At 65.8% G+C, this 57671-nt stretch carries 48 protein-coding genes and 1 pseudogene (2 of these 49 running past the window's edge); 30 read left to right on the top strand and 19 right to left on the bottom strand.

Annotation, left to right across the window (positions count from 1 at the left end; translation table 11 throughout):
• Positions 1-282, top strand: partial view of a hypothetical protein gene (locus LXM88_RS27220; protein WP_262545846.1) — the 3' portion only. Its footprint begins 216 nt before the window's first position; 282 of the gene's 498 nt are visible here — the last part of the coding sequence; the start codon falls outside the window, past its left edge; its stop codon occupies positions 280-282.
• Between the two features lie 13 nt (positions 283-295).
• Positions 296-880: a dual specificity protein phosphatase family protein gene (locus tag LXM88_RS27215; RefSeq protein ID WP_262545844.1), complete on the top strand. Its 585-nt coding sequence runs from the start codon at positions 296-298 to the stop codon at positions 878-880.
• An 83-nt stretch (positions 881-963) separates the two neighbouring features.
• On the opposite strand, the gene betA is transcribed toward LXM88_RS27215, so the two are convergent.
• From betA to betI, 3 genes are read right to left on the bottom strand one after another with little or no spacing between them, the layout of a single operon-like run.
• The gene (gene betA / locus LXM88_RS27210; protein ID WP_262545842.1) at positions 964-2664 is read right to left on the bottom strand and encodes a choline dehydrogenase; all 1701 of its coding nucleotides are present in this window, start codon (positions 2662-2664) and stop codon (positions 964-966) included.
• A gap of 23 nt (positions 2665-2687) precedes the next feature.
• Entirely contained in the window at positions 2688-4157 is a 1470-nt protein-coding gene (betB, locus tag LXM88_RS27205; protein ID WP_262545840.1) for a betaine-aldehyde dehydrogenase, read from the bottom strand.
• Between the two features lie 30 nt (positions 4158-4187).
• Positions 4188-4772: a transcriptional regulator BetI gene (gene betI, locus LXM88_RS27200; RefSeq protein WP_166965287.1), complete on the bottom strand. Its 585-nt coding sequence runs from the start codon at positions 4770-4772 to the stop codon at positions 4188-4190.
• A gap of 722 nt (positions 4773-5494) precedes the next feature.
• On the opposite strand from betI, the gene LXM88_RS27195 reads away from it, so the two are divergent.
• The 7 genes from LXM88_RS27195 to LXM88_RS27165 all read left to right on the top strand — a co-directional run bounded on the left by LXM88_RS27195 (position 5495) and on the right by LXM88_RS27165 (position 13945).
• Positions 5495-6397: an alpha/beta fold hydrolase gene (locus LXM88_RS27195; RefSeq protein WP_262545838.1), complete on the top strand. Its 903-nt coding sequence runs from the start codon at positions 5495-5497 to the stop codon at positions 6395-6397.
• Positions 6398-6464: 67 nt separating this feature from the next.
• Complete coding sequence (locus LXM88_RS27190; protein ID WP_262545836.1) at positions 6465-7034, top strand: methyltransferase family protein; 570 nt, start codon at positions 6465-6467, stop codon at positions 7032-7034.
• Between the two features lie 17 nt (positions 7035-7051).
• A complete protein-coding gene (locus LXM88_RS27185; protein WP_262545834.1) occupies positions 7052-8335 on the top strand; it encodes a glycosyltransferase in 1284 nt (427 codons plus the stop codon).
• Positions 8332-9933: a DHA2 family efflux MFS transporter permease subunit gene (locus tag LXM88_RS27180; protein WP_262545832.1), complete on the top strand. Its 1602-nt coding sequence runs from the start codon at positions 8332-8334 to the stop codon at positions 9931-9933. The genes LXM88_RS27185 and LXM88_RS27180 overlap by 4 nt, the downstream gene beginning before the upstream one ends.
• A 10-nt stretch (positions 9934-9943) precedes the next feature.
• Complete coding sequence (locus LXM88_RS27175) at positions 9944-10882, top strand: glycosyltransferase family 2 protein (RefSeq protein WP_262545830.1); 939 nt, start codon at positions 9944-9946, stop codon at positions 10880-10882.
• A 7-nt stretch (positions 10883-10889) separates the two neighbouring features.
• Positions 10890-12755, top strand: a complete 1866-nt coding sequence (locus tag LXM88_RS27170; RefSeq protein ID WP_262545828.1) for an efflux transporter outer membrane subunit — start codon at positions 10890-10892, stop codon at positions 12753-12755.
• Entirely contained in the window at positions 12755-13945 is a 1191-nt protein-coding gene (locus tag LXM88_RS27165; protein WP_262545826.1) for an HlyD family secretion protein, read from the top strand. The genes LXM88_RS27170 and LXM88_RS27165 overlap by 1 nt, the downstream gene beginning before the upstream one ends.
• A 770-nt stretch (positions 13946-14715) precedes the next feature.
• On the opposite strand, the gene LXM88_RS27160 is transcribed toward LXM88_RS27165, so the two are convergent.
• The gene (locus LXM88_RS27160) at positions 14716-15348 is read right to left on the bottom strand and encodes a type VI secretion system amidase effector protein Tae4 (RefSeq protein ID WP_262545824.1); all 633 of its coding nucleotides are present in this window, start codon (positions 15346-15348) and stop codon (positions 14716-14718) included.
• Positions 15349-15350: 2 nt separating this feature from the next.
• On the bottom strand, positions 15351-15908 hold the full coding sequence (locus tag LXM88_RS27155) for a PAAR domain-containing protein (protein ID WP_262545822.1): 558 nt from the start codon (positions 15906-15908) through the stop codon (positions 15351-15353).
• 85 nt (positions 15909-15993) lie between these two features.
• Between LXM88_RS27155 and LXM88_RS27150 the strand changes: the two are divergent.
• A pseudogene (locus LXM88_RS27150) lies at positions 15994-16185 on the top strand (hemolysin secretion protein D); the annotation flags it as partial.
• A 256-nt stretch (positions 16186-16441) separates the two neighbouring features.
• On the top strand, positions 16442-17638 hold the full coding sequence (gene fdhA, locus LXM88_RS27145; RefSeq protein WP_262545820.1) for a formaldehyde dehydrogenase, glutathione-independent: 1197 nt from the start codon (positions 16442-16444) through the stop codon (positions 17636-17638).
• A gap of 218 nt (positions 17639-17856) precedes the next feature.
• On the opposite strand, the gene LXM88_RS27140 is transcribed toward fdhA, so the two are convergent.
• Entirely contained in the window at positions 17857-18606 is a 750-nt protein-coding gene (locus LXM88_RS27140; RefSeq protein ID WP_262545818.1) for a hypothetical protein, read from the bottom strand.
• A 262-nt stretch (positions 18607-18868) separates the two neighbouring features.
• Complete coding sequence (locus LXM88_RS27135; protein WP_262545817.1) at positions 18869-20290, bottom strand: aminotransferase-like domain-containing protein; 1422 nt, start codon at positions 20288-20290, stop codon at positions 18869-18871.
• 267 nt (positions 20291-20557) lie between these two features.
• Between LXM88_RS27135 and LXM88_RS27130 the strand changes: the two genes are divergently transcribed.
• Positions 20558-21970 carry a discoidin domain-containing protein gene (locus LXM88_RS27130; RefSeq protein WP_262545815.1) on the top strand — a complete coding sequence of 471 codons (1413 nt, stop codon included), beginning with the start codon at positions 20558-20560 and terminating at the stop codon, positions 21968-21970.
• Between the two features lie 237 nt (positions 21971-22207).
• On the opposite strand, the gene LXM88_RS27125 is transcribed toward LXM88_RS27130, so the two are convergent.
• Both LXM88_RS27125 and LXM88_RS27120 read right to left on the bottom strand, forming a co-directional pair.
• On the bottom strand, positions 22208-22657 hold the full coding sequence (locus tag LXM88_RS27125; RefSeq protein WP_262545813.1) for a hypothetical protein: 450 nt from the start codon (positions 22655-22657) through the stop codon (positions 22208-22210).
• Positions 22647-23084 carry a M35 family metallo-endopeptidase gene (locus LXM88_RS27120; RefSeq protein WP_262545812.1) on the bottom strand — a complete coding sequence of 146 codons (438 nt, stop codon included), beginning with the start codon at positions 23082-23084 and terminating at the stop codon, positions 22647-22649. Before LXM88_RS27120 ends, LXM88_RS27125 begins: the two co-directional genes overlap by 11 nt.
• Positions 23085-23209: 125 nt before the next feature.
• Here LXM88_RS27120 and LXM88_RS27115 point away from each other — a divergent pair, with 125 nt between their 5' ends.
• Positions 23210-24301, top strand: a complete 1092-nt coding sequence (locus LXM88_RS27115) for an IS630 family transposase (protein ID WP_262530515.1) — start codon at positions 23210-23212, stop codon at positions 24299-24301.
• 160 nt (positions 24302-24461) lie between these two features.
• Here the strand turns inward: LXM88_RS27115 and LXM88_RS27110 are convergent, their stop codons facing one another.
• The 3 genes from LXM88_RS27110 to LXM88_RS27100 form a co-directional block, all read right to left on the bottom strand.
• The gene (locus tag LXM88_RS27110) at positions 24462-24998 is read right to left on the bottom strand and encodes a PAAR domain-containing protein (RefSeq protein ID WP_262545811.1); all 537 of its coding nucleotides are present in this window, start codon (positions 24996-24998) and stop codon (positions 24462-24464) included.
• Between the two features lie 10 nt (positions 24999-25008).
• Positions 25009-25692, bottom strand: a complete 684-nt coding sequence (locus LXM88_RS27105) for a hypothetical protein (RefSeq protein WP_262545810.1) — start codon at positions 25690-25692, stop codon at positions 25009-25011.
• Positions 25693-26379: 687 nt separating this feature from the next.
• Entirely contained in the window at positions 26380-27405 is a 1026-nt protein-coding gene (locus LXM88_RS27100) for a GlxA family transcriptional regulator (protein WP_262545809.1), read from the bottom strand.
• 443 nt (positions 27406-27848) lie between these two features.
• Between LXM88_RS27100 and LXM88_RS27095 the strand changes: the two genes are divergently transcribed.
• From LXM88_RS27095 to LXM88_RS27045, 11 genes are all read left to right on the top strand, one after another.
• On the top strand, positions 27849-29123 hold the full coding sequence (locus LXM88_RS27095) for a serine hydroxymethyltransferase (RefSeq protein WP_262545807.1): 1275 nt from the start codon (positions 27849-27851) through the stop codon (positions 29121-29123).
• 42 nt (positions 29124-29165) lie between these two features.
• Positions 29166-30137 carry a dipeptidase gene (locus LXM88_RS27090; RefSeq protein WP_262545805.1) on the top strand — a complete coding sequence of 324 codons (972 nt, stop codon included), beginning with the start codon at positions 29166-29168 and terminating at the stop codon, positions 30135-30137.
• A gap of 140 nt (positions 30138-30277) precedes the next feature.
• Positions 30278-30811, top strand: a complete 534-nt coding sequence (locus LXM88_RS27085) for a DUF5943 domain-containing protein (RefSeq protein WP_006488993.1) — start codon at positions 30278-30280, stop codon at positions 30809-30811.
• 68 nt (positions 30812-30879) lie between these two features.
• Positions 30880-32943: an NADH:flavin oxidoreductase gene (locus LXM88_RS27080; RefSeq protein WP_262545788.1), complete on the top strand. Its 2064-nt coding sequence runs from the start codon at positions 30880-30882 to the stop codon at positions 32941-32943.
• A 2-nt stretch (positions 32944-32945) separates the two neighbouring features.
• Positions 32946-34871 carry a (Fe-S)-binding protein gene (locus LXM88_RS27075; RefSeq protein ID WP_262545787.1) on the top strand — a complete coding sequence of 642 codons (1926 nt, stop codon included), beginning with the start codon at positions 32946-32948 and terminating at the stop codon, positions 34869-34871.
• Positions 34872-34879: 8 nt separating this feature from the next.
• The gene (locus LXM88_RS27070; protein ID WP_262545785.1) at positions 34880-36046 is read left to right on the top strand and encodes an electron transfer flavoprotein subunit alpha/FixB family protein; all 1167 of its coding nucleotides are present in this window, start codon (positions 34880-34882) and stop codon (positions 36044-36046) included.
• On the top strand, positions 36043-36828 hold the full coding sequence (locus LXM88_RS27065) for an electron transfer flavoprotein subunit beta/FixA family protein (RefSeq protein WP_262545783.1): 786 nt from the start codon (positions 36043-36045) through the stop codon (positions 36826-36828). The genes LXM88_RS27070 and LXM88_RS27065 overlap by 4 nt, the downstream gene beginning before the upstream one ends.
• 52 nt (positions 36829-36880) lie before the next feature.
• Positions 36881-38122, top strand: coding sequence for an aromatic ring-hydroxylating oxygenase subunit alpha (locus LXM88_RS27060; protein WP_262545782.1), 1242 nt, complete (start codon positions 36881-36883; stop codon positions 38120-38122).
• A gap of 29 nt (positions 38123-38151) precedes the next feature.
• The gene (locus LXM88_RS27055; protein ID WP_262545781.1) at positions 38152-39300 is read left to right on the top strand and encodes a hybrid-cluster NAD(P)-dependent oxidoreductase; all 1149 of its coding nucleotides are present in this window, start codon (positions 38152-38154) and stop codon (positions 39298-39300) included.
• A 134-nt stretch (positions 39301-39434) separates the two neighbouring features.
• Positions 39435-40298, top strand: coding sequence for a glycine betaine ABC transporter substrate-binding protein (locus LXM88_RS27050; protein ID WP_262545780.1), 864 nt, complete (start codon positions 39435-39437; stop codon positions 40296-40298).
• A gap of 178 nt (positions 40299-40476) precedes the next feature.
• Positions 40477-42132: an APC family permease gene (locus LXM88_RS27045; protein WP_262545779.1), complete on the top strand. Its 1656-nt coding sequence runs from the start codon at positions 40477-40479 to the stop codon at positions 42130-42132.
• Positions 42133-42291: 159 nt separating this feature from the next.
• Here LXM88_RS27045 and purU read toward each other — a convergent pair whose 3' ends face one another.
• Together purU and LXM88_RS27035 are read right to left on the bottom strand one after the other, a co-directional pair.
• Positions 42292-43167: a formyltetrahydrofolate deformylase gene (gene purU, locus LXM88_RS27040; RefSeq protein ID WP_047902542.1), complete on the bottom strand. Its 876-nt coding sequence runs from the start codon at positions 43165-43167 to the stop codon at positions 42292-42294.
• 170 nt (positions 43168-43337) lie between these two features.
• Positions 43338-44243, bottom strand: a complete 906-nt coding sequence (locus LXM88_RS27035) for a choline sulfate utilization transcriptional regulator (protein ID WP_262545778.1) — start codon at positions 44241-44243, stop codon at positions 43338-43340.
• A gap of 241 nt (positions 44244-44484) precedes the next feature.
• On the opposite strand from LXM88_RS27035, the gene betC reads away from it, so the two are divergent.
• The 3 genes from betC (at position 44485) to LXM88_RS27020 (ending at position 48427) form a co-directional block, all read left to right on the top strand.
• The gene (gene betC / locus LXM88_RS27030) at positions 44485-46020 is read left to right on the top strand and encodes a choline-sulfatase (RefSeq protein WP_262545777.1); all 1536 of its coding nucleotides are present in this window, start codon (positions 44485-44487) and stop codon (positions 46018-46020) included.
• A 45-nt stretch (positions 46021-46065) separates the two neighbouring features.
• Entirely contained in the window at positions 46066-47031 is a 966-nt protein-coding gene (gene choX / locus LXM88_RS27025; RefSeq protein ID WP_262545776.1) for a choline ABC transporter substrate-binding protein, read from the top strand.
• 256 nt (positions 47032-47287) lie between these two features.
• Entirely contained in the window at positions 47288-48427 is a 1140-nt protein-coding gene (locus LXM88_RS27020; protein ID WP_262545775.1) for a porin, read from the top strand.
• Positions 48428-48512: 85 nt separating this feature from the next.
• Here LXM88_RS27020 and LXM88_RS27015 read toward each other — a convergent pair whose 3' ends face one another.
• The gene (locus tag LXM88_RS27015; RefSeq protein WP_262545774.1) at positions 48513-49520 is read right to left on the bottom strand and encodes a helix-turn-helix transcriptional regulator; all 1008 of its coding nucleotides are present in this window, start codon (positions 49518-49520) and stop codon (positions 48513-48515) included.
• Between the two features lie 153 nt (positions 49521-49673).
• Here LXM88_RS27015 and LXM88_RS27010 point away from each other — a divergent pair, with 153 nt between their 5' ends.
• The 3 genes from LXM88_RS27010 (at position 49674) to LXM88_RS27000 (ending at position 53212) form a co-directional block, all read left to right on the top strand.
• Positions 49674-51134, top strand: coding sequence for an aldehyde dehydrogenase family protein (locus tag LXM88_RS27010; protein ID WP_262545773.1), 1461 nt, complete (start codon positions 49674-49676; stop codon positions 51132-51134).
• 61 nt (positions 51135-51195) lie between these two features.
• Positions 51196-52326: an NAD(P)-dependent alcohol dehydrogenase gene (locus LXM88_RS27005; RefSeq protein ID WP_262545772.1), complete on the top strand. Its 1131-nt coding sequence runs from the start codon at positions 51196-51198 to the stop codon at positions 52324-52326.
• A 58-nt stretch (positions 52327-52384) separates the two neighbouring features.
• Entirely contained in the window at positions 52385-53212 is an 828-nt protein-coding gene (locus tag LXM88_RS27000) for an alpha/beta hydrolase (RefSeq protein WP_262545770.1), read from the top strand.
• A 26-nt stretch (positions 53213-53238) separates the two neighbouring features.
• Here LXM88_RS27000 and LXM88_RS26995 read toward each other — a convergent pair whose 3' ends face one another.
• The 4 genes from LXM88_RS26995 to LXM88_RS26980 all read right to left on the bottom strand — a co-directional run.
• A complete protein-coding gene (locus LXM88_RS26995; RefSeq protein ID WP_047902547.1) occupies positions 53239-53601 on the bottom strand; it encodes a YbjQ family protein in 363 nt (120 codons plus the stop codon).
• A 261-nt stretch (positions 53602-53862) separates the two neighbouring features.
• On the bottom strand, positions 53863-55116 hold the full coding sequence (locus tag LXM88_RS26990; protein ID WP_262545769.1) for a M20/M25/M40 family metallo-hydrolase: 1254 nt from the start codon (positions 55114-55116) through the stop codon (positions 53863-53865).
• 79 nt (positions 55117-55195) lie between these two features.
• Positions 55196-56908, bottom strand: coding sequence for a M36 family metallopeptidase (locus LXM88_RS26985; protein ID WP_262545768.1), 1713 nt, complete (start codon positions 56906-56908; stop codon positions 55196-55198).
• 477 nt (positions 56909-57385) lie between these two features.
• Positions 57386-57671 carry the final stretch of a GlxA family transcriptional regulator gene (locus LXM88_RS26980; protein WP_111018779.1) on the bottom strand. The gene runs 659 nt beyond the window's last position, so 286 of the gene's 945 nt are visible here — the last part of the coding sequence; its start codon lies off the right edge, out of view; it ends in the stop codon at positions 57386-57388.

Raw genomic sequence — 57671 nt, 5'->3', positions numbered from 1 at the left:
TTCGTCGCGCTGTTCTTCCATCTGCCGCCCGTGTTCAACGGGCGCTGGTCGTGGCGCATCGAAGCACGGATCATCGCGTGCATCATGGTGTTCTGGCTGACCGAGGATTTTCTGTGGTTCGTGCTGAATCCGGCCTACGGTCTTGCCCGCTTCAACCCGGCGAACGTGCCGTGGCATATCCACTGGCTCGGCGTGGCACCGACCGACTACTGGACCATGAGCGCCGCCGCGATTGTCCTGTTCATCCTGTCGCGCGAACGCAGCAAGCGCGCTTTTTACTGAACGCTGAACCGACATGAAAACCGCTTTCCTCGCCATGCTCGCCGTCACGCTCACTGGGCTCGTTCAGCCGGCCTGCGCGGATCCGGCCTCCGGCGTTGCGGCCCGACCGATCGAGTGGGCGCAAAGCATTGCCGATGCGCGCGTGAACAACCTGCATCGCATCACGCCGAAGCTGTACCGCAGCGCGCAGCTCTCGCGCGAAGACGTGCCGGAATTGCAGAAGCTCGGCATCCGCAAGGTCATCAGCTTCCGCGCGTTTCACGCGGATGACAGCATCCTGGCCGGCACGCAGATCAAGATGCAGCGCATCCGCATCAACACGTGGTACATCCGCGACGAAGACATGGTCACCGCGCTGAAGGCGCTGCGGACCGCCGACCAGGATGGTCCGGTGCTGATCCATTGCCAGCACGGCGCCGATCGCACGGGCCTCGTGTCGGCGCTGTACCGGATGGTGTACCAGGGCTGGACGCGCGAGCAGGCGCTCGACGAACTGCAGCACGGCGGCTACGGGTTCCATCCGATCTGGCAGAACATCACGAACTACCTGAAGCACGTCGACGTCGAGCGTTTGCGGCAACAGGTCAACAACGACTGACGCGGAAAGGAAAAACGCCGCCGACGGTAATCGTCGGCGGCGTTTCGTACATCAGTCGAAGGCGGGCAGCGCACCCGCCGTCGTCAGACCGTCTCCGGCTGCCGCACGGCCTTCGCGACATTCCGCGCCAGCGCACCGTTCGCGACGAAGTACGGCACATCGACACGCGCGAGCGGCTTCCTGCCGCGAATCTTGTCGGCGATCTTCTCCGCGATCATGATCGTCGGCGCGTTCAGGTTGCCGGTCGTGATGATCGGCATGATCGACGCATCGACGACGCGCAGCCCTTCTAGCCCGTGCACGCGGCCCTCTTCGTCGACCACCGCCATGTCGTCGTAACCCATCTTGCACGAACACGACGGATGGAACGCGGTCTCCGCACGGGCGCGCACGAATGCGTCGAGCTCGTTGTCGGTCTTGCAGTCGGCGCCCGGGTTCAGCTCGCGGCCGCGATAGCGGTCGAGCGCGGGCTGCCGCATGATCTCGCGCGTCGCGCGGATCGCATCGCGGAACTCGCGCCAGTCGAGCGCTTCGGCCATGTAGTTGAACAGGATGCTCGGATGCTGGTTCGGATCGCGCGAGCGCAGCTTCACGCGGCCGCGGCTCGGCGAGCGCATCGAGCCGACGTGCGCCTGGAAGCCGTGCATCTCGATCGCGTTCGAGCCGTTGTAGTTGATCGCAACCGGCAGGAAGTGATACTGGATGTTCGGCCAGGGATCGTCGTCGCGCGTGCGGATGAAGCCGCCCGCCTCGAAGTGGTTGCTCGCGCCGAGGCCGGTGCCGTTCAGCATCCATTCGAGGCCGATCTTCGGCTGGTTCCACCACTTGAGCGCCGGATACAGCGACACGGGTTCCTTGCACTCGTACTGGATGTACATCTCCAGGTGATCCTGCAGGTTCTGGCCGACACCGGGCAGGTCGAGCACGACCGGAATGTCGAGCTCCTTCAGCCAAGCGCCGGGGCCGACGCCCGAGCGCTGCAGCAGTTGCGGCGACGCGATCGCGCCGCTGCACACGAGCACTTCGCGGCGCGCATGCGCGGTCGCGCGCTCGCTGCCGCGCAGGTACGTGACGCCCGATGCGCGCTTGCCGTCGAACAGGATGCGGTCGGCGAGCGCGTGCGTGACGATCTCGAGGTTCGGCCGCGCGCGCGCCTGGTCGAGGTAGCCGCGCGCGGTGCTTGCGCGGCGGCCGCGCGGCGTGACGGTGCGGTCCATCGGGCCGAAGCCTTCCTGCTGATAACCGTTCAGGTCGTCGGTGCGCGGATAGCCGGCCTGCACGCCCGCGTCGACCATTGCCTCGAACAGCGGGTTCACGCCCGGCTTGCTGGTCGTGACCGACACGGGGCCGTTGCCGCCGTGGTAGTCGTTCGGGCCGACGTCGCGCGTCTCGGCCTTCTTGAAGTACGGCAGGCAGTCGAGATACGTCCAGTTCTCGAGGCCCTTGTGCGTCGACCAGTTGTCGTAGTCAAGCGCGTTGCCGCGGATGTAGCACATCCCGTTGATCAGCGACGAGCCGCCGAGCCCCTTGCCGCGGCCGCATTCCATCCGGCGGTTGTCCATGTGCGGCTCGGGGTCGGTTTCGTACGCCCAGTTGTAGCGGCGGCCCTGCAGCGGATAGGCGAGGGCGGCCGGCATCTGCGTGCGGAAGTCGAAGCGGTAGTCGGGGCCGCCCGCTTCGAGCAGCAGCACCGTGACGTCCGGATCTTCCGTCAGGCGCGTTGCGAGCACGTTGCCCGCGGAACCTGCGCCGCAGATGATGTAGTCGTATTCGCGTGTCGTCATGACGGGTTCTCCTCCTTCAAGAATCAAAACACCGGGTTGTAGCGGCCGAGCTCGACCTGCACCGACTTGATCCGAGTGTAGTGTTCGAGCGTCGTGATGCCGTTCTCGCGTCCGACACCGGATTGCTTGTATCCGCCAACCGGCATCTCGGCCGGCGATTCGCCCCACGTGTTGATCCAGCAGATGCCGGCTTCGAGGCGATGGATCGTGCGGTGCGCGCGCGACAGGTTCTCGGTCACGACGCCGGCCGCGAGCCCGTAGTGCGTGTCGTTCGCGCGGGCGATCACTTCGTCCTCCGATTCGAAATCGAGGATGCTCATCACCGGCCCGAAGATTTCCTCGCGGACGATCTTCATGTCGTCGCGGCAGTCGCCGAACACGGTCGGCGCGACGTACTGGCCGCTGCCGAAGTGGCCGTCGGTCAGCCGCGTGCCGCCGGCGAGCAGCTTCGCGCCTTCGGCCTTGCCGCTTTCGATGAAGCCGAGCACCTTGTCGAGCTGCGCGGCCGACACGAGCGGGCCGAAGTTGGTATCGGCATCGGTCGGCTTGCCGACGCGGATGCGCTTCACGCGTTCGAGCACGCGCTGCGTGAACGCGTCCTTGATCGAGCGGTGCACGAACACGCGCGTGCCGTTCGTGCAGACCTGGCCCGAGCTGAAGAAGTTGGCGGTCACCGCGATGTCGGCCGCGCGGTCGAGGTCCGCATCGTCGAACACGATCAGCGGCGACTTGCCGCCGAGTTCCATCGTCACTTCCTTCAGCGACGATGCGCCCGCGAGCGACATCACCTTCTTGCCCGTCTCGACGCCGCCGGTGAACGACACCTTCGCGATGTCCGGGTGGCCGGTGAGCAGCGCGCCGACGGAACCGTCGCCCTGCACGACGTTGAACACGCCGGCCGGCACGCCGGCTTCCGTATAGATTTCCGCGAGCTTCAGCGCCGTCAGCGGCGTGACTTCGCTCGGCTTGAACACCATCGCGTTGCCGGCCGCGAGTGCGGGCGCCGTCTTCCAGCACGCGATCTGGATCGGGTAGTTCCATGCGCCGATGCCCGCGCACACGCCGAGCGGTTCGCGGCGCGTGTAGACGAACGAATCGGCGCGCAGCGGCACCTGCAGCCCTTCGATCGCGGTCGCGAGGCCCGCGTAGTACTCGATCACGTCCGCGCCGGTGACGATGTCGACCGCGAGCGTCTCGCCGATCGGCTTGCCGGTGTCGCGCGTTTCGAGCGCCGCGAGCTCGTCGTTGCGCTCGCGCAGCAGGTCGACCGCGCGGCGCAGGATCCGCGAGCGCTGCATCGCGGTCAGCGCGGCCCATTCGCGCTGGCCTTCCTGCGCGGACGCGACCGCGCGGTCGACGTCGGCCGCGCTCGCCTGCTGCACCTGCGCGAGCAGTTCGCCGGTGGCGGGGTCGAAGGTGTCGAAAGTCTTGCCGCTCGTGGCGTCGACGTAACCGCCGCCGATGTAGAGGCGCTGCAAACCGAATACGGACATGAGGATCTCCTTGAGGGCGACTGCGTAGCGTCAGTCGGACGCGAGCAGCAGGTCGATGTAATCGTGGGCGAGCTTCAGTGCCGCCCGGGTGTCGATCGGGCCGCCGGCGAGCGCGCCGCGCAGCCACAGGCCGTCGATCAGCGCGGCGAGGCCGCTGGCGGCTTCGCGCGCCTTCGCGAGCGGCAAGGCCTTCGCGAATTCGGCGCACAGGTTCGAATGGAGGCGCCGCGTGTTGACGTGCTGCAGGCGCTTGAGCATCGGGTCGTGCATGCTCTGCGACCAGAACGCGAGCCACGTCTTCATCACGGGCGCGCTGACCTGCGTGTCGTCGAAGTTCGCGGCGACGATCGCGCGCAGCCGCGCACGCGGATCCTTGCGAGCCGCCACGCGGCGGCGCGTGGTGGCCGACCACAGGTCGCGCAGCACGTGCCGCATCGTCGCTTCGAGCAGGCCGTCCTTGTCGCCGAAGTAGTGGCTGACGATGCCCGTCGAGATGTTCGCGCGCTGCGCGACCGATGCGAGCGTCGTGCCGGGCAGGCCCGCTTCGTCGATCGAGCGCAGCGTGGCGTCGATCAACTGGGCGCGGCGAATCTCCCGCATTCCGACTTTCGGCATCGCGACTCCCTTCGCCCGGACGGGCCATCTCCATGGAAGTCGGAAGCTTAGCGGTTTTTTATTGATCGTTCAATCAACAAAAAATCGGGGTCTGACGATGGTGGCGCGCATTCGACCAGGGGAGTGGAGCGCAACCGGGCGTTGTGCAGGTGCGGAAAAATAATTGAAAGACGGTTAAATAAACTGGAGTTTGTTTAAAACGGTTTTCAAGTCGGTCGATCAATCGGGTTAATCGTTGCGCGCTTCGTATTCTTTACGGCGCGAAAGAATGTCGAGGTTTGTGAGATCGCATGAAAATTGAAATTCGGTGCGCGAAATGCTGTCGCAATTCATTCATGAAATTGCGTTTAAATCGAGCGAATAAAACGGTGCAAAGTCATGAATATAAAGAGAATTTATGAATTTTTGTGGGGCGTGGCCATCCGCTAGCAAACGATTGCGATCGCCTTCCTGGTGATTCCGCATACCATAAAAAATGCGGAAATAATTTGAATCCGTCGTATTTCCCGTCCGAGTAGAGGGGCTCGTTGGGATGACTTGAGTCAGTAATATTGTCCGTATTAGTATGGCGCCGCACTACGAGGAATGAATGGGCGCCGCCGGCATTTGCCGCGGTGCGTCGGCAATGGCGCGGCAATGCACCGCGCGCGGGGCCGGCGCCAGCCATTGCGCACCTGCAGCATGCCGCGACGTCGAGACGCCGCATCCACCGGAGAACGACGATGCCGACCGAAAAACACGTGGTCCCGCTGCCGAATGGTCTGAAGGTCTACGTCGAACGGAACGTGTTCGACCCGGCGTTCGACACGGCGATGCTCGTCAACGGCGCGCTCGCGACGACCGCGTCGTTCGGGCAGACCGTCCAGTATCTCGGCGAGCGGATGAACACGATCTGCTTCGACCTGCCGTACGCGGGGCAGTCGCGCCAGCACAACCCGGGCTGCTTCATCCTGACCAAGGACGACGAAGCCGCGATCCTCCAGTATCTGGTCGAGCACTTCGCGCCGGCGTTCCTGGTGTCGGTGTCGTGGGGCGGCGTCGCGTCGCTGTTCGCGCTCGCGCGCGGCTGCCCGAGCGTGCGCCGCGCGGCGATCTGCTCGTTCTCGCCGTTCCTGAACGACGCGATGGTCGACTATGTGACGCGCGCCCGCGACCACATCGCGGCCGGCGAGAACCTGAAGGCCGCGCAACTGCTGAACGACACCGTCGGCCGCTACCTGCCGCGCATCATGAAGCTGTACAACTACCGGTATCTCACGCGCCTGCCGCGCGGCGAGCAGGACCAGGTCGCATTCCACGTCGACCAGATCCTGTCGCTGCAGCCCGAGCGCTACTTCAGCGAGTTCTCGAACATCGGCTGCGAGCTGCTGTTCCTGAACGGCGAGCGCGACGAATACACGACGCCGGCCGACGTTCGCCAGCTCGGCGCGCACGTGCCGCGCGCGCGATTCGCGACGGTGCCGGACGCCGGCCATTTCCTCGATATCGAAGGCCGCGCGCAGCGCGAGTACACGCGGGCGGCGCTGCTCGATTTCTTCTGCGACGGGTCGCCGGTCGCGGCCGGCATGGCGCTCGCCGCCGCGCATGCGTGCGTGCCTGCTTCGATGCACGCGCTGTCGTCGTGACGCCGAACGTCGTGCGGCGGGCCCGGCCCGCGCATCCGAATTCCCATCCCAACGAGGCAGGCCAGCCGTGAATATCGTTCAGACCATCGCCATCGTCGTTCCCTGGGCCGCATGGCTCGCGTACTGGATCGCCACGTCGCAAGGCGTGAAGACGACCGTGCGCAAGGAGGCGTCGCGCTCGCGCACGCTGCAGTCGATTCCGCTGATCGTCGGCGGCGCGCTGATCATCCTGCCCGATCCGTCATGGCAGGCTTTGGTTCCCGACTTGCAGCGCTTCGGGCTGCAGGCGCAGTGCGGGCTCGCGGTGCTGGTCGCGGGCCTGCTGTTCTCGGTGTGGGCGCGGCTGCATCTCGGCACGAACTGGAGCGTGTCCGTCACGCTGAAGGAAGACCACGAACTCGTTCGCACGGGGCCGTACGCGCTCGTGCGTCACCCGATCTACACGGGTTGCCTGATCGCGCTCGTCGGCGCCGCGCTGATCGGCGGCGAATGGCGCGGCGTGATCGGCGTGCTGCTCGTGTTCGCGTCGCTCGCGTACAAGGTGCGCGTCGAGGAAAGCTGGCTGACCGGGCATTTCGGGCCGGCGTACGCGCAGTACCGTCGCGAGGTCGCGGCGCTGATTCCCGGTTTCTACTGAACCCCGCGAGGCGCGCGATGGCGAAGATGATCGTGACCGCGATCGGCTCGGCGGGCGACGTGCATCCGTTGCTCGGCGTCGCGCGCACGCTCGCGGCGCGCGGTCACGAGGTCGTGTTCTGCACGCACGCGCCGTTCGAGGCGGCCGTGCGTCGCTGCGGTTTCGCGTTCGTGCCGGTCGGCACCGCGGCCGAGTACGACGCCGCGATGGCGAATCCCGCGCTGTGGGACCCGCGCACGTCGTTCCGCACGCTGTGGCAGGTGATCGCGCCGATGCTGCGCCCGCACTACGACGCGCTGCGCGCGCTGGCCGACGACGATACGGTGCTGGTCGGCACGCTGTGGGCGTTCTCCGCGCGCTTCATGCAGGAGCTGCACGGCACGCCGTACGTGTCGGTGCAGGTGTCGCCGTCGACGCTGCTGTCCGCGCATGCGCCGCCGACGCACCCGCGCCTGACGATTCCCGCACGCTGGCCGCTGCCCGTGAAGTCGGCGCTGATGACGCTGATCGAGTGTCAGGTGCTCGACCGCGTTTGCGGCCCCGCGCTGAACGCGGTGCGCCGCGATCTCGGGCTCGCGCCCGCTCGTCGCGTGCTCGGCCGCTGGCTGCATTCGACCGACGGCGTGCTGTGCCTGTTTCCCGGCTGGTTCGCGCCGGCACAGCCCGACTGGCCGTCGAATCATCTGCAAAGCGGTTTTCCGCTGTTCAACGACATTACGACGCCCGACGAAGATGCGGAACTGGATGCGTTTCTTGCGGCCGGCGAGCCACCCGTCGTGTTCACGGCCGGCTCGACGCTGGTCGATCACGCGGCGTATGCGCGCGCGGCGGCGGACGCGCTGCGCGCGACCGGCGCGCGCGGGATCCTGCTGACGCCGCACGATGCGGCGCCGGACGGCAACCGGTTGCTGGTGCGCCGCTTCGTGCCGATGCGCACACTGCTGCCGCGTTGCCGCGCGCTCGTGCATCACGGCGGGATCGGCACCGCGGCGCTCGCGTACGAGGCCGGGATCGTGCAGGTCGTGACGCCGTTCGCGCACGACCAGTTCGACAACGCGCAACGCGTCGCGGCGAGCGGCAGCGGCGTGCGTGTCGATGGCCCCGTCGATGGCGCGCGTCTCGGCGCGGCGCTCGCGCACGTGCTCGACGAACCCGCGTTCGCGGTGCATGCGGAGCGTGCGCGTGCATTGCTCGCCGCCGCGCCGGACGGCTGTCACGCGGCCGCCGATTTCATCGAACGGTTCGCGCCGAAGCGCAGGCGGGTGACCGCGCGGGCCGATGTCGCGGCGGCCGGCGCATGAGCACCGCGTCGCCGCTTCGCGACGCGCCCGGTGCGCCGTCCGCGTTCGATGCGCCGGCCCCGGCGTCGGAACCGGCCGCGCTGCCGGTGCGCGGCATCCGGCTCGCGCTGCTGACGTTCGCGCTGTCGCTCGCGACCTTCATCGAGGTGCTCGATTCGACCGTGACGAACGTCGCGGTGCCGGCGATCTCCGGCAGTCTCGGCGTATCGAACAGCCAGGGCACGTGGGTGATCAGTTCGTATTCGGTCGCGGCCGCGATCGCTGTGCCGCTGACGGGCTGGCTCGCGCGCCGCGTCGGCGAACTGCGGCTGTTCGTCGGCGCGGTGCTGCTGTTCACGCTGACGTCGCTGCTGTGCGGGCTCGCGCGCGACCTGCACGTGCTGGTGATCTGCCGCGCGCTGCAGGGGCTGTGCTCGGGGCCGATGGTGCCGCTGTCGCAGACGATCCTGCTGCGTACGTTCCCGCCGGACAAGCGAACGATCGCGCTCGCGCTGTGGGCGATGACGGTGCTGCTCGCGCCGATCTTCGGGCCGGTGGTCGGCGGCTGGATCGTCGACAATTTCTCGTGGCCGTGGATCTTCCTGATCAATCTGCCGATCGGGCTGTTCTCGTTTGCGGTGTGCACCGCGATGCTGCGCCCCGACGCGCAGCGCGGCGCGGCCGGCCCGATCGACGTGCCGGGCATCGTGCTGCTCGTGATCGGCGTCGGCTCGCTGCAGGCGATGCTCGATCTCGGCCACGATCGCGGCTGGTTCGATTCGCCGCTGATCGTCGCGCTCGCGGTGGTCGCGGGGCTCTCGATCGTGTCGCTGCTGATCTGGGAGGCGGGCGAAGCGCATCCCGTCGTCGATCTCGGCCTGTTTCGCGACCGCACGTTCTCGTTCTGCGTGCTGATCATCTCGCTCGGGATGATGAGCTTCTCGGTGGTCGGCGTCGTGTTCCCGCTGTGGATGCAGGCCGTGATGGGCTACAACGCGTTTCATGCCGGGCTCGCGACCGCATCGCTCGGCGTGCTCGCGCTCGTGTTCTCGATCCTCGTCGGCCTGTACGCGCATCGCTTCGACGCGCGCGTGCTCGCGACGGTGGGCTTCCTCGTGTTCGCGGGCGTGCTCGCGTGGGACGCGCATTTCGCGCTGAAGATGACGTTCGCGCAGATCGCCGCGCCCGGCCTGATCCAGGGGATCGGGCTGCCGCTCTTCTTCATTCCGCTGACCGCCGCGACGCTGTCGCGCATCCCGGACGACCGGCTTGCCGCCGCATCGAGCCTGTCGAACTTCCTGCGCACGCTGTCGGCCGCGTTCGGCACCGCGATGAGCGTGACGCTGTGGGACAACCGCGCGACCTATCACTACGACGTCGTGTCGCAGTCCGTCACGCAAGCGTCGGCGAACACGCAGCGCTTCGTGCATGCGCTGAACACGATGGGCGTGGACGGCGTGCGCGAGCTGACGACGCTGCACCAGGTCGTGATGCAGCAGGCGTACATGATGGCGACGAACGACATGTTCTGGATGGCGAGCATGACCTGCGTCGTGCTCGCGGCAATGATGTGGCTGACGCGGCCGAAGCGCGGCGCGGCAGCGTCCTTCGGACATTGAGGAGACGGACATGACGACACTCGGCGCACTCGTGATCCTGTATCACCCGAGCGACGCGCAACTCGACGCGCTTGGCGCATGGCGGCATGCGTGCGACGCGTTGCTCGTCGTCGACAACACGCCGCAGCCCGATGCGCGGGCGCGCGACCTGTGCGCGCGCGAAGGCATCGCGCTGCTGCATCACGGCAATCGCGGCGGGATCGCGGGCGCATACAACGCGGGGCTCGCGGCGCTGTTTCGCGATCGCATCGATGCGGTCGCGCTGTTCGATCAGGATTCGTCGGTGCCGGCCGCGTATTTCCCGACGATGCGCGATGTCTGCGCGGGGCTCGCGGGGCGCGCGTTCCTGGCCGGCCCGCGCATCTTCGACGAGAACGCGCGCAGCTTCCTGCCCGAACTGTCGACCAACGGGATCGGGCTGCGCCGCCTGCGCATCGAACCGGGCGCGCCGCTGCAGCGCTGCGCGTTCCTGATCTCGTCGGGCTGCGTCGTATCGCGCGACGCGTTCGACCTGCTCGGCCGGTTCGACGAGACGCTCTTCATCGATCACGTCGATACCGAATACAGCTTCCGCGCGCTGTCGCGCAACGTGCCGCTCTATGTCGTGCCGTCGCTGGTGCTGCCGCACCGGATCGGCGCGAAGCAGCGTCACGCGATCGGCCCTTTTGAAATGACGTCGATGAATCATTCGTGGCAACGGCGCTACTACAGCGCGCGCAATGCGGTGCAGCTCGGGATGCAGTACGGGCTGCGCTTTCCGGTGGCGATCGTGCCGAACCTGCTGACCGTGTGGCAGGTCGTTCAGATCGCGCTCGTCGAGCGCGACAAGCGCGCGAAGCTCGCCGGCATCCTGTTCGGTGTCGCCGACGGCCTGTTCGGCCGGCTCGGTCCGCTCGAACGCACGCGGCCGCGGCTGGCTGCACGCGCACAGCGCATTCAGCAGGGGTGAGGGCGCGATGCGGCGTGTGAAGAAAGCGGCGGGTCTGGCGTATGGCGTGCAACGCGGCTCGATGGTCGCGGCGGCGGCCGTGCTGCTGGCACTGGGCGGATGCGTGCCGTCGGGCTTCCTGCCTTCGCTGTCGCTGCGCGCGCCGGCCGGCGATGCGCTTGCGCACACGGCCGGCCCCGGCGCGAACGGCACATGGCCGGCGCCCGACTGGGTGAAGCAATTGCAGGATCCGCAGCTCGACGCACTGGTGGCGGAGGCGTCGCAGAACAACCCCGATCTGCAGGTCGCGCAGGCGCGGCTGCGGATCGCGCAGGCGCAGCTTCAGCAGTTCGATTCGCTGACGGGGCTGACGGGCACCGCTGGCGCGACGGTCAGCCGCGCGCGGATGCCGAAGCCCGGCGACATCGCCGACGTGACGGCCGGCGGCTATCGCGTGCCGGTCGAGATTTTCGGCGATCCGATCGTGTCGCCGTCGTCGGTGTTCGTCGGACTGAACTATCAGCTCGACCTGTGGGGGAAGAACCGTGCCGCGACGAAGAGCCTGATGTCGCTGCGTGACGCGGCCGGTGTCGAGGCCGAACAGGTGCGGCTCACGCTCGCCGTCGCGATCGTCACCGTGTATTGCCAGCTCGATCAGGCGTACGCGACGCAGGATCTGCTGCAGCAGAAGCTGAAGGTCAGCCAGCGCGTGACGACCGTGCTGCGCGAGCGCACCGCGCGCGGCCTCGATAATGCGTACGACGCGAGCGATGCGTCGATCAAGCGCAGCAAGCTGCTCGCGCAGATCGCGCTGAGCGACGAGCAGATCAAGCTCGCACAACTGCAGCTCGGCGTGCTGTCGGGGCGCGGCCCCGAGCGCGGGCTCGCGTTGCAGCGGCCGCGCGTCGGCGCGTTCGCGGGCAGCGCGGTGCCCGCGCGGCTGCCGGCCGACCTGCTCGGCCGCCGGCCCGACATCGTCGCCGCGCGGCTGCGTGTCGAAGCCGCGTTCGCGAATGCCGATTCGACGCGCGCGCAGTTCTATCCGGACGTGAACCTCGTCGCGCTCGGCGGCGTGTTTGCGCTCACGCCCGCGTCGCTGTTCTCGCGCGACTCGCTTGCAGGGTCCGTCGGTCCCGCGATCTCGCTGCCGATCTTCGATCGCGGCCGGCTTAAAGCGAAGCTCGGTGCGGATGTCGCGCAGGCCGACGTCGCCATTGGCCTGTACAACAAGACCGTCGACGATGCGCTCGGGCAGGTCGCGCAGTTCGTCACGTCGCTGCAGACGTCGCAGACGCTCGTCGCACAGCAGCAGGATGCGGTGGCGGCCGCGCAGAAGATCGTGCAGATCGCAGCCGGCCGCCACCGGCGCGGCGTGCTGATGCAGAAGGACGTCGATGTCGCGGATCTCACGCTGATCGACGAGCGCGCCCAGATGATCGCGTTGCTCGGCCGGCAGCGGACGCTGCGCGTCGGGCTGATCGGCGCGCTGGGCGGCGGGTTCGATGCGGGCGCAACGGTTGCGCAGGCAACTGCCGTGCATCTGGCGCGCAGCGGGGCCGCGAGGCGCGGGGCGGCGACTGCTACGGTCGCTGGCGCCGCTCCGGCCGCGAGCCGGGCGGCGGCTGGTGCTTCCGCCGATGCGCGCCAGGGACGCAGTGTCGTGCCACCGGCTACCGGCACGGCGAGTGCCGCACCCGCGACCGCACCCGCACCCGCACCTAGCGACGACGCGGCGCGTCCGTCGACGATCGGTACGACCAACCCCGGCGCGACGCCTCGCGGCACGCCTGTTCTCGCGCGCACGGCATCGGCAAGCCCGGCGCCGGGCCCGTCGGTTACGCCGGCGATCCCCGTCTTCCAGCACGATCGTCTGATCGTTACGCAAAGCGACTGATGCACCACGATAACCTTCATACCGCCGCGCAGCCGGCCGCGCTGAACGACCCGGCACTCGATGCGCGCCGCGCGACGCGCCGCAGGCGCTTCACCGTGTTCTTCGTGGTCGTGCTGCTGGCCGCGCTCGCGTGGATCGCGTACTGGCTGTTGAGCGACCGCTATTACGAAGACACCGACGACGCGTATGTCGCGGGCAGCATCGTGCAGGTCGCCGCGCAGATTCCGGGCGCCGTGACCGACGTGCTGGTTGCCGATACGCAGGCCGTGCGCGCCGGGCAGACGCTCGTGCGGCTCGACGACACCGAGGCGTCCGTCGCGTTCGCGCAGGCGAAGGCGCAGCTCGCGCAGGCCGTGCGGCAGGTCGCGAACGCGAAGATCTCGAACACGATGTACGTCGAGGCCGTGAACGCGCGACGTGCCGACCTGTCGCTCGCGCAGCGTGCGTTCGCGGCGCGCTCGGGCGCATCGGTCGAGATCGTCGCGCCCGAGGAACTGGCGCGTGCGCGCGCGGCGGTGGCCGGCGCGCAGGCGAATCTCGCGGCCGCGCAGGCGCAGCTCGACGCCGCGCGCGCGCTCGGCAGCAAGCTGTCGATCGACGAAAGCCCGGCCGTCGTGCAGGCAGCCGCGCAGTTCAAGCTCGCGTACCGGAACCTGAAGCGCACGACGATCGTCGCGCCCGTCGACGGCACGATCGGGCAGCGCTCGGTGCAGGTCGGCCAGCAGGTCGGGCCCGGCGTGCCGCTGATGTCGGTCGTGCAGTTGAACCGGCTGTGGATCGAGGCGAATTTCAAGGAAGGGCAGATCCGCCATATGCGCGTCGGGCAGCCGGTCGAGGTCGTGTCGGACCTCTATGGCACGCGGGTGGCCTATCGCGGCCGTGTGCAGGGCTTCTCGGCGGGCACGGGCAGCGCGTTCTCGATGCTGCCGTCGCAGAACGCGGCCGGCAACTGGATCAAGGTCGTGCAGCGCGTGCCGGTCGTGATCGCGATCGATCCGCGCGATCTCGCCGCGCATCCGTTGCGTGTCGGGCTGTCGATGCGCGCGACGGTCGACACGCACGACCGCAACGGCCATGCGCTCGACAGCGAGCCGCCGACGCCGGCCGTCAGCACGCGCGTGCACGACGGCGTCGCGAGCGAGGCCGATGTGGCCGCCGCGGCGGTCATTCGCGAGAATCAGGGCGGGTGAGTGCTTTGGGGCTCGATTGGCCGCGGGCAACCGGACAACGTATCAGCCGACAGGCCCTAACGCAGGTATTGCATACGTTGCGAGATGGAACATCACGACGAAGAGGGGGGCGCAATCGAACGTGATTCCCCGCTTGCGTGCAGACCATCGCTGATACGCGATGGCGTTGAGTATGGGGAAAGCGATGGACGGGCGGAGTCGCCATCCTGCCGGCAGCAGACGAAAAAATAGATGATGCCGATTCGTTCGTTAGACTTGCTCTGCCAATCCCGGCCCATGATATTTTGGGGCTTGCCTGGGCGAAATCGATAGGTGCATTACTCCGCAGGTCGACAAGTCATTGAGGGTGACAATCGCACTCAACTTGATACGCAGCGATCGCTCGGTGCGTTTGTGGCGCGATATGGGCGCCGGAGAACAATGAAACCGGCCCGCATTGTGCGGACCGCGTGATTACTTCGCGAAGTAATCGGCAAGGTAAAGGGTGCTGGTCACGACAAGAATTGCGATGCCCCATAGCGCCCACTTTCTGACCGGCCATCGCTTCCAAGCAACCGCGTTAAGTGCGCAGAATGCTATAGCGGGGCCGCAAAGATACGAAATCAATACCGGTGCAACCCACCAAGGAGTTGCGCATTTACCTAGCTCGTTGCAGCCAGTCGCGATGCGGTCAGGTCTTGCGGACCCGTGGACATGACTGAACGTGTAGAAGAAAGTCCATGTGACGAGCAATCCGAACAGCAAGCCGCATAGCGATATCGCAATTCGTTTCACTTGATTTCCCAAAATAGAATTTTCTTCGATCCGCCAAGGTCGGAATAAGCGGCTTGTGAAAACAAGGTTTCTCCCTGTCGAAACGACGAAGTCCCGAAGTATCGTCCCCATGTCGCGAAGCCATTCCAAAAGCTACTAACTGTTAAGCGTGAGCCGTTCCAGAGATCTATGTGTCCGCCCGTCGCACTTGATGCGGATTCGCCGTCCCGTGTCCAATACTTTGAGAACTGAATGATACCTGTACGGCCCTTGACCTTAGATTCCCAATCTGGTCCTGTGATGTTCTCGGCTTTTGGAAGACCGGAAAATGGTTGTAGCTGCAACCATTCGCCTAGTTCATCGGCGCGTGTCGCTGTCGACTTTCCGTCAAGCATGATGCGTCCGATTGTCTTTGCACCTGACATCGGCTTGACCGTTTTTGAATTGAACGACTTCATATCGACGCCGACACGATGCAACGTGACACTTAAGCGGATGGCGCATTGATTCTTGTATGCCGGATCGTCGTACGGGTTGCCGGAAGGGAAGTTATCCCACAGCTCTTTGAACGTGATTGCAGGAACAGGAATCGACTTCTGCGATCGTGGTGTGTCGTTTGAGCGGACCTTTGACGGTTTGGTATGCGGCATTGTTATTCGTCCCCGTGTTGCTTCGCAAGTGCATCGTCGCCCCAGAAGACTGTGTAGTGGTCAGGGTTGTCGCCGGTATGGATTCGCGGCAAGACTCCATCCGTACCAAGACGGCCGGAATGCACGCGCCCGTCTGCCGTTTCGATGTAGTAGGGTAAGCCATCCACCTGATGTTCGGTTGCCCTCACTTGCTCGTCGAAGGCCCCTTTTTTGATCGACGCGACGCCGCCAGTTGTAGTGAGGCTCGAAATCACCCTCCCGCTGCCTTCTACTCGGTCATCGCACCATTTTTCGCCACCGAGCGATGCGACGATGTGTGGGGGTGTCGGGCACGCGCAGATCACGATGTCGCCATCTAGCGCGACTTCGCCCATGAATTTTATTCGGTATGGCCCGCCTGACTTGGCGATAACTCCGGGACGCTTGCATGCGGTACAGAAAGCCGGTCCGCCAATCAGGGCGGCTTGATGACTGCCCATCTTGAACGTCGGCCCGCTGTACGCGCTTATCTGGCCGCCGCTCGAAAGCGTGTCGCCTACTACTGCGATTCGTCGCATCATGCTCTCAGTCTCCCTCGGAAAGCGATAATCCTAGCTTCACGGTGCTTAGAGCCATCTCAATTTAGCGGCGATACGATTCGAGACAGAAGATCTCGCCGCGCACCCGCTGCGCGTCGGGCTGTCGATGCGCGCGACGGTCGACACGCACGACCGCAACGGCCACGCGCTCGACAGCGAGCCGCCGACGCCGGCCGTCAGCACGCGTGTGCACGACGGCGTCGCGAGCGAGGCGGAAGCGGCCGCCGCGGCGGTCATTCGCGAGAATCAGGGCGGGTAACGCCCGCCGAAAAAAGGGCAGGGCCGGTCGTAAGGACCGGTCCGACCCGAGATGCATCCCGCTGCGTCCCGGCCTTCCCGTCGTTTCCCGCCCGACTTTCGTATTTCCGCCATCGATGTCGGCGCAGTTCAAACGCATGTCGCGTTTGAGACATCGGCGCCCCTGCCTCCCGGACTACTCTCGAACAGCACGTTGCGTGCGCGCCGCATTCGCCGGCGTGCCGCCGCGCTATCCAACGAGACATGGAGACAATACGATGAGCAGCAATCGAGGTGTCGTCTATCTTGGACCGGGCCAGGTCGAAGTCCAGAGCATCGATTATCCGAAGATGGTCGATCCGAGCGGCCGCGCGATCGGCCACGGCGTGATTCTGAAGGTGGTCAGCACGAACATCTGCGGTTCCGACCAGCACATGGTGCGCGGCCGCACGACCGCACCGGTCGGCCTCGTGCTCGGTCACGAGATCACCGGCGAGGTGGTCGAGATCGGTCGCGACGTCGAGACGCTGAAGCTCGGCGATCTCGTGTCGGTGCCGTTCAACGTCGCGTGCGGGCGCTGCGCGATGTGCAAGGACACGCATACGGGCGTGTGCCTGAACGTGAACCCGTCGCGTGCCGGCGGCGCATACGGCTACGTCGACATGGGCGGCTGGATCGGCGGCCAGGCGGAATACGTGCTCGTGCCGTATGCCGATTTCAACCTGCTGAAGTTCCCCGACCGCGACCAGGCGATGGCGAAGATCCGCGATCTGACCTGCCTGTCCGACATCTTGCCGACCGGCTATCACGGTGCGGTGAGCGCGGGCGTGAAGCCGGGCTCGACGGTCTATATCGCGGGCGCGGGCCCGGTCGGGATGGCGGCGGCCGCCTCGGCGCGCCTGCTCGGCGCGGCCGTGACGATCGTCGGCGACATGAACGCGGAACGCCTCGCGCACGCGAGGGCGATGGGCTTCGAGACGGTCGACCTGTCGAAGGACGCGTCGCTCGGCGAACAGATCGAACAGATTCTCGGCGTGCCCGAGATCGACTGCGCGGTCGACTGCGTCGGCTTCGAAGCGCACGGCCACGGTTCGTCGGGTCACTCGGAAGAGGCGCCCGCGACGGTGCTGAACTCGCTGATGGAAATCACGCGGCCGGCCGGCGCGATCGGCATCCCGGGCCTGTACGTGACGGACGATCCGGGCGCGAAGGACAAGGCCGCGCAGCACGGCAGCCTGAGCATCCGCTTCGGCCTCGGCTGGGCGAAGTCGCATTCGTTCTTCACGGGCCAGACGCCGGTGCTGAAGTACAACCGCAACCTGATGCAGGCGATCCTGTTCGACCGTCTGCCGATCGCGAAGATCGTCAACGTCGAAGTGATCTCGCTCGACCAGGCGCCGGAAGGCTACAAGAAGTTCGACGGCGGCGCGCCGCGCAAATTCGTCATCGACCCGCACGGGTTGCTGGCGGCCTGATGCGCTAGTCTTCGAAACGCGCAACACGCAACGCGAAACGGGCGGCGCCGGAAACGGGCCGCCCGTTGTCGTTGCGGGGGCGGCGAGGCGGGCGGTGCATGCGTCGGCGTCGGCGATTGACCCATTGAACGTCATGCATCCGTCGCGACACAAACGAGGTTTTGTGAAGGCCGGTTCAGAAAAATGAATCGGTGGGCGAGAACGGCCGGACCGCGCACTCAGTGACCGCGATAGAGCTTCGCGACGTCGGCGTTGCCGGTTGCGGTGCGCCGCGCGTGGTCGGTGTGCAGGCTCACCCGGCGGGTGCGATGCACGGGATCGCGACTGCCTCGCCAGTCAGCGAGGCGAACTGCCCCGCCGTGCGTCCGGCCGGGCTCGCGAATCGACGGCGCGGCCTGCGCAACCGGCATCCGGTTTGCGGGTTCGCCGGCGCTCGGGCCGCTGTGTTGTGGATTGGCCGCCAGTTGCGTTCCATCAGTCGAATGAAACGGATAGACGGGCACCGGCAACACCGGCGGCGCCGGATCGGTCGACGCATGCAGGCCGGATTCGGTCGCTGACGCGGCAGGCGTACCGGAGCCGCGACAAACGGGATCGGCCTTGCATGTCCGATCGACCATCACGTAGCCGCCGACCAGCAGCACGAGCGTCAGGATGCTCAGGATCGGTGCGCTCGATGCGCGAGGCCGCCGGAAGGCCGCGTTGCGCAGCGTACGCGCGATGCGCGACGACCACGTATGGAAGGACTGCGGCGCATGCGTGGCGAGCGCGTCGTCCGACGCGCGGCGAATCGGATCGAACGGCCAGTTCCACTGGCCGCAGACAGGGCAGTGCTCGAGTGCGCGGAAGGCCACGAAGCCGCATTCCCTGCAGCGGCAGCACGCGGGATGCCGCGATTCGGCGCGCGTGTTCAGCACGGCGCGCCACGCATCGTGCGCGCGAACGTTCCGGTTGGGGAGGACTCGCATCGTTCGAAGCGGCAGGCGCCGTCAACGAGACGAGCGATCGCCGATGACCGCGATTGTTTCGTAGCCGGCAATCGATCCACGCGTGCCGGCATCCAGCGGAGCGCGCGTCGTCGACTGTCGTTCGCATGCGGTGCTCATGTGATTCTCCATAACATCGGACGTGTGGCACACGTTCGTCCGTGGACGTCTTCCGTTTCATTCTTTGTCGCTCGCGAGCGAAACGCAAGGCGCATGTCGGTCGTCGCGATCCGCGCGTTCTGCGCTAACCGTCTTGCCGCTGCCGGGCCGCGAGCATCCCGATGGTTTGCATCGCACGTTCGACAGCCGGCGTCCACGGCCGGCCGTAGTTGAGCCGCAGATAACGGCGGAATCCGCCGGTCGCGGAAAAGATCGGCCCCGGCGCGATGCTGACGCCGTTTTCCATCGCATCGCCGAACAGGTGCATCGCGTCCACGCGCGGCGGCAGTTCGATCCACAGGAAATACCCGCCGCCGGGCGTGAACACTTCGGTGCCGGCGGGAAAATACGCGCGAACGGCGGCGAGCATCTGCGCCTGGTGCGCGGCGAGATTGCGCCGCAGTTTCTGCAGGAACCGGTCGTATGTGCCGTCGCGCAGGTAGCTCGAAATCGCCATTTGCGCGGGCACGTCGGCCGACGGCGCGCTCGCGCCTTTCGCCTGACGGATTTGCCGCACATAGCGCCCGGCTGCGACCCAGCCGATCCGGAACCCGGGCGCGAGGCATTTCGAGAACGAACCGCAATGCAGGACGAGCCCGCTGTCGTCATACAGTTTCGCGGGGCGCGTCGGCACCGATCCGAAATGCAGTTCGCCATACACGTCGTCCTCGATCAGCGGCACGCCGCGCGACGCGAGCAGGTCGATCAGCGCGCGCTTGCGCTCGTCGGTCAACGTCGCGCCGGTCGGGTTGTGGAACGACGTCATGAACCAGCAGGCGCGCACCGGATGCGTGTCGAGCGCGTCGGCGAGCGCATCGAGGTCGAGGCCGGTGCGCGGGTCGACCGGAATCTCGACGGCCTTCAGGTGCAGGCGCTGCACGGCCTGCAGCACCGCGTGGAATGCCGGTCGTTCGATCGCGACGATGTCGCCGGGGCGCGTCAGCGCCTGCAGGCTGAGCGTCAGCGCTTCGAGCGCGCCGGTCGTGATGACGATCTCGTCCATCGGCAAGGCCGCGCCCGCGCTCAGGTAGCGCAACGCGATCTCGCGACGCAGCGCGTCGTTGCCGGGCGGCAATCCGGACAGCAGTTTCGTGCGATCCATGCTGCGGGCCGCCGACGCCACGTAGCGCCACAGGCTGCTCATCGGAAACAGCGAATAGCTGGCGAATGCCGAGCCGAGCGGGACGATGTCTTCGCATTTGAGCGAGTCGAGCAGGCGGAACAGCGGGTCGTCGCCGCCGGTTGGCGCGGCGGCCGGCTTGCGCGGCGGATCGTGGCTGAATCGTACGTGTTTGTCTTCGAGGTTCGCAACGAAATAACCGGACCGCGCACGCGCGACGATCAGACCCTCGCTTTCGAGCGCGTAGTACGCGCGAAACACGGTGGACGGGCTCACGCCATACGCGCGGCAGGCTGCGCGCACGGTGGGGATGCGCGCACCGGCCGGCAGGTCGCCGCGCCGGATCGCATCGGCGATCGTCTGTGCCAGCGCCGCATATCGCTTCATGCCAGCCCTCCGGCCGTTCGGGCCTTGCTGAAAAAAGAGTAGCACGGCACCCGTCGTGCGCCATTGCGCCCCAATCGCTGATCCGCACGTTTTTGATGGACTTTGATCCTTTTCTTTCGTCTGACGAGCGGGCATGATTTCGCAAGTTTTTTTCCCGACGTCTGACTATGAAGGAGTCCACGCTGCCCGGCGGCTGATCCGTGACCCTTGCGCGTCCCGCGCGCGACCTTGTCTGCGGCGTCCTCACCTTACCCGGAATCATTCAGCGTGAAATCGAAGACCCTCATCGCGGGCCTGGTGGCCGGCCTCGCCCTCAACCTGTTCAGCGGCGCCGCCACGGCGGCCTGCATCAGCAATCCCGCGGCCCAGCCGAACGCGACGTTTCCCGCCGCGCTGACCGGCAAGCTCGTCTATCACAGCTACGTCAACTACGGCGACGGCACGAGCCAGTTGTTCCTCTACGACTTCTCGGCGCATACGCTGACGCAACTGAGCAAGAGCACGTGGGGCATCACCGATCCGATGAACGGCGTGTTCAGCCCAGACGGAAAATGGATCGCGTTCATGGGCATCAGCAATGGCGCATGGAACGTATTCATGCTGCAGCTCGGCGCCGGCACGCCGCCCGTCAACATGACGAACAGCACGGGCGCCACGCGCAACGAGGACCCGAAATTCAGCGCGGACGGCAAGACGCTCGTGTTCAAGCAGAACGGCGACGTCAAGCAGGCCACGCTGTCGTACACGAGCGCGGGCCCGGTGTTCACGACGGTCGTGAGCCTGACGAACGCGCCGGCCGGCGCCGAATACTCGATGCCGTTTCTCGCGCCGGATTCGAGCGCCGTGTACTACGCGACCGGCACCGGCTCGAACATGGGGCTGATGAAGCGCACGATCGCGACCGGCGCGACCGCCGTGTTCGATCATCCGGCCGGTCTGCAGACGTACTACCCAATCGTGCGTGCGGACGGCATGGTGTTCTACGCGCGCTGGAAAGACAGCGGCGGGGCCGACCAGATCTATTCGAAGACCGCCGACCCGGCGTCGACGCCGAATGCGTTGTCGCTCAACGACTGCATCAGCAACAACTCGGACCCGGCGCCGGTGAACGGTACGAACTACCTGTTCTTCTCGTCGACAACAGCGGGTGGCTATCAGCTCTACGTCGGCGACGTGACGACCGGGCAGCGCTGGAGCCTGTCGCAGTTCGGCGTGAATGCCGATACGACGAAGGCGAAGCTCGGGTCGAGCTACTACGGCGGCCCGGCCGCCGCGCAGCCGACGCTGCTGTCGCAAGGGCGTCCGGCCGCCGCGTCGGCGAGCTACAACGCGTCGCTCACGCCCGACAAGGCGTTCGACGGCAACACCACGGGCACGCGCTGGGATTCGCCGGAAGGCGCCGGTGTCGGTACGCAATGGATCTCCGTGGATCTCGGCGCGGTAAAGCACATCGATCACGTCGATCTGTACTGGGATGCGGGCGCGCTCGTCTATCAGATCCAGACGTCGAACGACAACGTCAACTGGACGACGATCTATTCGACGAGCAACGGTGGTTCATATACCCACGTCACGCTGCCGAATCTCAACGGAAGCGGTCGCTACGTGCGGATGCTCGGCACGCAGCGCGCGACGCAGTGGGGTTATTCGCTCTACGAAATGCAGGTGTGGGGATCGTAAGCGCGAGCCGGACGCGGACTTCAAGGTCTCCGCATGGTGTCGGCCTCATTGCTGCTGCGATCGCCGATACGTAGCAGATTCCGGTATCGCGATGTTTGGGATGTTGCCGGGCGCATGTACATTCTATCTATCGCGAGCGCCGGTCTGACCAGACGAGGAAAGATGCGAGCGAAGTCGCTGGAAAGGCAGGAAGAATACGGCCCGCTTTGCGCGGGCCGGTAACTGCGTCGTGTAACGTCAGTGCGTCTTAGGTATCGGGTTCAGGTTCGGGCAACAGTGATCAGGGCACCCCGGACTAACGTTCACCTCGACGCGCCGGCCTGATTGCCCGAACTCGTCCGGCTTGAAGATGTGACCCATGAAATCGCTTTTCTCGCCACGGATTGAAAGCTGACCTAAGGCACTCATCACGTTTTCCGCCCGTCGTGTTGCAAGCTGCTGCGCGTCCTGCTCGTTTTTTTCGGCCAGTCCTACGAGCCATACCGTGTCGATGATCGGAAAGCGCCTGTGCAGGTCGCTGGACCACGCCGATAACCTCGACAGCTCGGTCGGAGAAATCGCGCTCGAATCGGTATCGAAAACAATGTCGATGTAATGGGCGGGCATGTTCGACGGACCGTCACACGCGAACGCCGCATGTACGCAGCTCAACGTCAGCGCGGCGGCGGTCAGGAATTTAGTCACCATCGACAACGTACCCCGCAATGCTGTCGGCATTGTTGATTGCCAAGGCCGGATGTGATCGCCCCCATTCGGGAAGGAACCGTGTAATTGTGTACTGGTCGTCGGTAGATGACATGGTGTCGTGGAAGTGAGTCGCTTCGTGGATGATAGTGGAAACGTGAGAATCAGCATTCGCAGTCCACGGGCGCATCGTGCAGAATCGCGCGCTAATGGCGATCGTATGGGTTGTCGTGTCCGGCGCGCATACGTGCGCCGCCTCCCCGTCAGTGCCGACCGGGTTAGGTGTGCATCCGGTCGCCAGATCGGCGGCGCTGCCGGCACGGACAACGTTTTTTTCATTGAACGAGCGCACTACCCTTACGACCTTCGTTAGTCCCGTCAACAGGTGCATACGTGTTGCCTCGTCGTCACGACCGAACCACTTGAACACGCGGTCTTTCTCGTACTGCGACCACTTTTGTAAAGAGACTACGCGAGCGTCTAGTGTCCTGTTCTGTTGTTAACTGATCTATGTTCACGTAGCATGTTGACGTCAACGGAACGGGAGACGTCAGCATGGCGATGGGACGACCGAAGGCGGAACTGGTGCTGAGCGAAGACGAGCGCTCTCAGCTGATGTCGATAGCACGTTCTCGTTCGATTTCGGCTGCGCTGGTCGCGCGGGCGCGCATCGTGCTGGCGGCTGCTGACGGCGAACCCAACAGCGCGATCGCGCAACGCCTGCAACTCACGCGTGCCACGGTGGGCAAGTGGCGTCTGCGGTTTCTGGAGCAGCGAATCAACGGACTCTATGACGAAGTACGCCCCGGCAAGCCACGCACGATCGACGACGAGCGGCTGGCTCAACTGATTCATAAGACCCTGCACACGAAGCCAGCAGATGGCTCCACTCACTGGAGCGTGCGCACGATTGCCGCCGAAACTGCCATCTCGCCAACGAGCGTGCACCGTTACTTCAAGCTGCTGGGTCTGCAACCGCATCGCAGCGAAAGCTTCAAGCTCTCGACCGATCAGTTCTTCATCGAGAAGCTGCGCGATGTGGTCGGCTTGTACTTGAGCCCACCGGAGAACGCCCTGGTGCTGTGCGTGGACGAGAAGAGCCAGTGTCAGGCGCTCGAGCGCACGCAACCGATGCTGCCGATGGGTTTCGGCTACGTCGAAGGCGTCACGCACGACTATGTTCGTCACGGTACCACCACGCTGTTTGCTGCACTGAACGTGCTCAATGGCGCCGTGCTCGCGACCTGCAAGCCACGTCATCGACACCAGGAATTCCTGTCGTTCCTGCGTGAAATCGACAAGGCTGTCCCGGCTGATCTCGACGTGCACTGCATCGTGGACAACTACGGCAGTCACAAGCATCCGAAGGTCAAGGCGTGGCTGGCAGCCCGCCCCCGCTGGCACATGCATTTCATCCCCACCTACAGTTCGTGGCTTAACCAGGTCGAACGCTTCTTTGCGCTGATCACTGACAAAGCGATCCGCAGAGGCTCGTTCAGCTCGGTCAAACAACTGATCAACCGTATCGATCAATTCGTCTCCCACTACAACGAAAACTGCAAACCGTTCGTCTGGACCGCGTCAGCCGATTCCATCCTCGAAAAGCTGCACAGACTTTGTTCGCGAATCAGCGGAACAGGACACTAGCTTCTCGATGGCCTTGGCCTGTGCCTTGGCGAACACGGCCCGGAATTCCGGGTTTGTCATGTTTTCGCAGATCGGCCGCAAGTCAACGTCGGCGAAATGCTGCGATCCTGCGATGGTGTTTGTCGTTGTCTCGGCAACGGTAGTTTGGTTCCCCATCTCCTCAATCCTCGATTACAAGCTTCAAAGCCTGCGCGTATTCGGTCTGCACGCGCGCGGTACAACCGTGCCGATCACTCACGCCGGACGCAAGCACGTTCCCGGATCGGTCCTTGATCCAATAGCGCACGTTGTTTAACGGCTGTTTTGTCCGCACGTCGCGGATCACGAACTGATCGTCATGGATGCCCGACTCGGGCGCGTGTCTTGCAGGGGTGTATGCCGACCGCGCGGCGAACGGGTTCGCGGCGCTGCGGCCGCCGTCGCCGCCATAGAAAATTGTGCTGTCGCTACCCGCGATGAGTCGGTTTTTCCCGCATGGACAGAGTACGGCGTCACCCTCGAGAGCAACACATCGGCCGTGGTGAATCATTCGCTGCGCACCGCCCACTATCGGGAATGTCCCCTCGCAATTTCCGCATGTCGCCTTGTCACCATCCAGGGCTACCTGTTTGCCGTGATTGAACATCGTCGACGTAGCGGCGATGACGACGCCGCCCGTTGTCGTCGGGTCGCCGTTCCTGACTGCTCGTCGGCTCATAGTCGTTTCCTCAATCGAAGTTGGTAAAGACCCAATCGGCTGACTCGGGGTCATAGATCGCGAATTGATCGATCGCAGCGCCTTCAACAGCGATGGTCGATGGCATATGTGCCAGTGCTTCGGCCTCTGCATCGGCTATCTGATCAGCGGTCCACGTATCCATTGCGTCAAGCGTCTCGCTGAACCCGGATAGTCCGGCCCGTAGATACGCTGTTTCGATGCGTTCGACCACGCTATCGGGGAAGCGGATAGTGAAGTGGTCGCGATGTTCGAGCGGTACATCGAAGGATGCAGACGTGTAGATCATTAGCGGATGACCCGCATCGGAAACCACCAAGCGACCCTCGGTCGCCCCATAGGCGTAGTTCACGGCGACCGACAGTCGGCCATGCTGTTCCATGAAACGACGCGTGTCGACTTGCCGGAAATCGATCGGCCAAAAGTGATCATCGTCGCGTGCAAGCGTTCGGGAACCCATGACCGCGTCGAGGGGCGAAAGGTAGGTGCAAATGAACGGATCGCTCGTGCAGATCATCTGCATGTTGCCGCAATGCATCGGATCGAATGCATCCTGCGAACAGGTTTGCGTGGCGTGTAGTTGCTGCACCATCGCGTAAAGCGGGATCGATGAGTGAAGAAAATACGGACAATCGACATGCTCCATTTCTGCCATGGGATCGGATATCTTGTGCATGGACGAGCTATGGAAGGTCGCAGTTAACGACTGATTTGTATATGGGACGAGTATGATTTTTGAATTAGGAATCCAATTGAAAATTGGATTTATTGACGAGCGGCAATGTTGGATCGAACGACGGGCGATCAATCGAACATTAACGTCCACGAATCGCTCGGCAAAGTGCCCCGTAATCTCGGACCTGCCTGTCTGCTGTCGGCACTGCCGGCCAAAAAGTGGTTGCAAGCTGATTCATGAATCGCCGGAAAAACGCATTGGGGGCTCGACATTTGGCGTCTGCGGCGGAATGGATCGAAGGTGATTGGGACGACCTGGTAATGGGCACGCCATGCCGCATCGACGAACCATTCGCGGCACACCGGCGCATGCGGCGTGGTCGTGATGGCGTCGTGAACCCGTGCAATCAATCGCGGCTCGCGCTGCACTCACGGCATGAGATGCGGCGACTCCTGGCGGACTGTGAACGAATGGACGACGTGATTGTGGGTAGGCGGGAAATCGGCCCGACAGCGGCAAATCCGTCGGGTAAGGTGGCTCGAAAGCATCGCGCAGTGAGCACCTCTGCGTAGCGTTTGCGACCACGCATTTATGCGATATCTACTCAAACAAAAATGCCGTTCAGTTACATAACTGAACGGCATCAGGTTTCACGGCTGCACGATTTTTTACGGTGCAACGCGCGCTTCAAGCATGCAGCACATGCGCCGGAAACGCCGGCCCGGCACTCGCCGCACCCTGCGCGAGCGGCGCGACCTGCTTGCGGCGCTCCCTCGTCGGCGCGACGCCGAACGAGTCGCGATAGCTCTTGCTGAAGTGGCACGCCGACTGGAAGCCGCACGCCATCGTGATGTGCATGATCGACATGTCGGTCTGCAGCAGCAACTCGCGCGCGCGGCGCAGCCGCAGCGTCAGGTAGTAGTGCGTCGGCGTCATCCCGAGATGCTCGCGGAACAGCCGCTGCAATTGCCGCTGCGACATGTTCGCAAGCCGCGCGAGCTCCTCGCGCGACAGCGGCTCCTCGATGTTGTTCTCCATCAGCGAGATCACTTCGAACAGCGACTTGTTCGCCGAGCCGAGGCGCGCGACGAGCGGCATGCGTTGCTGCGCGCTCGTGTCGCGCACGTGTTCGACGATGAACTGTTCGGCGATCTGCGTGACGCGCGCGGTGCCCACGCGCGCGGCGATCAGGTTCAGCATCATGTCGAGCGGCGCGACGCCGCCCGTGCACGTGATGCGGTCGCGGTCGATCACGAACAGTTCCTTCAGGAAGCGCGTATCCGGAAACTCTTCCTTCAGCGCCGACATGTTCTCCCAGTGAATCGCGCATGCGTAGCCCGCGAGCAGCCCCGACTTCGCGAGCGCATAGGTGCCCGTGCACAGGCTGCCGAGCGGCAGCCCCAGGCGCGCGAAGCGGCGCAGCGTCGACAGATGGGCGGGCGTGGTCGCTCGCTGTACGTCGACGCCGCCGCACACGAACACGATGTCGGGCTGCCCGACGCATTCGGCCGGGCCCGTGTCGACCGTCAGACCGTTGCTCGCCGCGACCGGGCCGCCGTCCGGGCTGATTATCGACCAGCGGTAGAGCGGCTGGCCGCTCAGGTAGTTCGCCATCCGAAGCACCTCGATCGCATTGGTGAACGCGATCATCGTGAAGTTCGGTAACGGCATGAACGCGAAGTGGGACAGCGACGCTGTGCGGTCGGGCGACATGGGGAGCTTCCTGGAATCTCTAATAGCTATAGGCCCGAGGCACCGATCGGGCTGCGGTATTGTGTGAGCGAGCGCAACAAGCGTGCCATACGGCTAAACCCTAGCCGCATTCGTTGATCTGGCTCAAAGGCATGCTGCACTGCACCGAAGCCGTGACGCGTTGCACCTGCGCCGGGCGGCGGTGGCACCGCCGGAGTGCCTGTTCATAGGTGAACGCGCTCGCGCATTTCCTCGGCGAATCGAAAAAGCACGACCGGTCACTTGTATAAAACGGACGTGCATGGCGGAAAAGGCAAAGAACGCGTCTAAATTCATCAATCCGCCGAAAATCCGAACGACAAGAATAGAGCCGTCGGCAGCCTTGTCCCGGGCAAGCAGGAAACCCAGGCAGGGCGGGCCTTGAGCTTCGGTTTCAGCCCTTTATTCTTCGTCACGGACGCACTATGTCGAACTCCCAGCCTTTCTTCTCGCAGCCCCTTGCCGAGCGCGACGCGCCGGTGCGCAGCGCCATCCTGAAGGAACTCGAGCGTCAGCAGTCGCAGGTCGAGCTGATCGCGTCGGAAAACATCGTGTCGCGCGCCGTGCTCGAAGCGCAGGGCTCGGTGCTGACCAACAAGTACGCGGAAGGCTATCCCGGCAAGCGCTACTACGGTGGCTGCGAATTCGCGGATGAAGTCGAGGCGCTGGCAATCGAGCGCGTGAAGCAGATCTTCAACGCCGGTTATGCGAACGTGCAGCCGCACTCGGGCGCGCAGGCGAACGGCTCGGTGATGCTCGCGCTGGCCAAGCCGGGCGACACGGTGCTCGGCATGTCGCTCGACGCGGGCGGCCACCTGACGCACGGCGCGAAGCCGGCGCTGTCGGGCAAGTGGTTCAACGCCGTTCAGTACGGCGTGAACCGCGACACGATGCGGATCGATTACGACCAGGTCGAGGCGCTCGCTCACGAACACAAGCCGAACCTGATCATCGCCGGCTTCTCGGCGTACCCGCGTGCGCTCGACTTCGCGCGCTTCCGCGCGATCGCCGACAGCGTCGGCGCGAAGCTGATGGTCGACATGGCGCACATCGCGGGCGTGATCGCCGCGGGCCGCCACGCGAACCCGGTCGAGCACGCGCACGTCGTCACGTCGACCACGCACAAGACGCTGCGCGGCCCGCGCGGCGGCTTCGTGCTGACCAACGACGAGGACATCGCGAAGAAGATCAACTCGGCCGTGTTCCCCGGCCTGCAGGGCGGCCCGCTGATGCACGTGATCGCCGGCAAGGCCGTCGCGTTCGGCGAAGTGCTGCACGCTGACTTCAAGACCTATATCGACAACGTGCTCGCGAACGCGCAGGCGCTCGGCGAAGTGCTGAAGGCCGGCGGCGTCGATCTCGTCACGGGCGGCACCGACAACCACCTGCTGCTGGTCGACCTGCGCCCGAAGGGCCTGAAGGGTGCGCCGGTCGAGCAGGCGCTGGAGCGCGCGGGCATCACCTGCAACAAGAACGGCATCCCGTTCGACACCGAGAAGCCGACGGTCACGTCGGGCATTCGCCTCGGCACGCCGGCCGGTACGACGCGCGGCTTCGGCGTCGCGGAGTTCCGCGAAGTGGGCCGCCTGATTCTCGAAGTGTTCGACGCGCTGCGCGCGAACCCGGAAGGCGACCACGCGACCGAACAGCGCGTGCGCCGCGAGATCTTCGCGCTCTGCGAGCGCTTCCCGATTTACTGATCGACCCCCACACAAGAGCAGAGACTGGAGCGAGAGGCAGATATGAGCACGCTGCATCAGGACAGCATCATCATCGACGGACTGAACATCTCGAAGTTCGAGAAGCCGGTGTTCGAAGACATGCGCAAGGGCGGCATCACGGCCGCGAACTGCACGGTGTCGGTGTGGGAAAACTTCACCAAGACCGTCGACAACATCGGCGTGATGAAGAAGAAGATCCGCGACAACGGCGAGCTGCTGTCGCTGGTGCGCACGACGGACGACATCTTCCGCGCGAAGCAGGAAGGCAAGACCGGGATCATCCTGGGCTTCCAGAACGCACACGCGTTCGAGGACAACCTCGGCTACATCGAGGCGTTCCACGACATGGGCGTGCGCGTCGTGCAGCTCTGCTACAACACGCAGAACCTGGTCGGCACCGGCTGCTACGAGCGCGACGGCGGCCTGTCGGACTTCGGCCGCGAAGTGATCACCGAGATGAACCGCGTCGGCATCATGGTCGACCTGTCGCATGTGGGCGGCAACACGTCGTCGGAAGCGATCGCGTTCTCGAAGAAGCCGGTGTGCTATTCGCACTGCCTGCCGTCGGGCCTGAAGGAGCATCCGCGCAACAAGAGCGATGAGCAACTGAAGGAGATCGCCGATGCGGGCGGCTTCGTCGGCGTGACGATGTTCGCGCCGTTCCTGAAGCGCGGGATCGAAGCGACGATCGACGACTACATCGAGGCGATCGACTACGTCGTGAACCTGATCGGCGAAGACGCGGTCGGCATCGGCACGGACTTCACGCAGGATTTCGCGAAGGAATTCTTCGACATGCTGACGCATGACAAGGGTCGTTATCGCCAGCTGACGAACTTCGGCAAGGTGATCAACCCGGACGGCATCCGCACGATCGGCGAATTCCCGAACCTGACCGTGGCAATGGAACGCGCGGGCTGGAAGGAGTCGCGCATCCGCAAGATCATGGGCGAGAACTGGGTGCGCGTGTTCAAGGACGTGTGGGGCGCGTAAGCGCTACGCCGGCCGGACCGCCTCCAGCGCTTCAACACTAAAAAGAATCGGGACGTGCCCGTGCAAGCCGCGCGGGCACGCGGACGATGTCGTGCCTGCGCGCCGAGACGCGCGGCCAATTTCCTCACGGAGTCACCACGATGCAACCGCAACTGCCGATCAACGTCGATCCCGATACCGGCGTCTGGACCACCGATGCGCTGCCGATGCTGTACGTGCCGCGCCACTTCTTCACGAACAACCACGTCGCCGTCGAGGAAGCGCTCGGCGTCGAAGCGTATGCCGAGATCCTCTACAAGGCCGGCTACAAGTCCGCGTACCACTGGTGCGACAAGGAAGCGAAGCTGCACGGCCTGACCGGCATGGCCGTGTTCGAGCACTACCTGAAGCGCCTGTCGCAGCGCGGCTGGGGCCTGTTCTCGATCATCGAGGCCGATCCGGCCAGCGCGCGCGCAAAGATCGAACTGCGCCACTCGTCGTTCGTGCTCCAGCAGCCGGGCAAGGAAGGCAAGCTCTGCTACATGTTCGCCGGCTGGTTCGCCGGTGCGATGGACTGGGTCAACGACACGACGCCGGAAGGCAAGGGCGCACCGCGCGCGCAATCGAAGGAAGTGCAGTGTGCGGCCGAGCATCACGACCACTGCGTCTTCGAAGTGTCGCCGATCGCGCACTGATGCACTGATTCACCGCTACACAACAACACCCGCAACACGAGACATTCGAACGCCAGAGGTCGCCAGCGATGCGTTATCCCCACCTGTTCAAACCCATGCAGCTGAACCAGCTGACGCTGCGCAACCGGATCGTCAGCACCGCGCACGCGGAGGTGTATGCCGAGCCGGGCGGCCTGCCGGGCGACCGTTATATCCGCTACTACGAAGAAAAGGCGAAGGGTGGCGTCGGCCTCGCGATCTGCGGCGGGTCGAGCCCGGTGTCGATCGACAGCCCGCAGGGCTGGTGGAAATCGGTGAACCTGTCGACCGACAAGATCATCGATCCGCTCACGCGTCTCGCCGACACGATGCACAAGCACGGCGCGAAGATCATGATCCAGGCGACGCACATGGGCCGCCGCTCGTCGTTCCACGGCGAGCACTGGCCGCACCTGATGTCGCCGTCGGGCGTGCGCGAACCGGTGCACCGCGGCAACGCGAAGATCATCGAGATCGAGGAAATCCGCCGCATCATCGGCGATTTCGCGGCGGCCGCGAAGCGCGTGAAGGCCGCCGGCATGGACGGCATCGAAATCTCGGCTGCCCACCAGCACCTGATCGACCAGTTCTGGAGCAAGCGCTCGAACCACCGCACCGACGAATGGGGCGGCAGCCTGGAGAACCGCCTGCGTTTCGGCATCGAGGTGCTGATGGCGGTGCGCGAGGCGGTCGGCAAGGATTTCTGCGTCGGCCTGCGCATGTGCGGCGACGAATTCCACGAGGACGGCCTCGATCACGAAGCGCTGAAGGAAATCGCGCAGGCGATGTCGGAGACGGGCCTGATCGACTACCTGAGCGTGGTCGGTTCGGGCGGCGACACGCACAACACGATCGCCAACTGCATGCCGCCGATGGCGTTGCCGCCGGAGCCGTTCGTGCACCTCGCGGCCGGCATCAAGTCGGTCGTGAAGATTCCGGTGATGCACGCGCAGAGCATCCGCGATGCGGGGCAGGCCGAGCGCCTGCTCGCCAACGGCATGATCGACCTGGTCGGCATGACGCGCGCGCAGATCGCCGATCCGCACATGGTGATCAAGATCCGCGACGGCCGCGAAGACGAAATCAAGCAGTGCGTCGGCGCGAACTACTGCATCGACCGCCAGTACAACGGCCTCGACGTGCTGTGCATTCAGAACGCGGCGACGTCGCGCGAAGCGACGATGCCGCACATCGTAGAGAAGTCGCGCGGCCCGAAGCGCAAGGTGGTGGTGGTGGGCGCCGGCCCGGCGGGCCTCGAGGCGGCGCGCGTCGCGAAGCTGCGCGGCCACGACGTCGTGCTGTTCGAGAAGAACACGGAAGTGGGCGGTCAGGTGATGATCGCCGCGAAGGCGCCGCAGCGCGAACAGATGTCGGGGATCATCCGCTGGTTCGACATGGAAACCAAGCGCCTGGGCGTCGACCGCCGCCTCGGCGTGGCCGCCGACGAGAAGATGATCATGGCCGAGAAGCCGGACATCGTCGTGCTCGCGACGGGCGGCTCCAGCTTCACGTGGCAGGTGCCGGGCTGGGGCGTGGCCGAGGGCCTGGCCGTCAGCTCGTGGGACATCCTGACCGGCAAGGTCGAACCGAAGCAGAACGTGCTGCTGTTCGACGGCGTCAGCACCCATGCGGGCGCGGGCGTGGCCGACTTCATGGCGAGCCGCGGCTCGAAGGTCGAGGTCGTCACGCCGGACGTGAAGGTGGCCGACGATTGCGGCGGCACGACGTTCCCGATCTTCTATCGCCGCCTGTACGCACTTGGCGTGATCCCGACGCCGAACACGATGCTCGACCGCGTCTATGAAGAGGACGGCAAGAAGATCGCCGTGCTGCGCAACGAGTACACGGAAGAACTGGAAGAGCGCGCAGTCGACCAGGTGGTGATCGAGAACGGTTCGTCGCCGAACGACGAGCTGTACTGGAAGCTCAAGCCGGAATCGCTGAACCGCGGCCAGATCGATCCGCACACGCTGTTTGCGGCCGAGCCGCAGCCGTGCCTGTCGGAAGAACTCGGCAACGGCCGTTTCCTGCTGTTCCGTGTCGGCGACTGCATCTCGATGCACAACGTCCACGGCGCGATCTACGACTCGCTGCGTCTCGTGAAGGATTTCTGAAGATGAATCCGTCCCTCCTCATTACCGCACTGTTGTGGCTGTCGGTGGCGGGGCTCGCGTTCGCGGTCGCGAAGCGTTCGTCCTACTGGCGTCTCGGCCGGGCCACGGCGCCCGGCTCGTTCGGCGTCGCGAACCTGTTCGCGATTCCGAAGCGTTATTTCGTCGACCTGCACCATGTGGTCGCCCGCGATCCGTACATCGCGAAGACCCACGTCGCGACCGCCGGCGGCGCGATCGGCGCGCTCGCGCTGGTGTTCGTCAACTACGGCCTCGCGATCTACTCGCCGTGGCTCGACAAGCTGATCTTCCTCGCGGCGCTCGCGATGCTGGTCGGCGCGGTGTTCGTGTGGCGCCGGCGCGCGGCGAAGGACGTGCCTGCCCGCCTGTCGCGCGGCCCGTGGAATACGCTGCCCTGGCTGCTCGGTTCGTTCGCGCTCGGCCTCGTGCTGTTCATGCTGGTGCCGACCGGCGCGATGTCGGGCGCGTTCGCGGTGCTCTGCGCGCTGCTGATCGGCATCGGCGCATTCACGATGACGGTCGGCGCCGCGAAGGGCGGCCCGATGAAGCATGCGATCGCCGGCCTGCTGCACCTCGCCTTCCACCCGCGCCAGGAGCGTTTCGCGGCCACGCGCGAGTCGTTCACCGGTAACGGTACGGCCACGCCGCCGACCGCGCTGAAGCTGCCGGACATCGAGCATCAGGAGTACGGCGTCGCGAAGCCGGTCGAATTCCGCTGGAACCAGTTGCTGAGCTTCGACGCGTGCGTGCAGTGCGGCAAGTGCGAAGCCGCGTGCCCCGCGTTCGCGTCGGGCCAGCCGCTGAACCCGAAGAAGCTGATCCAGGATCTCGTGGTCGGGATGGCCGGCGGCACCGATGCCGCATACGCGGGCAGCCCGTCGCCGGGCATCGCGGTCGGCCAGCATCGCGGCGAGCCGAACGGCCCGATCGTGTCGGGCCTGATCGAGGAACAGACGCTGTGGTCGTGCACGACCTGCCGCGCGTGCGTGCAGGAATGCCCGATGCTGATCGAACACGTCGACGCGATCGTCGACATGCGCCGCAACCGCACGCTCGTGCACGGCACGGTGCCGGGCAAGGGCCAGGAAGTGCTCGCGAACCTGCGCGAGACCGGCACGATGGGCGGCTACGACACGGCCGCGCGCTACGACTGGTCGGTCGACCTGAGCGCGCCCGTCGCGCAGCCGGGCAAGCCGGTCGACGTGCTGTTCGTCGCGGGCGAAGGCGCGTTCGACATGCGCTACCAGCGCACGCTGCGCGCGTTCGTCAAGGTGCTGAACAAGGCGGGCGTCGACTACGCGGTGCTCGGCTCGACCGAGACCGACACGGGCGACGTCGCGCGCAGGCTCGGCGACGAGGCGACGTTCCAGCAGATGGCGAAGCGCCTGATCGGCACGCTCGGCACGCTGTCGTACCAGCAGATCGTGACGGCCGATCCGCACGTGATGCACAGCCTGCGCAACGAATACCGTGCGCTCGGCCTGCGCGTGACGGTCAAGCACCACACGACGTACCTCGCCGAACTGGCCGACAGCGGCAAGATCGCGCCGAAGGCCGTCGACGCGCTGCGCGAGAAGCGCACGACCTATCACGACCCGTGTTATCTCGGCCGCTACAACGGCGAGACGGAAGCGCCGCGCAAGCTGCTGAAGACGATCGGCATCCAGGTCGTCGAGATGGAGCGCAACGGCATGCGCGGCCGCTGCTGCGGCGGTGGCGGCGGTGCGCCGCTGACCGACATCCCCGGCAAGCAGCGCATTCCGGACATCCGCATCGCCGACGCACGCACGATCGGCGCCGACGTGGTCGCGGTTGCGTGCCCGAACTGCACGGCGATGCTCGAAGGCGTCGTGGGCCCGCGCCCCGATGTGCTCGACGTGGCCGAACTCGTTGCCGCTTCGCTGGAGTGAGTGAATCGATGAATACGATCAAACGAATCGATCCGCGCCGGCCGTTCATCATCACGGCAGCAGGCCTGAAGCGCATCACGCTCGGCGAGGAAGGCAGCGCCGACGCGAGTGCCGCGAACTGGTCCGCGCACGGCCACGCGGCTGCCGCGAAGCCGCGCCGCGCGGTGCAGGAGCCGAAGCACGTGATGCTGGTGGTCGCGCACGGCGAACGCGGCGCGCTCGACGATCATGCACGGCAGGCGATCGCCGCCGCCGCGCTGCTCGCCGATGCCCAGACCGAAGTCGCGCTGCTCGCATTCGGCGAACTGAAGGACGACGTCGCCGAACTTGGCGTCGACAAGCTGGTTGAACTTGCCGGCTTCGATCGCCGCGCATTCGATCCTGAAAGCGAATTGCAAGCGTTGCAGGCGTGTGTCGCAGCACTCGCGCCGAAGCACGTGTTCGTGCCCGACAACGCGACAGGCGACGGCGATCTCGGCCGGCGTTACGCGGCGGCTGCCGGCGCGAGCGTCGCGACCCACGTCGTCGAGATCGACGCGAAGCATGTCGGCGCGTATGCGCAGGCCGGCCGCGCGTTCGCGACGCGCGCGCTGCCCGATGTGATCCTGCTCGCGCAGAACGCGGTCGACGCGAAGCTGTCGTTCGTCGGCGCGGGCGAACGCCTGGCCGCCGACTTCATCCGCCCGGCCGATGACGCCGCGCAGCCGTATCGCGATCTCGGCCTCGAGGAAATCGATGCGGCGCGGGTCGCGCTCGAGGAAGCCGATTTCATCGTGTCGGCCGGCAACGGCGTGTCCGACATCGGCGCGTTCGAGCGGCTGGCCGGCGCGTTCGGCGCGGCGATCGGCGCGAGCCGCGTCGCGGTCGACAACGGCCACTTCACGCGCGACAAGCAGGTCGGCGCGACCGGCAAGACGGTCGAGGCGAGCGTGTACATCGCGTTCGGCATCTCGGGCGCGGTGCAGCACTTGCAGGGCATCAAGGACTGCCGCCACGTGATCGCGGTGAACCTCGACGGCAGCGCGCCGATCGCAAAGCGCGCGAACCTGACGGTGGTCGGCGATGCGCAGGCGACCATCGCCGCGCTGATCGAACAGGTGCAGGCCGCGCGGGTCGCGCGTGGACAATCGCCGACCTCGGTCGGTGCCCGTGAACCGGAAGGAGTCGCCGCATGAACGCCCCTCGCCAGTTGCAACGCATCGCGGTGCTCGTGTCCGTCGGCCGGCATCCGGTCAGCGGCGTCGCACGCTACAGCCGCAACGATGCGGCCGCGCTCGAAACCGGCCGCCAGCTCGCGGAACGGCATCGCGCGCAGCTCGACGTGATCCATGCAGGCGACCCCGCGAATGCGGCGCTTGCCGAATATCTGGCGCTCGGCGCGCGGGAGGTCGAGGTGCTGGCCTGCCGCGACGACGCCGACGCCGTGCATGCGCTCGCCGCGCGTATCGAAGGCTACGACCTCGTGTTGACCGGCACGCGCGCCGAGGGCGCGTACGACACCGGGATGCTGCCGTATCGCGTCGCCGCAAAGCTCGGTTATCCGCTCGTCGGCTCGGCCGTCGACGTGACGATCGAAGGCGGTCGCGCGGCCGTCCGGCAATTTTTGCCGAAGGGGCTGCGGCGGCGCGTCGACGCGCCGCTGCCGGCCGTCGTCGCCGTTCATCCGCTCGCGAATGCCGAGCCGCGCTATGCGTATGCGCGGCTGCGCGCCGGCGCGATCCGGCCGGCGCTCGCGGCGCCCGGTGCGGACGCCGATGCGGCCGCGTGGACGGTCGGTCCGATCGAGCGTAAACCCGTAAAGCTGGTCGCCGCCGAGAAGCGCTCCGGGCATGCCCGGATGCTGTCCGCGACGACGACCGAAAGCCGTGGCGGCAACGTCGTAAATGAAGGGAGTTCGGTCGAAAAAGCACAAGTGATCCTCGCGTATTTGCGCGAGCATCAGCTCATCGACTACTGATTTTGATGCCTGTCGGCAAGAACCCAGGGATGCAAGGAATCCGGAGCAAACGATGAAAGTATCGGCAGACATTCGTGCATTGATCGAGCGGCGCAAGGAAGGGCACAGCCTCGACGCACCGTTCTACACGAGCGAGGACATCTTCGCGCTCGACATGGAGGCGATTTTCCGCCAGCACTGGATCCAGGTGGCGGTCGAGCCGGACATTCCCGAGCCGGGCGACTACGTGACCGTGGAGCTGGGGAGCGATTCGATCCTGATCGTGCGCGACGACGACATGGCGATCCGCGCGTTCCACAACGTGTGCCGTCACCGCGGCGCGCGCCTGTGCAACGAGGACAAGGGCTCGGTCGGCAATATCGTGTGCCCGTACCACAGCTGGACCTACAACCTGACGGGCCAGTTGATGTTCGCCGAGCACATGGGCGAGAAGTTCGACCGCTGCAAGCACAGCCTGAAGTCGGTGCACGTCGAGAACCTCGCGGGCCTGATCTTCATCTGCCTCGCCGACGAGCCGCCGGTCGATTTCGCGAAGATGCGCGCCGAGATGGAGCCGTACCTGCTGCCGCACGACCTGCCGAGCACGAAGATCGCCGCGCAGATCGACATCATCGAGGAAGGCAACTGGAAGCTCACGATGGAGAACAACCGCGAGTGCTATCACTGCGTCGCGAACCATCCGGAGCTGACGATCTCGCTGTACGAATACGGCTTCGGCTACCAGCGTTCCGACGCCAACGCCGAGGGCATGGACGCGTTCGCGGAGACGTGCATCCGACGCGGGAAGGAGTGGGCCGAGATGGGCCTGCCGTCCGCCGAGATCGAGAAACTGCTCGACGTGACGGGCTTCCGCACGCAGCGCCTGCCGCTCGATCGCCACGGCGAATCGCAGACGCTCGATGCGAAGGTTGCGTCGAAGAAGCTGCTGGGTGGATTCGACAAGGCCGATCTCGGCGGCCTGTCGTTCTGGACGCAGCCGAACTCGTGGCACCACTTCATGAGCGATCACATCGTGACGTTCTCGGTGATCCCGCTGTCGGCCGGCAAGACGCTCGTGCGCACGAAGTGGCTCGTGCACAAGGACGCGAAGGAAGGCATCGACTACGACGTGAAGAACCTCACGGCCGTGTGGAACGCGACCAACGACCAGGATCGCGCGCTCGTCGAGTTCTCGCAGCGCGGCGCGACCAGCAGCGCATACGAGCCGGGCCCGTATTCGCCGTACACGGAAGGTCTCGTCGAAAAATTCTCGGCCTGGTACATCGGCCGGCTCGCCGAAAAAACCGGCGAATAGGTCATAGCAGCGAATTAGCGGAGCAAGACATGATGCGAGATGCGGCCAATTTCGAGCCGACGGACAGCCGGGTGACGCGCCCGGCGTTCTGGAACGCGCTTCCCGAGCGCTGGACGAGCGACGTCGAGGAAACGCTGGTGTGCTGCCAGGTGCGGCAGGAAACGCACGACGTGAAGAGTTTCTTCTTCCGTTCGCCGCAGGGCCGTTCGTTCTCGTTCGAACCCGGGCAGTTCCTCACGCTCGAGCTCGACATCGACGGCGAAACGATCAACCGCTGCTACACGATCTCGTCGTCGCCGGCGCGACCGCACACGGTGTCGATCACCGTCAAGCGCGTGCCGGGCGGCAAGGTGTCGAACTGGCTGCACGACAACCTGCAGCCGGGCGCATCGGTGCGCGTGCTCGGCCCGGCCGGCGAATTCACGTGCGCGCGGCATCCGGCGCGCAAGTACCTGTTCCTGTCGGCCGGCTCGGGCGTCACGCCGCTGATGTCGATGAGCCGCGCGCACCATGATCTCGCCGAGGATCGCGACATCCTGTTCGTGCACAGCGCGCGTACGCCGGACGACATCATCTTCGCGCGCGAGCTCGACCTGATCGCGTCGAACCACACGAATTTCCGCACGTCGTTCGTCGTCGAGCGCCTGGGCGCGCGCACGAACTGGCCGGGCGTCACGGGTTTCCTGACGCTGCCGCTGCTGAAGCTGATCGCACCGGATTTCATGGAACGCGAGATCTTCACGTGCGGCCCCGCGCCGTACATGAAGGCCGTGCGCGACCTGCTCGACGAAGCCGGTTTCGACCGCAAGCAGTATCACGAGGAGAGCTTCTCGTTCGAAACGCTTGCGCAGACCGCGAGCGACGAACTGCTTGCCGATCTCGCACTGCCGGCCGAAGACGGCGACGCCGCGACGAAGCAGTTCACGGTCAGCTTCGCGAAGAGCAACCGCGAGATCGCGTGCGGCTCGGCGCAGCACGTGCTCGACGCGGCACGCCAGTCGGGCGTGCGGCTGCCGGCTTCGTGCACGCAGGGCATGTGCGGCACCTGCAAGGTGAAGCTCGTGTCGGGGCAGGTCGAGATGAAACACAACGGCGGCATCCGCCAGCGCGAGATCGATCAGGGCATGGTGCTGCTGTGCTGCAGCAAGCCGCTGTCCGATCTCGTGATCGACAAGTAGTCAAATCGCGCCATCGGCTTGTCCGGACGCGTCGCGCCCGGACAAGCATCCGTCGGAAAACAACGATACCGCGGATTTGTGGTTGAAGAACCTAGAGAGGCAACGCGCGCAGGCGCATATCAAGGAGATCGACCATGAAGCTGTTCGGAAAACTGTTGTGGACCGGCGCACTGTCGGCGATGGTGGCATTGAGCGCGTCGGCGCTTGCCGATACGAAACCGACGCTGAAGCTCGGCTACGTCGAAGGCTGGGACGACAGCGTCGCGACGACGAACGTTGCGGCCCGCGTGATCGAGAAGAAGCTCGGCTACCAGGTCCAGCTCGTGCCGGTCGCTGCCGGGATCATGTGGCAGGGTGTCGCGCGCGGCGATCTCGATGCGACGCTGTCCGCATGGCTGCCCGTCACGCACGGCTCGTACTGGGATGAGTACAAGAACAAGGTCGTCGACCTCGGCGCGAATTTCACGGATGCGAAGATTGGCCTGATCGTGCCCGCGTTCGTGAAGGCGAAGAGCATCGACGACCTGAACGCGGAGAAGGCAAGTTTCGGTGGCCGGATCGTTGGCATCGACGCGGGTGCCGGCGTGATGCGCAAGACCGACGAAGCGATCAAGAGCTACGGGCTGAGCTACACGCTGATGCCGAGCTCGGGCAGCGCGATGACGGCCGAGCTGTCGCGTTCGGTCAACGCGAACAAGCCGGTCATCGTGACCGGCTGGGCGCCGCACTGGATGTTCGCGAAGTGGAAGCTGCGCTTCCTCGAGGATCCGAAGAAGGTGTTCGGCGGCGCCGAGCACGTCGACAGCGTCGCGAATCCGGGCCTCGAAGCGAAGGCCAAGCCGGTCGCCGCGTTCCTGAAGAAGTTCCAGTGGAAGCCGGGTGAAATCGACAGCGTGATGCTCGCGATCCAGAACGGTTCGAAGCCGGAAGCGGCCGCCGATGCGTGGATTGCGGCCCATGCCGACCGCGTGAATGCGTGGACGGAAGGCGTCCAGTAAGCATCAAAATATTGGTCGTACGAAGCACCATAAAAATACGCCGGGAATGGCATGCAGGAATCCGAAATAATCGTGAATTCATGCAGTCATATCCCGGCTTTCTTTTACCGATTCTGCAAAAAAGTGCTTAAGTTGTTACACTAGGGCCCTTGTGCAGAGTCATCACAGGAGGATATGGATGAGTCAAGCAGGACTGCGTGCGAACCGCACCAGTGATGTTGAGGCAACCATCTCACATGATTCGACGGGCCACACGCTGCATCGTGGCCTGACTTGGAAAGACGCATTCTGGGTAACGAGCGGCGTGCCGGCAGGCGTGCTGTTCACGATCGGCGGCGTATGCGCGACGATCGGCCAGCCCGCGTGGGCGATCTGGATCGCCGCGATCACGATGGGGCTGATCCAGAGCGCGACTTATGCGGAAATATCCGGGCTGTTTCCCCATAAATCGGGCGGCGCGTCGGTGTACGGCGCGATCGGCTGGGTCCGTTACAGCAAGCTGATTGCCCCGGTTTCCGTGTGGTGCAACTGGCTCGCGTGGTCGCCGATGCTTGCGCTCGGTTGCGGCCTCGCGGCGAGCTATGCGCTCACGAGTCTCTTTCCGGCCGACGCGGCGGTGCTGCACTGGCAGCTCAAGGTTGCGGATCTCGGGTTCATCAAGCCGGGTCTGTCGCTGCGGATCAACGCGACGTTCGTCATCGCGACGATCCTGCTTCTCATCACGTTCAAGCTTCAGCACAGCGGCGCGTCGAAGGCTGCGCGCACGCAGCGCATTCTCGGCATCGCATCGCTCACGCCGCTGTTGATCGTCGGCATCGTGCCGTTCGTCACCGGCGACGTGCCGATGTCGAACCTGCTCCCGCTGCTGCCGCTCGGCCACGACGCGCACGGCAATCTCACGGCCGCGACGTTCGGTTCGTGGAACGGGCAGGGCGTCACGATGGCACTCGGCGCGATGTTCATGGCGGGCTGGGCGTCGTACGGCTTCGAAACCGCGGTCTGCTACACGCGCGAATTCCGCGATCCGCGCCGCGACACCGCGAAGGCGATCTTCTGGTCGGGCGCGCTGTGCCTCGTCGTGATGACGCTCGTGCCGCTGGCGTTCCAGGGCGCGCTCGGCACGCAGGCGATGCTCGATCCGGCGATCGGCGACGGCACCGGCGTCGCGGCCGCGATGGCGAAGATCGTCGGCGGCGGCGCGTGGGTCGCGAATGCGGTCGTCGTGATGCTGATGCTGTCGATCCTGCTGATCGTGATGACGTCGATGATGGGCTCGTCGCGCACGCTGTACCAGGCATCGGTCGACGGCTGGCTGCCGAAGTACCTGTCGCACGTGAACGAGCACGGCTCGCCCACGCGCGCGATGTGGACCGATCTCGGCTTCAACCTCGTGTTGCTGATGATGTCGGACTACATGACGGTGCTGTCGATCTCGAATGTCTGCTACATGCTGTTCGTATTCCTGAATCTTCAGTCGGGCTGGATCCACCGGATGGATCGCGGCAACTGGGATCGGCCGTTCCGCTGCCCGACCTGGCTGCTCGTCGGCGGCGCGATCTGCGGCTACGCGAACCTCGTGTATGTCGGCGCGGGTGCGAACCTGCAGGGCGACGGCACGCTGCGCAACGGGCTGATCGCGATGCTGCTGATCGTGCCGGTGTTCCTCTATCGTCACTACTGGCAGGATCGCGGCCGGTTCCCCGCGCAGATGCAGCGCGACATGGAACTCGAGGTGCCGAAGCGCGCGATGTGGCTGAACCTGATGCCTTACGCGGCGCTGATCGGTGCGGGGTTGACGATCTGGTTGTCGTATTACCTTGCGTGGGTGAAGTGACGAGGTAATGCGTGCATCGCTGCGCGCGATGGTCCCCGGAAACCGCACACGGGGCCATCGCGTGAAGCGTCAAATGCAGCGCGATCGCAAAAAAGGCCCGACGGTACACCCGTCGGGCCTTTTTCGTTTTCTCCGCGTTCGAACGAACGTGCTGTCCGCTTACGAAAACACCACCGTCCGATCCCCGTTCAAGAACACCCGCCGCTCGATGAACGCTTTCACCGCGCGCGCAAGCGTGATGCTTTCGACGTCGCGCCCCACCGCGAGCAGTTGCTCGGGACGCAGCGCGTGATCCACACGCTCGACGACCTGCTCGATGATCGGGCCTTCGTCGAGATCGTCGGTGACGAAGTGCGCGGTCGCGCCGATCAGCTTCACGCCGCGCGCATGCGCCTGGTGATACGGCTTCGCGCCCTTGAAGCCGGGCAGGAACGAGTGATGGATGTTGATCGCGCGATTCGCGAGTTTCGCGCTGGTTTCCTGCGACAGCACCTGCATGTAGCGCGCAAGGATCACGAGCTCGGCGCCGCTCGACTCGAAGAAATCGAGCCACTGCGCTTCCTGCTGCGCCTTCGTGTCGGCCGTGATCGGGAAGTGCCGGAACGGCAGCCCGTGCTGCGCGGCCATCGGCTCGAAGTCGGGGTGGTTCGACACGATGCCCACGATGTCCATCTTCAGCTCGCCCATCCGCCAGCGGAACAGCAGGTCCGCGAGGCAGTGCTCGAGCTTCGACACCATGATCAGCACCTTCGGCCGCGCGTTCACGTCGTGGATCGCCCATTGCATGTCGCCGCCGAGGCCGGCCGCGATCGGCGCGAACTCCTGGCGCAGCGCGTCGATCTGCAGCGTTTCATCCGTCGGATGAAAGACGCAGCGCACGAAGAAGCGGTTGCTGAGATCGTCGTCGAACACGTTCAGCGCATCGACATAGCAGCGATGGCGATCGAGAAAGCCGACGACGGCGGCGACCTGGCCGGCCGCGCTCGCGCACGACAGCGTCAGGACGAATTGATCGGGGCGGTGCTCGGCGGTCATGAGACTCCTCGGTTGGCGTAAGGCGCACGGCCGGGCGGCAGCGCATGAAAGCGTCGCGCCGCGCGGGTTGCGGGAGACTCAAGTAAATCAGGACGATTTTGGAGAGGATAGAACCAACGCGCCGTGTGGCTGGTATCGGTGCGCCAGCGCGCGGGGGCGGGCCCGATTCGTCAGGCGCTTGCGCACGCGTCGAGCAGCCAGCGCCGGAACACGTGGGTCGCGTCCGGCTCGGGTCGTTGCGGCGGCCGCACCAGGAAGTAGCCGCGCGACGTGACGACGGGCGCGTCGACGAGCTTCACGAGCTGCCCGGACGCGACGAGCTCGTCGACGAGCGGCGACCAGCCGAGCGCGACGCCTTCGCCGAGCAGCGCCGCGTGGATCACGAGCGCGTAGCTGTTGAAGGTCACGCCGCGCGCGGCGGCGGCCGTGTCGAGGCCGTGCGCGTCGAACCAGCCGGACCACGACAGCCAGCGCTCGGGGCGCGTCGGCTGCACGTGCAGCAGCGGAAGCGCGAGGAGTTGGTCCGCCCGCGCGACATGCGGATGCGCATCGCGGAACGCGGGCGAGCACACGGGCGTGACGGATTCCGGGAAGAGCCGCGCGGCCGTGCACGACGGCCAGTGGCCGTCGCCGAACAGGATCGCGATGTCGCCGTGGTCGCGCTGCGCATCGTAATCCTGTGACGTGACGACGCGCACGTCGACATCCGGCATCACGCGCTTCAGGCCCGCGAGACGCGGCATCAGCCAGTAGGTCGCGAAGCCGAAGTCGGTGACGATCGTGAGCGCGCCGTGCTCGCGTCGCGCGCGCAGCGTCGCGGTGGCGCCGCGCAGCGTGTCGAGGCTCGACCGCACGGCTTCGTACAGGCACTGGCCGTCGGCCGTCAGCGTGACGCCGCGCGGGCTGCGCTCGAACAGCGGCACGCCGAGCTCGGCTTCGAGCTGGAACACCTGCTGGCTCACGGCCGGCTGCGTCGAGCCGAGTTCGCGCGCGGCGGCCGTGAAGCTCGCGAGCCGGGCGGCGGATTCGAATGCGCGCAGCGCCTGCATCGACGGTAACGGTTCGGATTTCGACATAAGTCCTTCTAATGGCCCCATAAGGGCAGGACGCCTACCCGCCCGAATTCGGGCGGGCGATAGTGCATCGGACGGTACGGCACACGCGCTTCACGGCCGCTGCGCCAGGCCTTTCCGAGATTCTAGCCAGTCGCGACAGGCTCGCGCGGTACTTTCTGCGGGCCGTATCCGTCATGCCGGACGACTCGCCGCCCGAGCGGCGCACCGTTCCATTCGAACACCGTTTTCCCCACGACCGCCGATGACGAACCCGACACCCAACATCCTGATCCTGATGGCCGACCAGCTCACGCCGTTCGCGCTGCCGGCGTACGGCAATCGCGTCGCGCGCACGCCGACGCTCGACCGGCTCGCCGCGCAAGGCGTGGTGTTCGACGCCGCGTATTGCGCGAGCCCGCTGTGCGCGCCGTCGCGTTTCTCGCTGCTGACCGGCAAGCTGCCGTCGGGGATCGGCGCCTACGATAACGCCGCCGAATTGCCGGCGCAAACGCTGACGTTCGCGCACTACCTGCGCGCGGGCGGCTACCGGACGATGCTGTCCGGCAAGATGCATTTCTGCGGGCCCGACCAGTTGCACGGCTTCGAGGAGCGGCTCACGACCGACATCTATCCGGCCGATTTTGGCTGGGTGCCCGACTGGGACAGCCCGACGGAGCGGCCGAGCTGGTATCACAACATGAGTTCGGTGCTCGACGCGGGCCCGTGCGTGCGCACGAACCAGCTCGATTTCGACGACGAGGTCACGTTCGCCGCGAAGCAGAAGCTGTACGACGTCGCGCGCGAACGCGCGGCCGGGCACGACGCACGGCCGTTCTGCATGGTCGTGTCGCTGACCCATCCGCACGACCCGTATGCGATCACGCGCGAATACTGGGATCTGTACCGCGACGACGAGATCGACCTGCCGGCCGTGCGGCTCGACGCAGCGGACAGCGACCCGCATTCGCAGCGGCTGCGCTTCGTTTGCGAGAACGACCGCACGCCGCCGACCGACGCGCAGATCCGCGCCGCGCGCCGCGCGTACTACGGCGCAACCTCCTACGTCGACACGCAGTTCGGCAGCGTGCTCGCCGCGCTCGAACAGTGCGGGTTCGCCGACGACACGATCGTGATCGTCACGTCCGACCACGGCGACATGCTCGGCGAGCGCGGGCTCTGGTACAAGATGACGTTTTTCGAAGGCGGCTGCCGCGTGCCGCTGATCGTCCATGCGCCGGGCCGCTTCGGCGCCGCGCGCGTGCGCGGGCCCGTGTCGCACGTCGACCTGCTGCCGACGCTCGTCGACCTGGCCGGCGCCGCACCGGCCGAAGGCTGGCCGGACCCCATCGACGGCGCAAGCCTCGTGCCGCACCTGCACGGCACGCCCGCGCACGATGTCGCGCTCGGCGAATACCTCGCGGAAGGTGCGCTCGCGCCGGTCGTGATGATCCGCCGCGGCGACTGGAAGTACGTGCATTGCCCGGCCGATCCCGACCAGCTCTACAACCTCGCCGACGATCCGCGCGAATTGACGAACCTCGCCGGCTTGCCGGAAGCCGCCGACGTGCTCGCGGCGTTCCGCACGCAAGCCGCGCAGCGCTGGAACCTGCCCGAATTGGACCGGCAGGTGCGCGCGAGCCAGCGGCGCCGGCGCTTCCATTACGCGGCGACGACGCAGGGCCGCATCCACGCGTGGGACTGGCAGCCGTTCACCGACGCGAGCCAGCGTTACATGCGCAATCACATCGAACTCGACACGCTCGAGGCGATGGCGCGCTTTCCGCGGGTCGGGCGCTGAGCGTCCCGCATCGCGAACATAAACGAACGACGGAGGAAGCGGACGATGGAACGGCAATGCAATGCAGCAATCCGGATCGGCGCGGCGCTCGCCGCGGCGGCCTGCCTGATGGTGGCGCAGGGCGCGCAAGCGGCCGACCCGCAGACGTGCGGCGACGTGAAGATGGCCGCGCCCGGCTGGACCGACATCGATGCGACGAACGCGATGGCGGGCGTCGTGCTGAAGGCGCTCGGCTACCGGCAGGACGTGGCGAACCTGTCGGTGCCGATCACGTACCAGGGGCTCAAGAAAGGGCAGGTCGACGTGTTCCTCGGCAACTGGATGCCCGCGCAGGCGCCGCTCGTGAAGCCGTTCGTCGACGAGAAATCGATCGACGTGCTGCACGCGAACCTGAGCGGCGCGAAGTTCACGCTCGCGGTGCCCGACTATGTCGCGGCGGCGGGCGTGCATACGTTCGCCGATCTCGCGCGCTACGCCGACCGCTTCGGCGGCAAGATCTACGGGATCGAGCCCGGCGCGCCCGCGAACCAGAACATCAAGCGGATGCTGTCCGACCACGCGCTCGGCACGGCGAACTGGTCGCTCGTCGAATCGAGCGAGACCGGCATGCTCACGCAGGTCGAGCGCGCGGTGCGCGACAAGCGCTGGATCGTGTTTCTTGCATGGGAGCCGCATTTGATGAACACGAAGTTCCATCTGACCTACCTGTCGGGCGGCGATGCGTATTTCGGCCCGAACTACGGCGGCGCGACGGTCAACACCGTCACGCGCGCCGGGTTCGCCGGCCAGTGCGCGAACCTCGCGCGGCTGTTCCGGCAGATGACGTTCTCGGTCGACGTCGAGAACCGGATGATCGCCGACATGCTCGACCACAAAACGTCGCCCGCGCTCGCGGCGCAGCATGCGCTGAAGGCCGACCCGGCGCTGGTCGCCGGCTGGCTGGACGGCGTGACGACGGCCGCCGGCGCACCGGGCCTGCCGGCCGTTCGCGCGGCTCTCGACAGCCATTGACCTCCCCTCTGGCGGCCGGTTTTTGCCGTGCCGCCTGTCTACGTGTTTTCCCGACCGGTCGCATCGTGACCATTTGGTGTCGCCTTCAGACGGGTGACCCGAAATATGGGTTTGTATTTTTCGCCAATGGCTGCGTTATTGCGAAAAACGAAATGCCGAAGCCAGCGGGCGTAATGAATTCGAATCCACCGGCGTATCGCGGCACGCGCCGGGACGAGATTCTTTCCATCGAACGGTTCAGGGAGGGTGGTCGATAATGAAGCACACGAAAGTCGCCGTAGCCGCCGCGCTTGCATGCGCGGCCTGTATTCCCGCCATCGGGCACGCGCAAAGCAGCGTGACGCTGTACGGGATTCTCGACGCGGGCATCACGTATGTGAACAACACCGGCGGGTCGCACGTGGTCAAGTTCGACGACGGCGTGTCATACGGGAACCGCTTCGGCCTGAAGGGCACGGAAGACCTGGGCGGCGGCCTGAAGGCCGTGTTCACCCTCGAGAGCGGCTTCCACCTCGGCAACGGGCAGATCGGCTTCGGCGGCGCCGAGTTCGGCCGGCAGGCGTATGTCGGCCTGCAGAACGACTGGGGCACGTTGTCGTTCGGCAACCAGCTCGACATCACGAACGAACTCGTGTCGATCTACAACATCTCGGCGTGGGGCAGCGGTTATGCGATCCACCAGGGCGACTTCGACCGCTTCAACGGCGACCGCCTGCCGAATTCGGTGAAATTCCTGTCGAACGACCTCAGCGGCTTCAAGTTCGGCGCGATGTACTCGTTCGGCAACGTCGCGGGCAACTTCCACCGCAACAGCGCATGGAGCGCGGGCGCGAGCTTCACGAAGGGCGACTTCTCGATCGGCGCCGCGTACACGCGCCTGAACAACCCGAACGGCATCTACGCGTTCGACCCGTACGCGATGATCGGCACGCACACGTTCCTCGGCCAGCAGACCGTCACCGTCGATCCGGCGACCGGCGCGCGCACCGACCTGTTCGCGAACACGGCGATGGACGTCGACAGCCAGGGCACGTTCGGCATCGGCTCGAGCTACACGATCGGCAAGCTGACGCTCGACGCGAACTTCTCGTACACGACGATCAAGGGTTTCGGCCAGTCGTCGCACATGCAGGTGTATGAAGGCGGCGGCCTGTACCAGTTCACGCCGGCGCTGAGCCTGATCGCGGGCTACCAGCACACGCGTTTCGAAGGCCATCACTGGAACCAGGGCACGGCAGGCCTGCACTACCTGCTGTCGAAGCGCACCGACGTGTATATCTCCGGCGATTACCTGCGCGCGTCGCAAGGCGTGGATGCGGTGATCGGCTACAGCTTCACGCCGTCGACGACGCAGACGCAGGCCGATGTGCGGATCGGGATGCGGCATTCGTTCTGAGCAAGGTGGTGCAGGGCAGCGACGTCTTCAGCGAGGTCTCTCTTTGGCGCGAACTGCGGTTCGCGCTTTTTTTTTGTGCGGCGGCTCAGCGCTTCGCGCGCGTATCGGACGGGCGTTCGCCGAACATCTGCCGGTAATCCGCGGCGAATTCGCCGAGATGGCCGAAGCCCCAGCGTGTCGCGATCTCGGTGATCGAAGCGGTTTCGCCCGGCGCCTGCAGCGCCGCCCGCGCGCGCTGCAGGCGGATTTCCTTCAGGTAGCGCATCGTGCCGGTGTCGCGCCATTGCCGGAACGCGCGCTGCAGCGTGCGCACGCTGCAATGCGCGGCGGCCGCGATGTCGCACAGCGTGAGCGGCTCGCCCGCATGCTCGTCGATATACGCGACGGCGCGCTTCACGCAGGCAGGCGCCACGTCGTCGCGGGCCGGCGCCGCGTTCGCGAGCGGCTCGCCGACGAGGCTCATGATCAGCAACTCTTCCACCAGCGGCAGTTGCATCGCCTTCAGCGCGGGCGGCGTGCCGGGATCCAGCAATTGCCGCAACGTCTGCACCGACGCAAGCCAGCGGTTGCGGTGCGCGTCGGGCAGCGTGCACGACGGCAGGGTGGACGGCGGCGCGCGTCCCGATACGCGGCGCCAGAGTTCGGCGATGCGCTGCGCGTCGATGCGCACGCCCATCTGCACGTTGTCCTCGCTGTAACGGAATAACGCGTGCTCGTCCGATGCGACGAGCACGGTCGACCCGCGCCCGCCGGCGTGCGCGAGCCGGCCGCTGCGAATGTCGGAATGTCCGGCCAGCGTGGTGAGCACCAGCACGAAATCGCCGAAGACTTCCGGCCGGATCGCGATTTCCGTCCCGTACGCGAACCACGACAGCGCGACACCGTCGCCGTCGAGCTTGTACATGGTGGCGGGCATCGAGCGGCGCCGGGCGGCGCTGAATGCGTACGGACGATAGACCTTGCCGATTTCGCGGCGGGCGATTTCCAGATCGTCGGATTCGAACAGCATCGCGCCGCGCGGGATGTCGCCATCGGACAGCGGCGGGGGGAAAGCCGGCAGCGACAGGCCGGGCCGGGGAAGCCGATCGTTCATGTGGTCCCTTCCTGCGGAAGCGCGGGCACCGCATCGAATAGTGGCGCGTTTCCGATGCCGGTGGCGCCGAAGCGATAGTCGCCCGCGCCCGCGCCGGGAATCATGGGGCCGTGTGGATGTTGAGCGGATCGCAACGGAACCATGGAGCATTCAATGAGCGGAAATTATACGGCGTACATCGACGGCGGGTTCGTCCGCGCGGGCGGCGGCGCGACCTTCGCCGCCCGCAACCCGGCCACCGGCGAGCATCTTGCGGATATCGCGCGATGCGGCGCGGCCGACGTCGCCGCGGCGGTCGACGCCGCACGACGCGCGCTGCCGGCGTGGAAGGCGACCACATACGAAACCCGTGCCGCACTGCTGAACCGGCTTGCCGATGCGCTGGAGCAGGCATTGCCGCGCCTCGCCGAGCTCGACGCGCGGGACATCGGGCGGCGCATCGCCGAGACGCGCATCGACCACGAGAAGGCGATCGCGCAGTACCGCTATTTCGCGGGCGCGATCCTGGCTCACGAGGGGTACGGGAAGCCGATTCCCGGCGGTTATCTGGTCGTGAAGCGCGAGCCGATCGGCGTGGTCGGCCAGATCATTCCATGGAACGTGCCGGCGCTGATGGTCGCGCTGAAAGTGGCGCCGGCCGTCGCGGCGGGCAACACAGTCGTGCTCAAGCCGGACGAGAACGCGTCGCTGTCCACGCTCGCGTTCGCGGAGATCGCCGGCGGCATCTTTCCGCCGGGCGTCATCAACGTCGTGCCGGGTTTCGGCGACGAGGTCGGCGCCGCGCTGACCGCGCATCCGCACGTGGCGAAGCTGGCCTTCACAGGCAGCCCCGAGGTCGGCCGCATCGTGGGCCGTGCGGGCGCGGATCGGCTGGTGCCCGTTTCGCTGGAACTGGGCGGCAAGAGTCCGAATATCGTGTTCCCGGATGTCGAGAACATCGATGCGGTCGTCGACGACGCGCTGTTCGCCGCGATGTACTGCAACGGCCAGTCGTGTCTCGCCGGCACGCGCCTGTTCGTGCACGACGATATCTACGCGCCGTTCGTCGACAAGCTGATCGCCGCCGCCGCACGGATGAAGCTCGGCGATCCGCTCGACGAATCCACGCAGCTGAGCTGCCTCGTGTCCGCGAAACAAGGCGAGCGCGTGCTGGATTACATCGGCATCGGCAAGGCGGAGGGCGCGAACGTGCTGTTCGGCGGCGAGCGCGCGAAGGTGCCGGGCTGCGACGCCGGCTACTTCATCCAGCCGACGCTGCTGGCGGCGCGCAACAGCATGCGCGTCGCGCAGGAGGAAATCTTCGGGCCGGTGCTGTGCGTGCTGCGCTGGAGCGACGTCGACCGGATGCTGGAGGAAGCGAACGACGTTCCGTACGGGCTGGCCGCCGGCATCTACACGTCGGATCTCGACAACGCGATGCGCACGGCCGATGCGCTCGAGGCCGGGTCGGTCTGGATCAACCAGTATTTCAATCTTGCCGGCGGCGTGCCGTTCGGCGGCATCAAGGAAAGCGGCATCGGAGTCGAGCATTGCCGCGAAACGCTCAATCTCTATTCGCACGTGAAGTCCGTGACGATCCGCAACCGCGTGGCTGCACCGTCGTCCGCCGCATGACGTTAGTGCGATTCGTTCAGGCGCCGCCGCGTGCGGCGGTTATCGACAGGAGGATCACCCGATGAGCAAGCCCGCGTTTCGCGACATCGTCGCGGCCGTCACCCGCAGCAAGGGCGCGCCGTTCACGCTGGAGCCGGCCCGCCTGCGCGCGCCGGTGAACGACGAAGTGCTGGTGCGCATCGTGGCCGCCGGCATGTGCCATACCGACCTGATCATCCGCGATCAGTATTACCCGATGCCGTTGCCGGCCGTGCTCGGGCACGAAGGCGCCGGCGTCGTGGAAGCGGTCGGCCCCAAGGTCAGGTCGCTGTCGCCGGGCGATCACGTGGTACTGACGTACGGGCACTGCGGACAATGTCTGTCCTGCTGCGCCGGGCACACGTCCTACTGCACGGATTTCTTTACGCGCAACTTCGGCGGCAGCGGAGAAGACGGGCAGGTCGCGATCACGACGCCGGACGGTGCGCGGCTCCACGATCACTTCTTCGCGCAGTCGTCGTTCGCGACCTTCGCGCTGAGCACCGAAGGCAGTGCGATCAAGGTGCCGAAGGCGGCCCCGCTGCGCCTGCTGGGGCCGCTCGGCTGCGGGATCCAGACGGGCGCGGGTGCAGTCATTCATTCGTTGAAGGTGACGCCGGGCAGCCGCTTTCTCGTGCTGGGCGCCGGCGCGGTCGGCATGTCCGCCGTGCTCGCGGCCCGGCTGGCGGGCGCGGCAACCATCGTCGCGGTGGACGTCGTGCCCGCCCGGCTGGCGCTCGCGCGCGAGCTGGGTGCGACGCACGCGATCGACAGCCGGGAACCCGGTTGGGTCGAGGCCGTTCGGGAGATCACCGGCGGCGGCGCCGATTTCGCGCTCGAATCGACCGGGCGTCCGGCGATTCTCGCGCAAGGCGTGGCGGCGCTGGGTTCGCGAGGCGTACTCGGGGTCGTGGGCGCGTCGCCGCAGGGCACGCAGGCCGCCTTCGACCTCAACGACCTGATGATTGCGGGCAAGCGCATCCAGGGCATCTGCGAAGGTGACAGCGTGCCCCGCAAATTCATTCCGGAGCTGGTCGAACTGCATTTGCAGGGCCGCTTCGCGTTCGACCGGCTCGTGACGTTCTATCCGTTCGCCGACATCAACCGGGCGGCGGCAGACAGCGAAGCAGGCGTGACGCTGAAGCCGATCCTGCTGATCGACGACCACGCGTGAATCCAGGTGCCGCATTGCGGCTTCATGTCCGGAACGACAATTTCATTGGAACAAGAGCATGACCGACCTTTATCGCGGCATGGACCGCACCGCGCTCGACGCGGCCTACGACAACATCAACGCCGTGCCGGATTTCCCGGCCGTGCTGGCGGAATGCCAGGCGCGCAGCACGAAGCTTTACGACACGGCATCGTGCCGGCGCGACCTCCGCTACGGCGATCGTCCGCGCGAGCGCTACGACTGGATCGCTTGCGGCCGCGAGAACGCGCCGACGTTCGTGTTCATTCACGGCGGGTACTGGCAGGCCTGCGTGAAGGAAGATTTTGCCTATGTCGCGAGCGGGCCGCTCGCGGCAGGGTTCAACGTCGTGCTGGCCGAATATACGCTGGCGCCCGACGCGTCGATGACGCAGATCGTCGGCGAGATCGGCAGCCTGCTCGACCACGTGGCGGGTGATCGCGACGGGCTCGGGATCGCGGGCAAGCCGCTGGTGTTGAGCGGCCATTCGGCGGGCGGCCACCTGACCGCGCAGCATCGCACGCACCGCGCCGTCACGGCCGCGTTGCCGATCAGCGCGCTGGTCGACCTGGAGCCGATCAGCCTGTCGTGGCTCGACGACAAGCTGCAGCTGTCGCCGCACGAAATCGACGCATTCAGCCCGCTGCGGCATGTCGGCAAGGGCGTGCCGACCGTCGTCGCGGTCGGTGGCGCGGAGCTACCGGAGCTCGTGCGTCATTCGGACGACTATGCGGCTGCGTGCCGGGCAGCCGGCGGGACGGTCGAACTGATCCACGTTCCGGGCTGCACGCACTTTTCGGTGCTCGACGCACTCGCGCGTCCGGACGGGCGTCTGGTGCGGGCGTTGTCCGGATTCGCGAGCCGGTGACGACCGGGCGCGCCTGCCGGAGCGCGTTACGCGTCCTGCGTCACGCGCACGGCCGTGCCGTAGCAGATCACTTCCGTGACGCCCGACCCGATCTCGGTCGAGTCGTAGCGCATGGCGACGACCGCATTCGCGCCGAGCTTGCGCGCATCGGCGAGCATCTTGTCGAACGCCTGCTGGCGCGCTTTCTCGCACAGCGACGTATAGAGCGTGATGTTGCCGCCGAAAATCGTTTGAAGCGATGCGCCGAACGAGCCGACGATCGAGCGCGAACGCACGACGATGCCCTGTGCGACGCCGAGCGAGCGGACGGTCGTGTGGCCGGGCAGGTCGAATGCGGTCGTGACGCGAGCGGGCGACAGATCGTCGACGGAGCGGGTGGTGTCGGTCATGGCGGGAAGCGTGTAGCGGAGTGGCAGAGTGACGATTCTATCCGGACGAGCGTGCGCGTCCGGTTCGATCGATGCAATCGCACGGCACGTGTGGCGCCATGAAGCTTCCGAGGTGGTCGTCAAGGCTTCGGGCATGCGTCTCCCCGGGACGCCGGACGAGAGAGTCTGGTCGAAGTCGTCCGGAAGGAGGTGTGTGCGGACCGCGAGCACACGCCTCCGTCAGTTCCGGGCGGACAAGTCGAACGACCTGCCCGCGTGCCGTCAGGGCTTCGCGACTACGGAGCCATCCCCGCCGAGATCGACCGCATAAGCCAGCGCCAGCTTGCCGAACTTCAGCGCATGATTCGCCTGACGATCCGAGTTCTGCAGCGTGTCGTCCACGGTATGGATATACGGGCTGTCGTTCTGGTCGGCCTCGAACGGGAACGACGCCGGATAGCCCTGCGCATTCCACGACGCATGATCCGAGCACGCATACCCGCACTGCGACGTGCCGATCGCGAGTTCCGGCAGGTAGGTCTTCGCCAGGTTCGTCAGGTAGGTGTTCTGCGATGCGTTCGTGTAGTCGGTGATCAGGTAGATATCCTTCGGAACGCCCTTGTAGTTCGTCATGTCGAGCTGCAGCACGCCGACCACGTTCGCATTTTGCGCACGGAACTGCTTCGCGATCGCCTTCGAGCCGAGCAGGCCGGCTTCCTCAGCCGCGTACCCGACAAACTTGATCGTCCGCTTCGGCCGGTAGTCGTTCGCGAGCAGCACGCGCAGCGCTTCGGTGAGGCTCGCGATGCCCGACGCATCGTCGTCCGCGCCGGGCGAGCGCGTGTTCTCCGTCGTCCGGCCGACGGTCGAATCGAGGTGGCCGCCCAGCACGACTGTACCCGCGGCCGGATCGCTGCCGCGAATCGTCAGGATCACGGATTTTTGCGGAAAGCCCGTGTGAGCGAACTGCTCGACGGTGATGTCGGCGCGCGCGCCCGCGAGTTGCTTCCACTGCAGCGCGAGCCAGTCCGACGCAGCAACGCCGTGCGACGTCGTGTAGTAGCGGTTCGTGAAGCCCGACAGCGACGTGATCGTGCCGACGATGTTGCTGGCCTGAAGTTGCTGGATCCAGGTGCCGATCTGCGGCGCGTTCGACACCTTGTACGCGGGTGCCAAGGCCTGCTTCGCGAGCGCGGCCGGCAACGGCTGCAGCGCCTGGCGCGCTTCGTCGAACGAGTCGTGCACGACGTAGCCGGGCCCGTGGCCGCGCGTGTGGTGGACGGCATGGGCCAGCTCGCCGAGTTGCGAATCGTCGATCTCGACGACGTGAACCGTTTCGCGGCGCGCGGCGCCGTCGGCCGTCTTGCCGGCATCGACCGTCGTGCTGTATTGCGCGGTTGCGCTCGCATCGATGCGTTGAAGCTGGCGGAACGCCGTATCGCCGAGCGTGATCCAGACGGGTGTCGCATGCGCGGCGGCGGTCAACAGCATGCCGCCCAGCGCGGCGCTCAGATGAGTCAGTTTCAGAGTAGGCATGTTCGATCTCGCGAGGGTAACGATGTCGAGGAAGAGGGCGCGCCGCAGGTCGTGCGATGCGCCCCCGCCTGCTGCGGAATTACGATTTCTGCGGCACGGTCACGCCGTACGTGCAGCTCTTGTTGTACGCATTGCCGATCGCCGTGAGTTGCGCGTTGCTGTAGCCGAGCGCGGAAGCGGCCGTCAGCACGGCCTGCGCGGCGGCCTTCTGGTTGGTCGAGCCGTTGGTCATCGACAACCCTTTCAGGAACGCCTTGTCCATCGCCTGCGCGCCGATCGCATCGCGCGCGACGAGGTTGCACGACGCCCAGTACTGTCCGGCCGTGTGGATCTCGGCGCCGCGCGCCTGCGCATAGGTGCGCCCGACGTTCCAGTTGGTCACGCGGCCGCCCCAGTATTCGTTGTGGCCGTCCCAGTTGTAGACCCAGTGATACTGCGCGTCGGTCGGGCTCCACTGGTTGAAGTCGCGGCTATACGCGGCGGCGAGGTAGTCGCCGGTGCCTTCCGAAAGCCCTTCCTGCTGCGACAGGCCGCCGTTGGTCACCCAGTCGTGGATGCCGTGGCCGAGCTCGTGGATCACGACGTCCGCATCCTCGGCATCGTCGACGCCACCTTGCCCGAAGGTCAGCCGACCGCTGCTCGACGAGTAGGACGAGTTGTCGTCGCCCGATTCGCCGTGCGGGTCGTACTGCACGCCGCCGGTGTACTGGTATGGCAGCGCCTTGATGCCGAGCGTCTGGTTCACGTAGCGCAGGAACGTGTCGATGTGGTAGTACGCGTTCACGGCCTCGAAATACAGGTTGCCGCGCGTGAACTCGAACGCGGGCGTCGACTGCAGCGGGCACGCTTTGTCGAGCGGTGCGTCGAAGTCGACGCAGACCGCATACGGACCCGACAGCGCGTAGCGCCGGCCCGACTGCCCGAGATCCTTCAGCGTCACGCGCACGCGTGCGGCCGTGAGCTGGGTCGAATCGGCGTCGTTGTTGTCCTTGTAGCCGGTGCTGCCGTAGCTGCTTTTGGTCGGCGACAGCGGATCCGGGCGGAACACGAAGCCCGTGCCGTCGGTCGCATAGAACGCCTTGTCCTCGGCACGCAGCACTTCGCCGCTGCCTGAGTCGATCAGCAGTTCCCAGTCGCCTTTCGGGCCGTCCTGCGGGCGGCCGCGCACCTTCCATGTGGTGTGCGTGCCGGCCTTGTCGACGAACGCGACGAGCTGCGCGTCGAGATTCGTGAAGCCGCTGACGCCGAGATACGCGCGGGCACGGTCGAGCGCCTGCTGCTGGTCGACGGCCTGCGACTTGCGCGACGTCGCGACCACGCCGTTGATCGTGTTGCTCGCGACGTACAGGATGCGGCCGTCCTTCGCGACCGTCACCGCGATGTCGCTGCCGTACACGGGCAGCCCGGCGGCCTGCTGCTGCAGGCGCACGACGGTGAAGTCGGCATCGTTGCGTTCCGACGTGACGACGAGGCTTGCAAGCGCGGCCGCGTCGAGCCCGAGCTGCGTCGCCTGCGACGCGACGAAGTCGCGCGCGGTTGCAGCGGGCGACGCGGCGGCCTTCTTCACGCGATACGCGGGGTTGTACAGCGTGACGGCGACGCCGTCCGCGCGGAACTGCCCGGCGGCCGTGTCGGCTTTCGCGGCGGGCGGTGCGACGCCGCGCGTGAGGCTTTCGCGCAGGCTCGTTGTCTGCGGATTCGAGACCTTCGTATCGGCCGCGGCGCCGCCGACGATGCCGAAACCGAGCGCAAGACCCAGGGCGAGCGGCAATGCTTTGCGTGATGTCTGCATACGTGATCCTCATCTCAACGGTTGGACACGCCCGCGCGCTCGTGGCGCGCAGGCACGACACGACCCGCGCGCCGGTTCGATGGAACCGGCGCGGCGCAGCAGTGTTGGGAGTGTCGACTGACTAAGGAGCCCTAAACGTCAGGTCGAAAAGAAACAGGCGGGATCAGGGGCGGGGAAGCGAACGGCAGGCAGGTGCGGCGACGGCGAAGCGAGCATCGTCATGTCATACCCCTCGGATCGATATCGATATCGGTCGGCAGCCTGCGCGGATCGACGTGCGTCGAATCCAGTCTCTCGTCTCGTTAGGCTGCCTATCTAATTGCGAGGTATGTTACAGAACATTTTCGGCGACATTGCAATTTATTTTCGACGGTCGCTTCGGTCTGTCGATCAATCGCCGGCATTGTTCAGCGAGCGGCGGGAAACGCTGCCGGAACGCGAAATTTCGCGCAGGATTGTGATTAAAACCCGCGACGATCAGCGTGTTGCGCGACGGTCGCTGCGCGGGCTCAGGCCGAACCGTGCGCGATACGTGCGCGAGAAATGCGACGGCGATTCGAACCCGCACGCGACGCACACCGACGTGATGCTCATGTCGGTCTGCTGCAGCAGTTCGCGAGCACGATCGAGGCGCAGGTTCAGGTAGAAATGCGTCGGCGTGTCGTTCAGCGTCGCGCTGAACAGCCGTTCGAGCTGGCGCCGCGTGATCGATACGTCCTGCGCAAGCGCATCGGAGCCGAGCGGGTTTTCCATGTGCCGCTGC

Source organism: Burkholderia sp. S-53 (assembly GCF_025560745.1).
In the GTDB taxonomy this organism is placed as follows: domain Bacteria; phylum Pseudomonadota; class Gammaproteobacteria; order Burkholderiales; family Burkholderiaceae; genus Burkholderia; species Burkholderia pyrrocinia.
Note: the sequence above shows the minus strand (reverse complement) of the source record. Positions and strands in the feature narration are given on the sequence as shown.

Excerpts from the sequence above, each read along its gene's own strand:
- LXM88_RS27215 (WP_262545844.1), top strand. The coding sequence starts at position 296 with ATGAAAACCGCTTTCCTCGCCATGCTCGCCGTCACGCTCACTGGGCTC.
- betA (WP_262545842.1), bottom strand. The coding sequence starts at position 2,664 with ATGACGACACGCGAATACGACTACATCATCTGCGGCGCAGGTTCCGCG.
- betB (WP_262545840.1), bottom strand. The coding sequence starts at position 4,157 with ATGTCCGTATTCGGTTTGCAGCGCCTCTACATCGGCGGCGGTTACGTC.
- betI (WP_166965287.1), bottom strand. The coding sequence starts at position 4,772 with ATGCCGAAAGTCGGAATGCGGGAGATTCGCCGCGCCCAGTTGATCGAC.
- LXM88_RS27195 (WP_262545838.1), top strand. The coding sequence starts at position 5,495 with ATGCCGACCGAAAAACACGTGGTCCCGCTGCCGAATGGTCTGAAGGTC.
- LXM88_RS27185 (WP_262545834.1), top strand. The coding sequence starts at position 7,052 with ATGGCGAAGATGATCGTGACCGCGATCGGCTCGGCGGGCGACGTGCAT.
- LXM88_RS27180 (WP_262545832.1), top strand. The coding sequence starts at position 8,332 with ATGAGCACCGCGTCGCCGCTTCGCGACGCGCCCGGTGCGCCGTCCGCG.
- LXM88_RS27175 (WP_262545830.1), top strand. The coding sequence starts at position 9,944 with ATGACGACACTCGGCGCACTCGTGATCCTGTATCACCCGAGCGACGCG.
- LXM88_RS27170 (WP_262545828.1), top strand. The coding sequence starts at position 10,890 with ATGCGGCGTGTGAAGAAAGCGGCGGGTCTGGCGTATGGCGTGCAACGC.
- LXM88_RS27165 (WP_262545826.1), top strand. The coding sequence starts at position 12,755 with ATGCACCACGATAACCTTCATACCGCCGCGCAGCCGGCCGCGCTGAAC.
- LXM88_RS27160 (WP_262545824.1), bottom strand. The coding sequence starts at position 15,348 with ATGCCGCATACCAAACCGTCAAAGGTCCGCTCAAACGACACACCACGA.
- LXM88_RS27155 (WP_262545822.1), bottom strand. The coding sequence starts at position 15,908 with ATGATGCGACGAATCGCAGTAGTAGGCGACACGCTTTCGAGCGGCGGC.
- fdhA (WP_262545820.1), top strand. The coding sequence starts at position 16,442 with ATGAGCAGCAATCGAGGTGTCGTCTATCTTGGACCGGGCCAGGTCGAA.
- LXM88_RS27140 (WP_262545818.1), bottom strand. The coding sequence starts at position 18,606 with ATGCGAGTCCTCCCCAACCGGAACGTTCGCGCGCACGATGCGTGGCGC.
- LXM88_RS27135 (WP_262545817.1), bottom strand. The coding sequence starts at position 20,290 with ATGAAGCGATATGCGGCGCTGGCACAGACGATCGCCGATGCGATCCGG.
- LXM88_RS27125 (WP_262545813.1), bottom strand. The coding sequence starts at position 22,657 with ATGGTGACTAAATTCCTGACCGCCGCCGCGCTGACGTTGAGCTGCGTA.
- LXM88_RS27115 (WP_262530515.1), top strand. The coding sequence starts at position 23,210 with ATGGCGATGGGACGACCGAAGGCGGAACTGGTGCTGAGCGAAGACGAG.
- LXM88_RS27110 (WP_262545811.1), bottom strand. The coding sequence starts at position 24,998 with ATGAGCCGACGAGCAGTCAGGAACGGCGACCCGACGACAACGGGCGGC.
- LXM88_RS27105 (WP_262545810.1), bottom strand. The coding sequence starts at position 25,692 with ATGCACAAGATATCCGATCCCATGGCAGAAATGGAGCATGTCGATTGT.
- LXM88_RS27100 (WP_262545809.1), bottom strand. The coding sequence starts at position 27,405 with ATGTCGCCCGACCGCACAGCGTCGCTGTCCCACTTCGCGTTCATGCCG.
- LXM88_RS27095 (WP_262545807.1), top strand. The coding sequence starts at position 27,849 with ATGTCGAACTCCCAGCCTTTCTTCTCGCAGCCCCTTGCCGAGCGCGAC.
- LXM88_RS27090 (WP_262545805.1), top strand. The coding sequence starts at position 29,166 with ATGAGCACGCTGCATCAGGACAGCATCATCATCGACGGACTGAACATC.
- LXM88_RS27085 (WP_006488993.1), top strand. The coding sequence starts at position 30,278 with ATGCAACCGCAACTGCCGATCAACGTCGATCCCGATACCGGCGTCTGG.
- LXM88_RS27080 (WP_262545788.1), top strand. The coding sequence starts at position 30,880 with ATGCGTTATCCCCACCTGTTCAAACCCATGCAGCTGAACCAGCTGACG.
- LXM88_RS27075 (WP_262545787.1), top strand. The coding sequence starts at position 32,946 with ATGAATCCGTCCCTCCTCATTACCGCACTGTTGTGGCTGTCGGTGGCG.
- LXM88_RS27070 (WP_262545785.1), top strand. The coding sequence starts at position 34,880 with ATGAATACGATCAAACGAATCGATCCGCGCCGGCCGTTCATCATCACG.
- LXM88_RS27065 (WP_262545783.1), top strand. The coding sequence starts at position 36,043 with ATGAACGCCCCTCGCCAGTTGCAACGCATCGCGGTGCTCGTGTCCGTC.
- LXM88_RS27060 (WP_262545782.1), top strand. The coding sequence starts at position 36,881 with ATGAAAGTATCGGCAGACATTCGTGCATTGATCGAGCGGCGCAAGGAA.
- LXM88_RS27055 (WP_262545781.1), top strand. The coding sequence starts at position 38,152 with ATGATGCGAGATGCGGCCAATTTCGAGCCGACGGACAGCCGGGTGACG.
- LXM88_RS27050 (WP_262545780.1), top strand. The coding sequence starts at position 39,435 with ATGAAGCTGTTCGGAAAACTGTTGTGGACCGGCGCACTGTCGGCGATG.
- LXM88_RS27045 (WP_262545779.1), top strand. The coding sequence starts at position 40,477 with ATGAGTCAAGCAGGACTGCGTGCGAACCGCACCAGTGATGTTGAGGCA.
- purU (WP_047902542.1), bottom strand. The coding sequence starts at position 43,167 with ATGACCGCCGAGCACCGCCCCGATCAATTCGTCCTGACGCTGTCGTGC.
- LXM88_RS27035 (WP_262545778.1), bottom strand. The coding sequence starts at position 44,243 with ATGTCGAAATCCGAACCGTTACCGTCGATGCAGGCGCTGCGCGCATTC.
- betC (WP_262545777.1), top strand. The coding sequence starts at position 44,485 with ATGACGAACCCGACACCCAACATCCTGATCCTGATGGCCGACCAGCTC.
- choX (WP_262545776.1), top strand. The coding sequence starts at position 46,066 with ATGGAACGGCAATGCAATGCAGCAATCCGGATCGGCGCGGCGCTCGCC.
- LXM88_RS27020 (WP_262545775.1), top strand. The coding sequence starts at position 47,288 with ATGAAGCACACGAAAGTCGCCGTAGCCGCCGCGCTTGCATGCGCGGCC.
- LXM88_RS27015 (WP_262545774.1), bottom strand. The coding sequence starts at position 49,520 with ATGAACGATCGGCTTCCCCGGCCCGGCCTGTCGCTGCCGGCTTTCCCC.
- LXM88_RS27010 (WP_262545773.1), top strand. The coding sequence starts at position 49,674 with ATGAGCGGAAATTATACGGCGTACATCGACGGCGGGTTCGTCCGCGCG.
- LXM88_RS27005 (WP_262545772.1), top strand. The coding sequence starts at position 51,196 with ATGAGCAAGCCCGCGTTTCGCGACATCGTCGCGGCCGTCACCCGCAGC.
- LXM88_RS27000 (WP_262545770.1), top strand. The coding sequence starts at position 52,385 with ATGACCGACCTTTATCGCGGCATGGACCGCACCGCGCTCGACGCGGCC.
- LXM88_RS26995 (WP_047902547.1), bottom strand. The coding sequence starts at position 53,601 with ATGACCGACACCACCCGCTCCGTCGACGATCTGTCGCCCGCTCGCGTC.
- LXM88_RS26990 (WP_262545769.1), bottom strand. The coding sequence starts at position 55,116 with ATGCCTACTCTGAAACTGACTCATCTGAGCGCCGCGCTGGGCGGCATG.
- LXM88_RS26985 (WP_262545768.1), bottom strand. The coding sequence starts at position 56,908 with ATGCAGACATCACGCAAAGCATTGCCGCTCGCCCTGGGTCTTGCGCTC.